This window comes from Paenibacillus sp. 37, assembly GCF_008386395.1.
GTDB lineage: Bacteria > Bacillota > Bacilli > Paenibacillales > Paenibacillaceae > Paenibacillus > Paenibacillus amylolyticus_B.
On record NZ_CP043761.1, the window covers coordinates 1 to 57671 of the forward strand.

Sequence of the window (57671 nt, forward strand, 5' to 3'; positions counted from 1 at the left end):
GTGGACAGCCATACTTCTGATTTATGGCAGCAAATTTTATCAATCATACAAAACAAACTCAGCAAACCCAGCTTTGACACCTGGTTCAAAGCAACCAAAGCCACCAAGCTGAATGACCGTTCAATCGTCATTTCCGCACCAACCACGTTTGCCGTCGAATGGCTGGAGAGCCGTTACACCAAATTGGTTGGCTCGACGGTATACGAGTTGCTTGGCAAGCAAGTCGATGTGAAATTTGTCATCGAAGAGAACAAACCTGCTGAACCGGACCCGCAACTACCGGCGCCAACGCCTACAGTTGTACAGGAAGAAGCCGTACTCAGCATGCTGAATCCGAAATATACGTTCGATACATTTGTCATCGGGCCGGGCAACCGTTTTGCCCATGCCGCATCGCTGGCGGTCGCTGAAGCGCCCGCCAAAGCTTACAATCCTCTCTTTCTGTATGGAGGAGTAGGTCTCGGTAAAACTCACTTGATGCATGCAATCGGACATTATGTTCTGGAGCATGATCCGGGCAGCAAAGTCGTTTATTTGTCGTCTGAGAAATTCACGAACGAATTCATTAACTCAATCCGTGACAACCGCGGGGAGAGCTTCCGTAACAAATACCGGAGCGTCGACATTTTGCTCATTGATGATATTCAGTTCTTGGCGGGAAAAGAATCAACACAAGAGGAATTTTTCCATACGTTTAATGCGCTGCATGAGGAACGGAAGCAGATTATCATCTCCAGCGACAGACCACCGAAGGAAATTCCGACACTGGAAGAACGACTTCGTTCTCGCTTTGAATGGGGGTTAATCACGGATATCCAGCCTCCAGATCTGGAGACAAGAATCGCAATTTTGCGTAAAAAGGCACGTGCGGAAAACCTGGATATTCCGAATGAAGCGATGATGTACATTGCCAACCAGATTGACACCAACATCCGTGAACTGGAAGGTGCCCTGATTCGGGTCGTTGCTTACTCTTCACTGACTAATCAAGATGTAACCACTCATCTGGCAGCTGAAGCACTGAAGGATATTATTCCTTCCAGTCGTCCCAAAATGATCACTATTCATGACATCCAACAAAAGGTCGGCGAGTATTATAGCCTTAAGCTTGAAGATTTCAAAGCACGGAAACGGACCAAGGCAGTTGCTTTTCCAAGACAGATTGCCATGTATCTCTCTCGTGAACTGACAGACTTTTCTCTGCCCAAAATTGGGGAAGCATTCGGAGGACGAGATCACACCACTGTCATACATGCTCACGAAAAAATCTCCCAAGCAATTAAAAACGATCAGGATCTCTATAAAGTTATCAACAACTTAACCGAAAAAATAAAGAATCCAACCTGAACAAGTCCCAAGCCTATGCACAACGTATACACATGTGGATAGGCTTGGGTGTACGGGTTTATACCCACTTATCCACATATTCAGTGCCCCTATTACTATTATTACTAAAAAGATCTTAAAGATATCATCTCCAAAATAGCCATTTCGGAGCTTAGCCTTCGGCCTTTGAAAAACACCTTTTAACACCCCAAAAAATCAGCTAGGAGTGAAACCATGAAAATCAGCATAATGAAAAACTACTTAAACGATTCCATACAGCAAGTATCCAAAGCGATCTCAAGCCGTACGACGATTCCGATTCTGAGCGGTATCAAATTCGACGTGAATCATCAAGGTGTAACGTTGACAGCAAGTGACACCGATATATCCATTCAATCCTTCATTCCGCTTGAAGATGGAGATAAAAGCGTAGTTCAGGTAGAACAACCCGGCAGTGTCGTTTTGCCAGCCAAGTTTTTCGTGGAGATCATCAAGAAGCTGCCATCACAGGAAGTGCACATGGAAGTCAAAGAGAACTTCAACACCTTTATCTCCGCAGGTGCTACCGAAATTCAACTGGTAGGTCTTGATCCGGAAGAATTCCCTGTACTGCCAAGCATCGAAGAAAACCAAACGGTCTCCATTCCAGGAGATTTGTTGAAAAATATGATCAAACAAACGGTCTTCTCCATTTCCACACATGAGACTACTCCAATCCTGACAGGTGTACTCTGGAGTTTGGGTGACAACGAATTGAAATTTGTGGCAACAGACCGTCACCGTCTTGCTACTCGATCAGCAATGCTGGATAATGCAGAAGGTATCCGCTTCAACAACGTGGTTATTTCCGGTAAAACGCTGAACGAGCTCAGCAAAATTGTTCCGGATCAAAATACCCTTGTGGATATCGTTGTTGCAGATAACCAGGTCCTGTTCAAAATCGACCGTGTATTGTTCTACTCCCGTATTTTGGACGGAACATATCCGGATACTTCTAGAATTATTCCAACGTCATACAAAACAGAACTTGTTTTAGATACAAAAAAATTAAGTGAATCCATTGACCGGGCTTATTTGCTGTCGCGTGAAGAGAAAACAAACATCGTGCGTATGCAAACGATGGATTCTGGATCCGTTGAAATTTCTTCAAGCTCTTCCGAGCTAGGTAAAGTAAGAGAAGAAATCGAACCTGCCGAGTTTACAGGAGATCCGTTAAAAATCTCGTTCAACTCCAAATACATGCTGGATGTACTGAAAGTTGTTGAAAGTGAGCAGCTGATGATCGCTTTTACAGGAGTCATGAGTCCAATTATCTTGAAACCGCTGGATGACAGTCACAGCCTTTACGTGATATTGCCATATCGAACGACCAACTAACGAAAGGAAGATCACAGTGAACCAAGTTACGATTCGTACGGAATATATTAAGCTTGATCAATTTTTGAAACTGGCTGATTGCATCCCAACTGGAGGTATGGCCAAAGCTCTGCTTCAGGAAGGACTTGTACGTGTGAATAAAGAGCCTGAGGAACGCCGGGGACGTAAGTTATACCCTGGGGATATCGTTGAAGTGGACGGAGAAGGCACATTCGAAGTTGCTGCAGAATAAGAAGACCAGTTCGATCCTGCTGCCTCCTGACGGACGGGATAAAAGGGAGGTTACCGCGTGTTTGTGAACAGCATTGATCTGCAGAATTTCCGCAATTATGAACATCTGAGACTGGATTCTTTTGGTCCGGTAAACTTGTTGATTGGGCAAAATGCCCAAGGCAAGACCAATCTTGCAGAGGCGATTTTTGTACTTGCACTCACCAAGAGCCACCGTACATCTCGTGACAAGGAGCTGATTCGTTTCGGTGAGGAACGTGCCAGACTTGCAGCAGAGGTCGACAAAAAGTACGGATCGGTCAAGCTTGAACTATCTTTGTCGCAACAAGGTAAAAAAGCAAAGATTAACGGCCTGGAGCAGCGCAAGTTAAGTGATTTTGTCGGAGCGCTCAATGTTGTGATGTTTGCACCGGAGGATCTGGAGATTGTAAAAGGCACACCGGGGGTCCGCCGCCGGTTTCTTGACATGGAGATTGGACAGGTTGCTCCTGGTTACCTGTACCACCTGCAGCAATATCAAAAAGTGCTCGTCCAACGGAATAATTTGCTTAAGCAGTTATGGGGAAAAGGGGCATCGGCCCAGACCATGCTTGAGGTCTGGAACGAACAACTGGTCGAGCATGGTGTTAAAATCGTCAAAAAAAGGAAACAATTCATAAAGAAACTGCAAAAGTGGGCAGAAACGATTCATCAGGGGATCACCGGAGGCGGAGAAGTCTTGCGGCTGGCCTACCTTCCTTCCTTCAGCGAAGCCGCTGAGGAAGATGAAGCTGTCTTAATGGACCAATTTATGATAAAATTATCACAAATGAAAGAGCAGGAGATTCGCCGAGGCACAACCCTTAGTGGGCCGCATCGGGATGACCTGTCCTTTTTCATTAACGATCGGGAAGTACAAACATATGGCTCGCAGGGGCAGCAGCGCACAACGGCGTTGTCCCTTAAACTTGCGGAAATCGAACTTATTCACGAAGAAATCGGAGAATATCCGGTCCTGCTACTGGATGATGTTCTGTCAGAGCTGGACCCTTTTCGCCAGACGCAGCTGATCGAAACGTTCCAGAGCAAGGTGCAAACCTTTATTACAGCTACGGGCATCGAGAGCCTGAACGTTGACAAGCTCAAAGATGCCAGTATTTATCACGTTCATGCCGGACAGGTTGAACGCTAAGGAGTGAAGGGCTTATGTACATTCATCTGGGCGGTGAGAAGATCATCCGTTCTTCCGAATTGGTCGCTATTTTTGATATATCGATTGAAAAATCCTCAAAGATCTCCAAGCAGTATGTCACGCATGCCGAGCAGGAAAAAACAGTGGAACACATCGGCGAAGAGGAAGCCAAGTCCATTGTGGTGACCAAAAACATTGTGTACTACTCGCCTATTTCCTCAGCCACGCTGAAAAAGCGGGCTCACATTTTTCCGGATCTCTAGCGTTGTGTGGCATAAAAGATGTCACTTTTGCTGCTTGTCTTTAAATTTGAATAGCTGCTGAAATGAAGGACGTTGCCTATTTCAGCAAACAATTATTAGTTAACGCATATTTACGATATTGAATCTATAGAAGTAGGTGAAAGGCATGTCTATGAATCAACCGTCATATGATGCGAATGAAATTCAGGTCCTTGAAGGATTGGAAGCCGTACGGAAGCGTCCGGGCATGTATATCGGTTCCACCAGTTCCAAGGGCCTGCATCATCTGGTCTGGGAAGTAGTGGACAACAGTATTGACGAAGCGCTTGCAGGTTACTGCGACCACATCGAGGTCAGTATCCATGAAGACAATAGCGTGACTGTAGTCGATAACGGACGGGGTATTCCTGTCGGCGAACATACCAAAATGAAACGTCCTGCACTTGAGGTAGTTATGACTGTCCTCCATGCAGGGGGAAAATTTGGCGGCGGCGGATATAAAGTATCCGGTGGTTTGCATGGTGTTGGTGTGTCCGTTGTGAATGCACTCTCTGAAAAAGTGGTTGTAACGGTTAAACGTGAGGGACATATCTATCAACAGGAATATCGCCGTGGAGCTCCACAGTACGACCTGAAAGTGATCGGTACAACCGACGAAACAGGAACAACAGTTAGATTCCATCCGGACCCTGAAATTTTCACGGAAACAAGAGTTTATGAATATGACATCTTGCTGGCCCGTATTCGTGAGCTGGCGTTCCTGAACAAGGGTATTGGTCTTACACTGACGGATGAGCGTACAGGTGCAACCAACTCATTCCTGTATGAAGGCGGCATTATCGAATACGTCTCCTTCCTCAACCAGAAGCGCGAAGTACTGCATGAGAATCCAATTTACGTTGAAGGTTCCAGAGATAACATCCAGGTGGAAGTTGCCCTGCAATACAATGACAACTACACCGAGAATATCTATTCCTTCGCGAACAATATCAACACGCATGAGGGCGGAACGCATGAATCAGGTTTCAAGAGTGCCCTTACGCGGATTATCAATGACTACGCCCGTAAGGCGGGAGTTATCAAGGACAGCACGGGGAACCTTTCCGGGGATGACGTGCGTGAAGGCTTGACAGCTATTATTTCGGTCAAGATTCCGGAGCCGCAATTTGAAGGACAGACAAAAACCAAGCTGGGCAACAGCGAAGTGCGTGGAATTGTCGAATCTTTGTTTGCCGAGAAACTTCAGGAGTTCCTGGAGGAGAATCCTTCCGTATCCCGTCGCATTTTGGAAAAAGGTCTGCAAGCAGCACGTGCGCGTGAAGCTGCCCGTAAAGCTCGGGAACTGACACGTCGTAAAGGTGCACTCGAAGTAAGCTCACTTCCAGGTAAACTGGCAGACTGTTCATCCAAGGATGCTTCAATCAGCGAATTGTACATCGTCGAAGGTGACTCTGCAGGTGGATCAGCAAAGCAAGGCCGGGATCGTCATTTCCAAGCCATTTTGCCACTGCGTGGTAAGATTTTGAACGTGGAAAAAGCTCGTCTCGACCGGATCTTGGGTAATGCGGAGATTAGAGCAATTATTACGGCTATGGGTACGGGTATTGGTGATGACTTCGATATTGCCAAAGCACGCTATCACAAAATCATTTTGATGACCGATGCCGACGTTGATGGTGCTCATATCCGAACACTATTGCTGACGTTCCTGTATCGGTACATGCGTAAAATCATTGAGGCAGGTTATGTATATATTGCACAACCGCCATTGTTCAAGATTGAGCGTAACAAAGTGATTCGTTATGCCGGTTCCGAGAGAGAGCGCGATGAAATTATTGCAACGCTCGGCGAAAATGCGAAATTCAACGTTCAGCGTTACAAAGGTCTTGGCGAGATGAATGCCGGACAATTGTGGGAAACGACGATGGATCCGGAGAGTCGGACCATGATGCAAGTATCGATTAATGATGCCATACTTGCTGATACCATGTTTGACACCCTGATGGGGGATAACGTTGAACCGCGTCGTGACTTTATCCAGGAAAATGCAAAATACGTGAAAAACCTCGACATTTAACATATTCGAAGAGGCGCCTGAGAGGGCGCCTTTTTTATATTAGGGAAGGTAAGAACAGGGAAGGCGTAAACTTAGATCTCCCTATCCCATTGTTATCTGCGTACACGTTTTTTGGCAGATGAAGCCTTTGCTTTAGGGGATGGCCGGGAGCTCTTACCCTTTTTGGAGGGCAAACGACCGTACGCAATCGCATAACGTTTGATCTTCCGGTACGCCTCCTTGTCCGGTAATAAGCCAAAGGCGTAAATGCCTGGCAGTGTGTTGACTTCAAGAATCCAGGGACGCCCTGCTTCGTCTAGCGCAATATCAATACCAATCTCTTTGAGTCTTGGAAATGATGTTTGCAATTGCACAGCGGTATGAATACCTAAGCGGTACAGCTCAGTGCGAAGTTTCTTGAAGCCATCCTGGTGAAGATGGGGGAGTACGAGTTCTTCAAATGTGGCCAATCGCCCACCGCCATGAATGTTGGTGATGATTTTACCCGGGGCAGCAATACGTCCCAGAACACCTGTTGTTTCCCAGTTGTGCTGCAGATTTTTCTGAGTTAACACACGCAAGTCAAAAGGCAAATCTTCATGCTTCATCAGCGAGATTCCCTGTTGAATGATATACTCACACTCCTGAATGCGATCATTCAGTGCTCGTTCGAGTTCATCCAGGGAATGAAATGATCTCTCCTCTGTACCATATTGGAGTTGATATGTTGTTGTGAGCTCGGTAGCTCTGGAGGTAATACCACTTGCTTCGAGTTCATCAGTTGGGTTCCGATCAATGGGTTCTTCCGGAACCTCTGCTTCTGTGGTGGGATCTTCGGAATTAACGACAGGTACGTATAAACGGGTTGTTTTCACCCGCATGACTCCATTACCGTAAGTACCACGGTCTGGTTTGATATAGTTGGACTCAAATAATTCAGTCATTCGTTCCAGAGTTTGACGACTATATTTTCGGGTGACTGGGATATATTCATTCACCATGCGACTGCGTTGTAACACAGTTGTTTTGGCCCATTTGCTGGAGACACGTTGGATACCCAAGATGCATCAGTCCTTTCATGTTTTGCTCAGTTCTTAAGAGGGGAAGACACGGAGAAATCAAAGGACAAGAGACGATTTCAGTGGTATAATAGAGAAATATGGCGTTTTGTGCGATGAGCTGCACAATTTGCAGTTTGATCGTAGGACGGGAATGGCTTTAGCCCCGGTAGGCACAGTACATATGCCGTTTTTCTAGCATTGTATGTGCAATTGGGGAGGAAGGCAGGGCGTATCCCCAGACACGCAGAAGTTCCCGGAAGAAAGGCTATTGCCCAGCGGACGTTTAATTGTGTAACTTTTGTGAAAGTAATATAATAAAGAGTAGCGTTCTTGCGCGGTTTTAGCCTTGTTAGGCTTTTCACATATAATCAATTTTCTTGCATGACGGAATGGAACGTTTGTTGAAGGACAAGAAGGAGGTCCAGCATGGCGGAAGAAATGAACTCTCAGATTACAGATCGGGATATAGGCGTTGAGATGCGTGAATCGTTTATGGATTATGCGATGAGCATCATTGTTAGCCGTGCCTTACCTGACGTACGTGATGGATTGAAGCCGGTTCACCGGCGTATTCTGTATGCAATGTCAGAGCTCGGCATGACACCCGATAAACCACATAAAAAATCAGCCAGAATCGTCGGCGAAGTTATCGGTAAGTATCACCCACACGGTGACTCTGCTGTTTACGAGACGATGGTACGGATGGCACAGGATTTCTCCCTGCGTTATATGCATGTAGATGGACATGGAAACTTTGGATCGGTCGATGGTGATATGGCAGCAGCCATGCGTTATACCGAAGCACGTTTGTCCAAGATTGCTATGGAAATGCTCAGAGATATCAACAAGGATACGATTGATTTCCAACCGAACTATGACGGTGAAGAACATGAGCCAATCGTTCTACCTGCTCGTTTTCCTAACTTGCTTGTCAATGGGGTCGGCGGGATCGCGGTAGGTATGGCTACCAATATTCCTCCTCATAACCTGGGTGAGGTCATTGATGGTGTACAGGCTATGATTCAAAATCCGGACATTACATCCATGGAACTCATGGATTACATTCAAGGACCAGACTTCCCAACGTCCGGCTACATTTTGGGCCGTTCAGGCATTCGCCAGGCGTATCAGACCGGACGTGGTTCAGTAACGATGCGGGCTAAAACCAACATCGAAGAGAATAACAACAAGGCACGAATTATCGTTACAGAGTTGCCTTATCAGGTAAACAAGGCGAGACTTGTTGAGAAAATCGCCGAGTTGGTACGTGATAAAAAGATTGATGGTATTACTGACCTTCGTGATGAGTCTGACCGTAATGGTATGCGGGTTGTAATTGAGCTTCGCAGAGACGTGAATCCGGGGGTTGTCCTGAACAACCTGTACAAACATACATCGATGCAATCCACTTTCGGGATTAACATGCTTGCGATTGTTAATAAAGAACCTAAAATCCTGAACTTGCGCGAAGTGTTGTATCACTACCTGCAGCATCAGATTGAGGTTATTCGCAGACGTACGCAGTTTGAACTGAAAAAGGCTGAAGCTCGTGCACACATTCTAGAAGGTTTACGTATTGCGCTGGATCATATCGACGAGATTATTACGTTGATTCGTTCATCAAGTAATGCGGATGCAGCAAGAGAAGGTTTGATTGAGCGCTTCTCACTCAGTCATGATCAGGCCCAAGCTATTCTCGATATGCGTTTGCAACGCCTCACAGGTCTGGAACGTGAACGTATTGAAAATGAATATAACGAACTGATGGTCAAAATCAGAGAGTATCGCGAAATTCTGGCCAATGAGCATCTGGTGCTTGAGATTATCAGTACGGAGCTACAAGAGATCCGCGACCGCTTCAGCGATGATCGTCGTACGGAGATCACTGTAGGTGAAGAGAGTATTCTGGATGAGGACCTGATTCCACGTGAAGAGGTTATCATTACGATTACTCATACAGGCTACGTGAAACGTCTGCCGGTATCCACATACCGCAGCCAGAAACGTGGTGGACGTGGGGTCGTTGGTATGGATACGAAAGATACCGACTTTGTCGAGCATCTGTTTGTGACCAACTCGCACAATTACCTCATGTTCTTCACTGACAAAGGTAAAGTGTATCGTCTCAAAGCGTACGAGATTCCAGAGCTTGGACGTACCGCACGGGGAACGCCGATTATCAACCTGATCCAGATCGAGCAGGGCGAATCGGTCAATGCCGTAATTCCGGTCCAGGAATTCGAAAGTGACAGATACTTGTTCTTTGCTACCCGCCAAGGGGTTGTGAAGAAGACGCCACTTGAGGATTACACCAATATTCGCAAAGGCGGCTTGATCGGTATTTCCTTACGCGATGATGACGTTCTGATCGATGTTAAGCTGACCGATGGATTGCAAGAGATCATCATGGGTACAGCTCACGGAATGTCTATTCGATTCTCGGAAGGTAACGTACGTTCCATGGGGCGTAGCGCAACCGGGGTCAAAGGGATTACCTTGGATGAACAGGACTCTGTTATCGGTATGGATGTAGTTGATAAAGAGCTTGATGTTCTGATCGTTACAGCCAAAGGTTACGGTAAACGTACACCTGTCAGTGATTATCGGATGCAGACTCGTGGCGGTAAAGGAATCAAGACTATTAATGTCACAGAGAAGAACGGCTCAGTAGTCAGCCTCAAAATGGTTAAAACCGAAGAGGATCTGATGATTATCACGTCCAGCGGTACGTTGATCCGGATGAGCATGGAAGGCATATCCACTATGGGTCGATACACGCAGGGTGTGAAGCTGATTCATATTCGTGACGAGGATTCAGTAGCTACAGTTAGCCGAATTGACAAAAATGAAGAGGAACCAGACGATGAGTCGCTTGAAGGCTTGGAAGGCGAGGAGTCCCAAGCTCCGGTAGTAAGCTTGGAAGAAGGCACCGTTTCTGACGCTGAGGTTAATGAAGTTGAGGGCGACGACGATTCCGGTTCGGAAGCATAAAATAGAATTTTATAAAGATTGATCTCTTTGAGATTGGAAGAAGATTGCGAGGGCTCCCACGGGGAGCCCTTTTGTTTGTATAAAGGAATCTCTTCTTTTATTCTTCCGAATCTGGGATGTACAGCCTGATTCCTGAGTAATATAATGGGAAATATCATGAAAAACCGGGACTATGGTCTTGTTTGTATTAACATAGAAGAACGATGAGTGAGGGGAATACACATGGGATTAATCACCCTGTCAGAAGTCAAACCAGGACTCAAACTTGGGAGTGATGTGCAAACACTTCGCGGCAACGTTCTGCTTCAGAAGGGAAAAGTCATTTTACCCAAGGATATGGAAGTGCTCAAAGCCTTTATGATTCAACAGGTAGATATTGAACAAGAAAGAACGGTGTCGAGTAGTACAGGAACCAAAGGTGCATCTGTGTCCGCAGGAAGTTCTGCCAATGACAACAATGGTGAACGGGCAGGGAAGACAGGGAACGTCACCACAGCTCCTGTAGTAACGTCTTTGCAGGATGAGTATGAGAAGATGGTCGGACTAACCCAAAATGCTTTCCTGTCCTCTCTGGCGGCTGAATTACCGGTCTATGAGTTACGTACACAGTTGGAGGCAGTGTTTGCACATCTCAAACAATATAATGTGCTTACCTTCAGTCCACGAGTAATGCAAGAACATGATTATGTATATCACCATGCTGTACTGAGTGCGATCACATCCTATCAACTGGCTCAATGGATCGATCTCCCCTCCAAGGATTGGATGCAAGTGGCTTTTGCAGGCTTGTTCCATGATATTGGTAACAACAAGGTAGATCCGCAGATACTCCATAAACCATCCACGTTGACGGCTACAGAGCAGGAAGAGATTCGTCAGCATACGAAATATGGTTATCAGATCCTTAAACAGGCAAAGGCCATTAATGAGGGAGCCAGACTTGCAGCTTTGCAGCATCATGAAAAAGTGGATGGATCAGGCTACCCGTTGCAGCTTAGTGGGACGCAAATTCATATTTATGCCAAGATTGTAGCTATCGCTGATATTTTCCACGCCATGACGCTGGAGAAGATCTACCGCAAGGCACAATCACCATACCTAGTCCTAGAACAGATCCAAAGTGAGGCATTTGGGAAACTGGACCCTTCAATCGTAAGTGTATTTGTTCAACGGTCGACCCAGATCCATAATGGCATCCGAGTGAAACTCAGCAATAACCAAATTGGAGAGATTGTATTCTCTGATCGAGATCATCCTACACGGCCTATGGTGTCAGTAGAAGGAAACATCGTTAATCTTATGCAGCAACGGCAGCTTCACATCCAAGAGGTTATCGGATAACAGTAGATATTAAAGGAACTTGATGAGAGGGTCTTTCTTTTATAGAGAGGCCTTTTACGTGAGATAAATGTGGAAATGTAGAAAAAAACAGAAAGATTATAGAAAGATATATAATTACTCAAAAAAAGACTTGCATTCAATAACTGTACATGGTATATTCTAATTCCGGCCAAGAAAACACGGTTTACACGGTGCGGCAAGCGAATGAAATAAGCTTCGAAAGAAACTTAAAAAAAAGAGCTTGTAAAGTTGGTTCGGATGTGATAAGATATAAAAGTTGCTGAAGAGAAAAACATTCGGTAACAAAAATAAGTTTGATCTTTGAAAACTGAACAACGAGTGAGTAAACATTCTGCTTGCAGAATGAACGCAAAAGTTTGAGACAAGCCCTGGCTTGGATCGACTGGAGCACAAATGAGATTTTTAATCTCGTCAGATTCAAAATGAGCTTATCGCTCTTTTCAATACTTTATTGGAGAGTTTGATCCTGGCTCAGGACGAACGCTGGCGGCATGCCTAATACATGCAAGTCGAGCGGACTTGATGAGAAGCTTGCTTCTCTGATAGTTAGCGGCGGACGGGTGAGTAACACGTAGGCAACCTGCCCTCAAGTTTGGGACAACTACCGGAAACGGTAGCTAATACCGAATAATTGTTTTCTTCGCCTGAAGGAAACTGGAAAGACGGAGCAATCTGTCACTTGGGGATGGGCCTGCGGCGCATTAGCTAGTTGGTGAGGTAACGGCTCACCAAGGCGACGATGCGTAGCCGACCTGAGAGGGTGATCGGCCACACTGGGACTGAGACACGGCCCAGACTCCTACGGGAGGCAGCAGTAGGGAATCTTCCGCAATGGGCGAAAGCCTGACGGAGCAATGCCGCGTGAGTGATGAAGGTTTTCGGATCGTAAAGCTCTGTTGCCAGGGAAGAACGCTTGGGAGAGTAACTGCTCTCAAGGTGACGGTACCTGAGAAGAAAGCCCCGGCTAACTACGTGCCAGCAGCCGCGGTAATACGTAGGGGGCAAGCGTTGTCCGGAATTATTGGGCGTAAAGCGCGCGCAGGCGGTCATTTAAGTCTGGTGTTTAATCCCGGGGCTCAACCCCGGATCGCACTGGAAACTGGGTGACTTGAGTGCAGAAGAGGAGAGTGGAATTCCACGTGTAGCGGTGAAATGCGTAGATATGTGGAGGAACACCAGTGGCGAAGGCGACTCTCTGGGCTGTAACTGACGCTGAGGCGCGAAAGCGTGGGGAGCAAACAGGATTAGATACCCTGGTAGTCCACGCCGTAAACGATGAGTGCTAGGTGTTAGGGGTTTCGATACCCTTGGTGCCGAAGTTAACACATTAAGCACTCCGCCTGGGGAGTACGGTCGCAAGACTGAAACTCAAAGGAATTGACGGGGACCCGCACAAGCAGTGGAGTATGTGGTTTAATTCGAAGCAACGCGAAGAACCTTACCAGGTCTTGACATCCCTCTGACCGGTACAGAGATGTACCTTTCCTTCGGGACAGAGGAGACAGGTGGTGCATGGTTGTCGTCAGCTCGTGTCGTGAGATGTTGGGTTAAGTCCCGCAACGAGCGCAACCCTTATATTTAGTTGCCAGCACTTCGGGTGGGCACTCTAGATAGACTGCCGGTGACAAACCGGAGGAAGGTGGGGATGACGTCAAATCATCATGCCCCTTATGACCTGGGCTACACACGTACTACAATGGCCGGTACAACGGGCTGCGAAATCGCGAGATGGAGCCAATCCCAACAAAGCCGGTCTCAGTTCGGATTGCAGGCTGCAACTCGCCTGCATGAAGTCGGAATTGCTAGTAATCGCGGATCAGCATGCCGCGGTGAATACGTTCCCGGGTCTTGTACACACCGCCCGTCACACCACGAGAGTTTATAACACCCGAAGTCGGTGGGGTAACCGCAAGGAGCCAGCCGCCGAAGGTGGGATAGATGATTGGGGTGAAGTCGTAACAAGGTAGCCGTATCGGAAGGTGCGGCTGGATCACCTCCTTTCTATGGAGAATCGTTTCCTGCAACGGAAACATTCAAATAAGCAGGTTCTTAGAACCTGCGACAGCGATTCATTTTGGTCCATCACTTCGGTGTGGATGAAATGAAGAGCAAAACACTCACTCGTTGCTCAGTTTTGAGAGCTCAAACTCTCAAACAGCTTGCTTTTGCATGGAGCTTGTTCTTTGAAAACTAGATATCGAAACGAAACAAACGCGAATTAGAACATTCCTTTTTAGCTGAACTTGTGTTAAACAAGTTTAATAAATTGGTACTTAATTGCTTTTGCGATGGTATTGGATGGGAGTGACTTTTGGCTTTGGACGTAGTCCAAAACAAGGGAAGCGAGCAGCCAAAACCGGAGCAAACTGGTTAAGCTACTAAGAGCACACGGAGGATGCCTAGGCGCTAGGAGCCGATGAAGGACGTGGCGAACAACGAAACTGCCTCGGGGAGCTGTAAGCAAGCTTTGATCCGGGGGTGTCCGAATGGGGAAACCCAGCTGGGGTAATTTCCAGTTACTCATAACTGAATACATAGGTTATGCAGAGGCATACCAGGGGAACTGAAACATCTAAGTACCCTGAGGAAGAGAAAACAATAGTGATTCCGTCAGTAGCGGCGAGCGAACGCGGAGAAGCCCAAACCAGAGAGCTTGCTCTTTGGGGTTGTGGGACGTCTCACATGGAGTTACAAAGGAACCGGTTAAGCGAAGAGGTCTGGAAAGGCCCGCCAAAGAAGGTAAAAGCCCTGTAGTTGAAAGTCTGTTCCCTCCGAGACGGATCCCGAGTAGTGCGGGGCACGTGAAACCCCGTATGAATCCGGCAGGACCATCTGCCAAGGCTAAATACTTCCTAGCGACCGATAGTGAAGCAGTACCGTGAGGGAAAGGTGAAAAGCACCCCGGAAGGGGAGTGAAATAGAACCTGAAACCGTGTGCTTACAAAAAGTCAGAGCCCGTTTTAGGGGTGATGGCGTGCCTTTTGTAGAATGAACCGGCGAGTTACGTTCCCGTGCAAGGTTAAGGTGAAGAGCCGGAGCCGCAGCGAAAGCGAGTCTGAATAGGGCGACATAGTACGTGGACGTAGACCCGAAACCGGGTGATCTACCCCTGTCCAGGGTGAAGGTGCGGTAACACGCACTGGAGGCCCGAACCCACGCATGTTGAAAAATGCGGGGATGAGGTGGGGGTAGCGGAGAAATTCCAATCGAACTCGGAGATAGCTGGTTCTCCCCGAAATAGCTTTAGGGCTAGCCTCGGAAAACAGAGTCGTGGAGGTAGAGCACTGATTGGGTGCGGGGCCCGCAAGGGTTACCAAGCTCAGTCAAACTCCGAATGCCATAGACTTACTTCCGGGAGTCAGACAGTGAGTGCTAAGATCCATTGTCAAAAGGGAAACAGCCCAGACCATCAGCTAAGGTCCCCAAGTGTGTGTTAAGTGGGAAAGGATGTGGAGTTGCACAGACAACCAGGATGTTGGCTTAGAAGCAGCCACCATTGAAAGAGTGCGTAATAGCTCACTGGTCGAGTGACTCTGCGCCGAAAATGTAACGGGGCTAAACACACCACCGAAGCTATGGCTTGATGCTTTGCATCAGGGGTAGGGGAGCGTTGTATAAGGGTTGAAGGTGTACCGTAAGGAGCGCTGGACATTATACAAGTGAGAATGCCGGTATGAGTAACGAAAAGATCAGTGAGAATCTGATCCGCCGAAAGCCTAAGGGTTCCTGAGGAAGGCTCGTCCGCTCAGGGTAAGTCGGGACCTAAGGCGAGGCCGAAAGGCGTAGTCGAAGGACAACAGGTCGAAATTCCTGTACCACCGTAAGCCGTTATGAGCAATGGGGGGACGCAGTAGGGTAGTGACGCGGACTGATGGATGTCCGTCTAAGCAGTAAGGCTGATGTGTAGGCAAATCCGCACATTGTAAGGCTGAGCTGTGATGGGGAGCGAAAATTATAGTAGCGAAGGTCATGATCTCACACTGCCAAGAAAAGCCTCTAGCCAGGTGATGGTGCCCGTACCGCAAACCGACACAGGTAGGCGAGAAGAGTATTCTAAGGCGCGCGGAAGAACTCTCGTTAAGGAACTCGGCAAAATGACCCCGTAACTTCGGGAGAAGGGGTGCCCCGGTAGTGTGAATAGCACGAGGGGGCCGCAGTGAAAAGGCCCAAGCGACTGTTTAGCAAAAACACAGGTCTGTGCGAAGCCGTAAGGCGAAGTATACGGGCTGACGCCTGCCCGGTGCTGGAAGGTTAAGGGGAGTGGTTAGGGAGTAATCCCGAAGCTGTGAACCGAAGCCCCAGTAAACGGCGGCCGTAACTATAACGGTCCTAAGGTAGCGAAATTCCTTGTCAGGTAAATTCTGACCCGCACGAATGGCGTAACGACTTGGGCGCTGTCTCAACGAGAGATCCGGTGAAATTTTAATACCTGTGAAGATGCAGGTTACCCGCGACAAGACGGAAAGACCCCATGGAGCTTTACTGCAGCTTGATATTGAATTTGGGTACGATCTGTACAGGATAGGTGGGAGCCTTTGAAGCATGAGCGCCAGCTTGTGTGGAGGCAACGTTGGGATACCACCCTGATCGTATCTAGGTTCTAACCTGGTACCGTAATCCGGTGCGGGGACAGTGTCAGGTGGGCAGTTTGACTGGGGCGGTCGCCTCCTAAAGAGTAACGGAGGCGCCCAAAGGTTCCCTCAGAATGGTTGGAAATCATTCGAAGAGTGCAAAGGCATAAGGGAGCTTGACTGCGAGACCTACAAGTCGAGCAGGGACGAAAGTCGGGCTTAGTGATCCGGTGGTACCGCATGGAAGGGCCATCGCTCAACGGATAAAAGCTACCCTGGGGATAACAGGCTTATCTCCCCCAAGAGTCCACATCGACGGGGAGGTTTGGCACCTCGATGTCGGCTCATCGCATCCTGGGGCTGAAGTAGGTCCCAAGGGTTGGGCTGTTCGCCCATTAAAGCGGTACGCGAGCTGGGTTCAGAACGTCGTGAGACAGTTCGGTCCCTATCTGTCGTGGGCGTAGGAAATTTGAGAGGAGCTGTCCTTAGTACGAGAGGACCGGGATGGACGTACCGCTGGTGTACCAGTTGTTCCGCCAGGAGCACCGCTGGGTAGCTATGTACGGACGGGATAAACGCTGAAAGCATCTAAGCGTGAAGCCCCCCTCAAGATGAGATTTCCCAGTATGTAAGACCCCTTGAAGACGACGAGGTAGATAGGCTGGGGGTGGAAGTGCAGCAATGCATGGAGCTGACCAGTACTAATCGGTCGAGGGCTTATCCAAATATGCAAGTGATAATTCGCATGTTTCGTTTCGAATCTAGTTTTCAGAGAACAATAACTCTGAAATGTTAATTAAGCTATGCGTTTGGTGGCGATGGCGGAGGGGTTCCACACGTACCCATCCCGAACACGACCGTTAAGCCCTCTAGCGCCGATGGTACTTGGACCGCAGGGTCCTGGGAGAGTAGGACGCCGCCAAGCGAAGAACCACTGCCGATGTTATTCGGTGGTGGTTTTTATTTGTTTATAAGGATTAAGTATGATAAGTGGAAGCTCTGACATGATCGATACTGGAAGGTAACATTTTTGTTACGGATAACAGCGGCAAAACCAGTATAATAGGACTATGTTAAATATGCTAAAAGTACCTGACCACAGAGCTGGAATGTGCAGCTGTGAAAAGGAGGGTGTGTGTGTTAAGTTGGCGGAGACTTGGACTACAATCATTTCTGTTGCTTTGTTTGACCGTTGTTCTAGCAGGATGCGGTGAAGCATCAGGATCTGTATGGACTTCATATGAAGGTGCGGTGAACGAGAAGAGTTTTCCGGTGCCTAAAGTAGCGAATAAATCTGACCAGTCTGAAAATAATTCGGACATGGATTATGTTCGATATACGCTGTCTGGTATTAGTGAGAGTACTAGCTTGCCTGAGGTATATCTAGACGAGATTAAAAGCTGGGGTTGGACAGAGAGGCAAGCCAAGGGTACATCCAATGAATCCAGTACCTTGCGTGTATTTGCAAAGGAAGGACATACTGTGCATTTAGCAGTACATGATGGTTCCTTTACACTAATGGTTCCTAGAAATGATGCTACTCAAACGACAGTTAAATCATTGGCTGAAGACGATTGAGCTGTTGCGGGTAAGGTTGTATATGATTAATTAACGTTGTGATGTTCCTTAAAATATAGTAAAGCTCCCGTGTACTTGAACGGGGGCTTTTTGTTATTTAGCGAAGTAGGCTTTAGTAATGATGGGAGAACCTATCACGTATGGTGGATCACAGGTCATACAGGTTCAGAAGGAATGGAGCAGCGGGAGGAAAAGAGGAGAAGAACGGAGACTCGAATGGGGATAACTCATTTTACTATACCCATACTGTGGATAATGGATGAGAAAGGAACAATAAATAAAGGTTATCCACAGTGGATAACCTTTATTTGAGCATGTGAGGCTGAGTCAACTGAACGATACAACGATCATGTTTTTGTATCAGATTATTCGAAGGGCTCAGCGGTTATGTATTACAAGTAAGTAAGGTACATTGAGTATTGCATAAATGAGGGAGTGTTATTGCAGATAGTATGAGACATCTTGTTCATTCAATTTGATAAGTCCGTCTTTGCGCTCGCGGGAGAGAACCATTACAACATATAAGCGAGGGCCCAGCAACCACAAATGCCAGAAGATCAGCGAGAGGGTGAAAGACAATGGCGACCATATCAAACATACTGTAATGATACATAGTCCAATCCAACTCATGTTAAGGTGCACCCGGACAAACATACGGAAGCTAAAATGCTGATCAGGGATATAACCTAACCAGGGCATACGCAGATTCCAGCGCCAGCGTTTGGCGTAAGATGTACGGACCAGAAGTAATATGGTTCTGGCGATGACATAATGAATCCAGATGGTGATTGGACCTGCCAGTACAAAAAAGAAGAGGCCAGTCCAGGAGAATGCGAGTAGATTGAATAAGAGCATGATGACCGGCAGACACAGATAGCTGTAAATGACACTGCGGGCGATAGCCTTTTTTTTCAGAAGCCGGTATTGATAAAATGTTGCTTTATTCTCCGGTTCGGCGATCATACGATTATATATCCTCCTTCGGATTCACGTTTGTGTGGGGTAGGTATTCGTTTTTCTTACACGAGTAAAAGGGAATGAATCATGCATGTATGTATATGAACCTTGTATCTCACGCCATGACGATTGTACAAGATATTGAGATTCGACGGAGCTTATCTTAGTATACTCCCGAATACACGGACTGTCAGGCTTTGATATCGTTATCATGTATTATATATCGGCTGGGATTCCAAGTTTTTTTAAGGAAATTGAATATAAGTTTGAGTCAGACCAAGAGATACGTGATGTAGAGGTAAATGCGATGGAATGTAGGATAACTGTACATACATAAGCAGGTGAATGTTCTTGTAGGGAGAATGAATGTATTTTTCGGTACAGACACCCACGAGGGGGTGGGCGAATATATATATTTTATAGAAAGAAAGCACTATGAAAATGTTTAAAATAATAGAAACTGTGCAATACTGATAGTAAACGTAAAACAAGGTGGGATGGTTCATGGAAGAACATGCCGAACACACATGTATTATCTGCGAGCAAAGAAAAAGAGAAGGCATTTTTATTGTATCTGAATTCATATGTGACACTTGTGAAGCAGAAATGGTTCATACCGACGCGCAAGATGCCAAGTACAATTATTTTATTCATCAGATGAAGCAAATTTGGGTACAAAAAAACGCATAATGAATGTTGCTAATAGAAGTAGAAGCGAAACATCACATTCTAACGATGCTGATGTGTATAGAGGCCCAATGGGCCTTTTTCTGTTTTTAAGAGAAGAGAATGTCTTGTTTGCCATCTTGGGAAGGCGTATGCTGATATAATGGTATAGATCATTTGCAGTAGAGCGTGTGGAGATGGGGAAGAAGGGCGTTCCCTTGGATTAGGAAGCATTTGGAACCGGGTAGGGCGCACATTATATATGTACAGGATGGTTATTTCATGGATCATAAAAATAAATCAAGTAGAGCCCCTTTATATGAAGCGTTGCTTGCGTATCGTGATTCGAAGCAGCGTTCTTTTCATGTGCCTGGGCATAAGAATGGACAAGCTTACCGACATTTGCTGGAACAAGCAGAAGCAGGGCAATCTCCAGCTAAGGATATTGTTAATGAGGAACAACAGCACGGAGTGATTCAGAGCGATGCAGGAGGGAACGTTAACCGAAGGATAGAGCAATTCAGTTCAGTGGAGAAACATGGGGCTGACATGGGGAGTGGGGAGCGTTGTGGCGATGAAGGGGTTCCTTCGGAAGTAGGATTGGTACCGGATCGTTCATTCCTGGAGATGATGGAGATGGATGTTACGGAAATTACGGGCACCGACGATTTGCATCATCCAGAAGGTGTGATCCAGGAAGCACAGGAGCTTGCGGCAGATTGTTTTGGTGCGGAGGAGAGTTTCTTCCTTGTGGGAGGTAGTACAGCAGGTAATCTTTCCTTACTGCTCACCGTATGTGATGAGCCGAATAGTATTGTGCTGGTGCAGCGGAATGTACATAAATCCGTTATTCACGGGTTGATGCTGGCGGGCGCAAGAGCTGTATTTCTGGAGCCGTGGGTCGATCCTGCGTCTGGACTTGCGGTCATGCCGTCGGTGGAGACGGTGCAGGCAGCTGTCCAGGCCTATCCTGAGGCAAAGGGCGTGTTGGTCACTTTGCCCAATTACTACGGCATGGGCGCTGATCTGACGCCCATAACCGAGGTATGCCACGTTGCTGGCATGCCATTGCTCGTGGATGAAGCGCATGGCGCGCATTATGGGCAGCATCCGGAGCTGCCTGTCTCTGCACTGTCATGCGGAGCAGACGGTGTTGTGCAGTCGACGCATAAGATGCTGACAGCTTTCACCATGGGTGCCATGCTGCACATTCAGGGAACACGGTTAAACCGTTCCCTGTTAAGGCAGCGCCTGGCCATGGTGCAAAGCTCAAGCCCATCATACCCGGTGATGGCTTCGCTTGATCTGGCGCGCCGGCTGCTGCACCTGCAGGGCGCGAACACATTCACGGCGGGGCTCGCCGCCGTGAATGCCTTTAAGCGCGGCCTCGCGGAGCTGCCGCGCTTCCAGTTGCTGCAGCCTGCACAGCCGCTGCAGCCAGAAACGCCAGCCGGAATAGCGAAGCCGGCTGGCATGTCCGTGTCCGCTGCGCAGCAGACACGGGAGGGCCTGACCGCGGCGGCGATGCATTCTGCCGCGGGGTACACCGCTCAGGACCCATTCAAGGCCGTCATCTATGACGGCGCAGGGGTGCTGAGCGGTTATGGGCTACAGCAGCAGCTGGAAGCATGCGGCTGTGTGCCTGAGATGAGCGACGAACGGTACGTCGTCTTGCTCTTCAGCCTGGGCTCAACGGTGCAAGATGCTCAGCACCTGTTGCAGGCTTTACACCATATCAGCTCTGCCGATGGGCATGAGCAGGTCCAATCCAATGCAGAGCCATCGCAACAGATTGCGAAAGGTTCGGCCCATTATATTTCCACGTGGAACAATTTACAAGAAAATACTTGCCACTCGGAACCGATTTCCTTTACACTGCAACCGATTGTAGAGACGGATACGATCAATGTCCCGATAGTAGAAAGTGCAGGTTGTCGATCAGCTGAGATGGTAGTCCCGTATCCTCCAGGGATTCCGCTTGTCTATCCGGGTGAACGCCTAAGTCCATCGATGGTGACACGTATACAACTCCTGCGGGATGAAGGAGCAAAGTTTCACGGGGTATCAGATGCATCTCTACAAGTATTGAAGGTCATGAAGGATTGAAAGGAACATATGAAATCTCTGAATGCGTTCACCAATAGGTAGTCTATATGACCAATACGATACCGGACCCTACACATGTGAGGGTCTCTTGGTCATTAATCTAGTTGCTAGGGTGTGTCTTCAAACTCAGGCATGCAATACGTTGAAGGATGTCAGGGTCCAACATCTTGAAGTCAAGGATTGCTTATCCTGGCGAATTGTCCAGACGATTTTCTAAGGAACCGAGGACGTCTTATTTAGCCTTCGAGTCCTCCTTTTATTTTGTAAGGAACCTGAGATACGTTATTAACCAAATTCACCTAACAAACACGCTGTAAACGGCTGGTTATTCCAATATAGCGTGTTTCAGATTCCTTAGATTGCTGCGGGCGCTTCAAATCGCTGAATAAGACGTCACAGGGTCGTTAGCGCTCCCGCTCCGTGCCCTGATCCAGACACGTTCAGTTTGAAGACACGCTCTAGTTCAACTTACAAAGATAGACATAAGAAAGAAGGGAACACTTTGGGTATTCCGCTAAAAAAATATACAGGAATAGTCCTGCAAGTTTTGTTGATGTACGGTTTTTACTGGATTGGCAACTTCATTCAAACTCTATTACATCTGCCGTTAACAGGAAGTATTGTGGGTATGCTGGTTTTGTTTATTGCCATTCAACTGGGATGGGTCAAAATGAGCTGGGGAGAAGAAGGGTCAACTTGGCTTCAATCCCATTTGCAATTATTGTTCATTCCACCTACTGTGGGCATCATTAATCATTTTGAGTTTTTTAGAGCCAACACCTTGTTATTGGTTCTTGGTTTGATCGTTAGCACATTAATCACATGTCTGATATCTGCCAAATTAAGTGAGTGGCTTATGGCATGGAGATCGTCTCATTCAGGCAAAAAGGAGGCGATCACTTGTCAGCATTCATCCTCGGAATTGGAATGATCGCGCTAACCATCGCTGTATACATTCCAGCCACTAGTCTATATAAAAGGCTGAGATGGCCAATACTTATGCCTGTACTTACAACGACTGCCATACTGATCCTGATTTTGGTGATTTCCGGTATAAAGCTGGATACGTACATGCTGGGTGGCAAATGGATACAGGAGCTCTTGGGTCCAGCAGTTGTATCTCTCGCTTTTCCCTTGTCCAGACATCTGCATGTGCTGAAGCAAAATATCATTCCAATTGTGGGTGGAACAATCGGAGGCAGTATTACAGGTGTCTCCACAGGGGCTTTAATCGCCATTCTGCTTGGCTATCCTCAGGAAATGGTCATCGCTTTATTGCCAAAATCCGTGACAACTCCTGTGGCTATTCAACTGGCTAATCAGGTTGGAGGGAATGCCTCATTCACATCGCTTTTTGTGATGATTGCAGGATTCTCAGGGATATTATTGGGGCCGATGCTCTTGAAATGGGCCAAAGTCCGCAGTAAACATGCCTATGGAATTGGACTGGGTTCAGCATCTCATGCCCTCGGCATGGCAAGGTCTTTTGAGTATGGAGAGAATGCGGTAGCCCTAAGTTCAGTTTCCATGATTGTAAGTGCCATTGCCGGATCAATTATGCTTCCATTATGGGTATGGATCATCTACGGTTGAGCGCTTTAGTTTGTTGTTCATGTTGGAGTAACTGCTGACCTATAGTATGATAGAAAGAAACAAGCTTGTATGATCTTGGTGTTAATATTACGTACCGATATAGCTGTAGCTATACACCTCTGGGCGGGGGAAATCATATCCTGTAGCAAGAGGGTCTAAGCATTTTCAATTACAGCAGCAATAGATGCAATTATCGACATAGAAAGCAGGGAAGCATATGCAGGGCAGAGGTAAATTCATTACGCTGGAAGGGGGAGAGGGTTCCGGTAAAACAACGATGATCGGTAGAATAGGTTCTTATTTTGAAGAACGGGGTATACCTTACGTAGTTACGCGAGAGCCTGGTGGAATTGAGATTGCGGAGAAAATACGTTCGATTATTCTGGACCCTCTTCATACGGCAATGGATGCTCGAACCGAAGCGCTATTGTATGCAGCTGCACGCAGCCAGCATCTGGCGGAGAAAGTAGAGCCTGCGCTGAGAGCTGGAAAAGCAGTCATCTGTGACCGATTTGTCGATAGCAGTCTGGTCTATCAAGGCTACGCCCGTGGACTCGGGATAGAGAATGTATGGGCCATTAATCGTTTTGCGATCGGTGATCTCATGCCGGATGTGACCTTATATCTGGACATTGAGCCTGAAGTGGGGCTTGCCCGGATCGATGCTCATGATGGCCGAGAAGTGAACCGTCTGGATCTGGAAAATCTGGAGTTTCACCGTAAAGTGCGAGAGGGTTACTTCCTATTAAAAGAGCAGTTCCCGGAACGATTCAGAGTTATCGATGCTTCTATGAAGCAGGAGGATGTCTTGGCAGCAATGATTTTGTCGCTGGAGACAGGGATTTTGAAGGATTTTGACGAGTAATTGTCTAATATATAGACAGGGCATTTGATAAAGGTGCTTATTCTAAAGGAGGTTATGCAGGATGAAACTGATTGTTGCGATTATACAGGATAAAGACAGCAACCGATTATCCAGCGCATTGGTCAAAGCAAACTTTCGGGCAACCAAGTTGGCCAGTACGGGTGGATTTTTGAAGGCAGGCAACACGACGTTTATGATCGGTGTCGATGATGGTCAAGTCGAGTCCGTAATGAACGTCATTCGCAGCAGCTGTAAGGTTCGTGAACAGCTCGTGACTCCGGTCACACCGATGAGTGGAACAACCGACTCTTACCTGCCGCTACCTGTTGAAGTTCAAGTAGGTGGAGCTACTGTATTTGTTCTCCCGGTAGATCGCTTCGAACATTTCTAATTTACACTTTTTGCATGGAACCCATGAGGGTCTTTCATGATCAATAGCATGTTGGAAACGATGGATGCAAGAAGATTTAAATGAAGTTCGTGCGTGCCACTTATGGAGCCGCCTTTCTGGAACAGAAGAATTGGCACACTCTTTCCGGATGAGCATTTCCTAGCTGGGGAATGCTCATCCGGAAAGAGGCTGACTACAAACAACAAGTCCTTGATGGTGATGTGTATCTACCATTATATATAGAGTGTGATCAGCATATATAAAAGCCTCATCCTCACGCACAGGCGCAGCGCGCACTGTGCTGATGGGCGATTGTGGCTAACTATGATAGAAAGCGGGCGTATCCATGAAAATCAATCCTGGATTCAGACCGATTCAGAGCGGGATCAGTTCTACTGATTCAGGTTCCAAACCGGTTCAATCCAAAAATTTCTCTGATATGATGAACCACCAGGGGGAACGGGCCTCACAAGCTGAACTGAATCGCCGGTTTAGTGAAATCCAGCTTCAGGGCGATCGCCTGGCACGTTCCATGACGATTCGTGAACTGAAGGCGTATAAGCAACTTGTTAAAAGGTTCCTGGAAGAGACCGTTCGTCGCGGTGTATCCATGAAAGAGACAAGGGGTTGGGATCGTCGCGGCAGAGGCAAGCGTTATAAGCTGATTGATGAAATTGACTCCGCTCTGTTATCCATGGCTGATGAATTGCTGGATACAGAAGAAGGAAAAATCTCTCTATTGCAACAAGTAGGCGAAATTCGGGGGATGCTTATTAATTTAAGCTTCTGAGGAGGAAGTATGTCCTTTCAACAGATTATGGGTCAACAAGCGGCCAAGCAAATGTTACAAAGCAGTTTGAGACGACAGGCGATAAGCCACGCATATTTGTTTAGCGGTCCTGCTGGTAGTGGTCAACGGAAGACGGCAATTACCTTTGCCAAAGCAATCTTCTGTACAGAACTTGAAGATGACGCGTGCGGGCAGTGTCTTGAATGTCGTAAGGTGGATCATGGTAACCATCCGGATCTAACCATGCTTGCACCAGATGGAAACAACATTAAAATAGATCAAATCCGGGATCTGCAGCGTATTTTTTCATACAGATCCGAGGCAGGCCATCCCAAGGTATATATTATAGAACAAGCCGAGAAAATGACGGTGCAGGCAGCAAACAGTTTGTTGAAATTTTTGGAGGAACCGCAGGTACCGGCAGTTGGCATCCTGATTACAGATAATGGACAGGCCATGTTGCCAACAATCCGCTCACGCTCCCAATTGGTGCCGTTCAGCGCACTTAATCCGGAAGAGATGCTGCAATCCCTGATCGAGGAAGGGAACCCTGCCAATCTGGCTCGCTCTGCCGTCCATTTAGCGTCAGGATTGGAAGCATGTAGAGAAATTCTCCAGCAGAATTGGTTTGCAGAAATTAGAAACGTAATGTTACAATTAGGGAAGGAGTCCCTGGGTAGAGGAAGTACATCATTGATCTCTGCACAGCAGAAGCTTTTTAAAACCGGACTCTCTGAACACCTGGACATGTTACTCAGTTTGTTCCATCTATGGTTTAGGGACATGCTGTATGTTCAGTACGATAGGCATGAACATATCGTTTTTATAGATCAGTTAGACATGTTATCTCAGTTGGCACATACCCGCAGCACAGAGCAGTGGGTCTCCTATATGGATATGGCCGCAGCATGCAGAAAAAAATTGCGTTTTAACGTCAATGGCCAGCTTTGTCTGGAGCAATTTTTGATCGGTTTGGCATAAGACTGGGAGAGGGCAAAGTTAGCTCCAATCATATGCAAACGGTTATAACTTCGGCCGGTTCCCTAAGAAGACGGGGCTTCAGACGAAGTGGGGTTGGCTTACAAGGGGGTTAATTTTTTGTACAGTGTAGTGGGTGTCCGTTTCAAAAAAGCGGGCAAAATTTATTACTTCGATCCCCTGGACCTTCCCATTGAGAAAGAAAACTGCGTTATCGTGGAGACAGCGCGGGGGGTTGAGTACGGTAAGGTTGTCGTAGGTAAGAAGGAAGTGGGCGAGTCCGATGTGGTGTTGCCGCTGAAGAAAGTCATCCGCGTTGCGGGCGAGACAGATGCCCGTGTGGTTGATGAGAACAAGCGTGCAGCCAAAGAAGCATTCGGTACTTGTTTAAATAAAATCAAAGACCATGGCCTCAAAATGAAGCTGGTCGATGTGGAATTTACGTTTGATCGCAATAAAATTATTTTTTATTTTACAGCTGAAGGAAGAGTTGATTTCCGGGAGCTGGTCAAGGATCTGGCAAGCATATTCCGGACACGAATCGAGCTGAGACAGATTGGTGTACGTGATGAAGCGAAGATGCTTGGTGGAATCGGACCTTGCGGCCGTGTGTTGTGTTGTTCTTCCTGGCTGGGAGACTTTGAGCCGGTATCAATCAAGATGGCTAAAGATCAGAGCCTGTCACTGAATCCGACGAAAATTTCAGGGTTGTGCGGAAGACTCATGTGCTGTCTGAAATTTGAGCATGATAACTATGAAAGTGTGAGAGAAGAACTGCCAGCTGTAGGCAAATTGGTCGTCACCTCATTGGGTGAAGGAAAAGTTGTCGGAATTAATGCCGGTAGCCGCACAGTCCATGTTCAACTGTTCGACATCAGTAAAGTCAAAGAACTTCCGCTGGATGACGTCGTTATCAAGTAAACCATAAAGGTTGCTTCGGGGTGGAAACTTGGAAAAGAAAAATCTGTTTACGCACATTCATGAAATGGAAACCCAACTGGGTCAGTTGCACGGTGATTTAGGAGAGTTAAAAATGATTGTGAAGGAGCTGCTTGAAGATAATCAGCGGCTTACCATCGAGAATGAGCAGTTACGCAAACTGCTCAAACGTGAGGCTCCGGCAGATCTGCCGATCTCCTCAGCACTCGCTCCTGTAGCAAGACCAGCAGGTCCGGCTACAGGCGAGGATGTTGTGGGTGAAGGGTATGATAATCTAGCCCGGTTGTATCACGAAGGCTTCCATATCTGCAACGTCTATTATGGACATTTGCGGACGGAAGGCGATTGTCTGTTCTGCCTGTCTTTTTTGAATAAATGAAGTGACCGTAGGGATCCCCTACGGTTTTTTTTCAAGGTTATAAACCTAAACTAAACGAACATGAGATATAGAGTACCGGAGGATGAGCGTAACATATGAAAGCAAATGAAGTTGTGTTACATGAGTCAGAGCGGATTGATGATCTGCTCTCTCATGATCTGAGAATCATTCAAAGTGATGAAGTGTTTAGTTTTTCGATGGATGCCGTATTATTAGCCCGGTTTGCTTCGGTACCTAAACGGGGTCGTGTACTTGATTTGTGTACGGGTAACGGGGTGGTTCCCATTTTGCTTACAACGCGTACGCAGGCTAGTCTGGAAGGGATCGAGATTCAGCCACGTTTGGCTGATATGGCGCGTCGCAGTGTGCAATTAAATGCATTGGATGAGTCGATTATGATTCGTGAAGGTGATTTGCGAGAACTGGTGAAAGAAACAGGACATGCTGTATACGATGCAATAACGGTTAATCCTCCATACATGCCTCTGAATGGCAGTGATCTTAAAATGAACACACATCAGGCAATGGCACGTCATGAGATCGGATGTACTCTGGAAGAAGTGATACAAGCTTGCAGTCGACTTGTACGTAATGGCGGCAAAGTATCGATGGTTCATCGTCCGCAGCGCCTTGCAGAGATTATCTCACTCATGCGCGAATATAAGCTGGAACCAAAACGGATTCGGATGGTACATCCCCGTGCTCATTTGGAAGCCAACATGGTGTTAATTGAAGGAATGAAAGATGGTAAACCCGAAGTAAGGATGCTTCCTCCACTCATTGTCTACAATGAAGAGGGGAAATACTGCGAAGAGATTATGGATATTTACTATGGTCAGCAACCTGAGCGTACTACGAAAGGAGGGCTTTAGATGACTTTGCATATTCAAAAAAGCTATGCGGAGCAGCCTGAAGGATCAGGCAAGCTCTATCTGGTTGGAACACCCATTGGTAATCTGGAGGATATGACCTTCCGTGCCATCAAGACATTGCAGAGTTGTGACATCATTGCAGCAGAAGATACACGCCAGACCCGAAAGCTGCTTACCCATTTTGAAATTACACCTTCGATGCTGTTTAGTTATCATGAGCATAATAAGGGGGCGAGTGGACCTGAACTGATACGCTATATAATAGAAGGAAAAAATTTGGCACTCGTCAGCGATGCTGGTTTGCCAGCCATTTCGGACCCTGGTTCTGACCTTGTACAGCTTGCACTGGAAGCCGGAATAACGGTCATTCCCATCCCGGGGCCCAACGCTGCGTTGTCTGCTCTGATCGTGTCCGGATTACCGACGGAGCGTTTTACATTCGGCGGTTTTTTGCCGCGGGAGAAAAAGGACATGCGAAAAGTGCTGGAGGCGTTTGACGAATCCAACGGGACTTTGTTATTTTATGAATCGCCTCACCGTATCCGGAAAACATTAGTCCACCTTGAAGAAATTCTGGGTGATCGCTCGATTGTCCTGGCACGTGAACTAACCAAGCGTCATGAGGAATTCGCAAGGGGCACCGTGAGGGAATGCATAGACTGGCTTGAAGAACATCCGCCTCTTGGCGAGTACTGCTTGCTGGTAGAAGGCATTAAGGAAGAGGAGCGTAAGGCTGAGCGCGAAGCATGGTGGCAGCTCATGTCACTCGCGGATCATGTCAGCCATTATGAGGGTGAAGGACATAACCGCAAAGATGCAATGAAAAAAACGGCTACCGATCGCGGTCTGGCGAAGCGGGATGTATATAATGCATTAATCGAGTAGTAATCTAACCAAATAACTACTGTTGTGGGGAACATAACCTGAAAAGAAGCTTATATCCAACCCTAGTGGAATATTAAAAAGAGCAGCGTGGCTAAAAAAAATTCCGAACAATTTCATCGTTCTCTCCCAGTTCGCGTGTGACGGAATCATTTTGGGTAATGGAACCCATAACAAGGCAAAAAAATACCTTCCGCGGTGGGGTTCACACCGGGAAGGTCATTAAGGAATATTAAAAGGTTAGAAATAACAATTTAGATAAGTCCAGTATACCTGGTTTTTCTTATTTTGTCACAGGTGCAGGGATTTCGGAAATACATTCGTTACAAACAATTTTACCTTTGAAGTAAGTAACGTTCTCTGCATTACCACAGAAGATACAAGCAGGCTCGTATTTTTTCAACATGATGCGCTCGCCGTCAACGTAGATTTCCAGAGCATCTTTTTCACCAATACCGAGCGTACGGCGCAATTCAATTGGAATAACTACCCGTCCCAGTTCGTCCACTTTTCTTACAATACCTGTTGATTTCATCATTATAATCAGTGCTCCTCTCAGCTAACTATCTTTGTCATTATTCGACATTATTTTATGTTTTATGATACTCATCATACCAACGATTCCCAAATCAGTCAACCTTAAAATTAGCTTAAAATTAAGGGTGTTTTTCACAAGGTTACTGGTGGTAAGGGATTGGCAGCAGTTTTTCGCATTTAAACCTCAATGTCAGCTTTGTCGATTTGGAAAACGACAAAACCACTTCATTCGACAAAGTTCGTCATATGGTGTCGAATATTAGGTGAATCGCAGAGCTCAAAGCGTTAATATAAAAGGAATTAAAGGAGTGAGTCGACATGGAACAACGTTTAACGGAAGAGAAAGTATTCAAAGATCCGGTACATAATTATATCCACGTGCAAGATCCGGTTATATGGCAGTTAATTAACACCCCGGAATTTCAGCGTCTACGCCGGATTCGTCAGCTGGGTACTTCTTACCTTACCTTTCACGGAGCAGAGCATAGTCGGTTCTCACATTCACTAGGTGTTTATGAGATCACACGCAAGATCATCTCTCAATTTGAAAGAAGTCATTATTCGGATTGGCCGAAGGAAGAAAAGATTGTAGCTCTGTGTGCAGCTCTACTTCATGATCTCGGGCATGGGCCATTCTCTCACTCCATCGAGGAAGCTTTTGACATGAATCACGAAGATTGGACTTGTCGCATTATTACAGGTGATACCGAAGTAGGGGCGATCTTAAGACGGTATGCTCCTGATTTTCCTGAGAAAGTAGCGTCTGTCATCCAAAAAACGTATGAAAAGCCGATTGTGGTGAACTTGGTGACCAGTCCGCTTGATGCAGACCGAATGGACTATTTGCTCAGGGATGCCTATTTTACAGGTGTAAATTACGGCACGATTGACCTTGATCGTATCCTTCGGATGCTGCGTCCTTATCATGGGCGGATTGTAGTCAAGGAGTCAGGCATGCATGCTGTGGAGGATTACCTCATGTCTCGGTACCAGATGTATTGGCAGATTTACTTCCATCCGGTAACTCGTAGTTCTGAAATTATATTGCGGCAAATATTCAAGCGAGCAAAAACACTCATACAGCATGGTTTTCAATTTCGCTTCATGATTGATCCACTCCCTCAATTATTTGGAGGAGAATTATCCGTGGATGAATATTTGCAGTTGGATGAAGCCTTAATTCAGACGGCATTTACACAGTGGCGAAAGGAGGACGATACTGTTCTAAGTGAGTTATGCGAACGTTTTATGGATCGCAAGTTATATAAGTATGTAGAGCTTGAACAGGTCGACTTGACAATGATGGAAGAGATTCGGGAAGCTTTTGTACAGGCTGGTCTCGATCCCGAATATGATCTTGAAATTGATTTTCCCTCGGATAATCCGTATGATGTGTTTCGTCCGGATGAATCCACAGATAAGCAGATTCTTCTTCTGGATCGACAGGACAATTTACGTGAGTTGTCAGAAGTATCTGACATTGTCCGTTCCATCAGTGGGCTTCACCGAGGGAAACATCATTTGTATTACCCGCAAAATAAGGTGGATGCGATTATTCACGAATTACCGTCACATATACGCCCCTATTTCTTGTAATCGTGTGGGTATAATCCGATGAAGAATTTCGATATCAAAACACTTTCTAAAAGAGCTATTTTTCATGATACAGTAATCTGCTTTAATGGGGCGTATATGTAGATCGACATAATTTTGTAAATGCAAGCAGGAAGAATGAGCACAATTAGCAATATATAGATCAGAATATCCGTATATCTTCTATATATTGTAGTTGTGAAGAAACAAATGTAATGATGTAATACACAGATACCCAAAATGTTTTATGTATGAGTCATTGAATTATTGAATTTTACAAATTTGATTTTGAAAAAGAAGATAGTCGTTATTTCGACATGAAGGGAGATACAGACATGATGCTGTTCGACACACATACACATCTGGATGCACCACAATTCGACGAGGACCGCGAGGACATGATTCAGCGTGCTGTGGATGCAGGAGTTGGTCGCATGATCAACATTGGTTTTAACCGGGAGACAATTCCAACCACAATGAAACTCGCTGAAACATATGACTTTATATATGCAGCTGTAGGGTGGCATCCCGTAGATGCGATCATAATGCAGGACGGCGATTTGGAGTGGATTGCATCTTTATGCAAACATGAAAAAGTGGTTGCGATCGGTGAGATTGGATTGGATTATCATTGGGATACATCACCAAAAGAAATACAGCATCGCGTATTACGACAACAAATTGCTTTGGCGCGTGAAGTAAACATGCCGATTGTCATCCATAATCGGGATGCACATGAGGATATCATAAGAATTTTGCGTGAAGAGAAAGCGGGTGAAGTTGGTGGTGTGATGCACTCGTTCTCGGGCAGCTGGGAAACAGCCAAAAGTTGTCTCGATATGGGCTTCCATCTCTCCTTCGGAGGACCGATCACATTCAAAAATGCAAAGCAGCCCAAAGAGGTGCTGGAGAAGGTTCCTATGGACCGGTTTTTCATTGAAACAGATGCTCCATATTTGACACCTCACCCTTATCGTGGAAAGCGAAATGAGACAGCGCATGTACGTCTGGTTGCAGAGGCAGCTGCGGAAATTAAAGGCATTTCGGTGGAGGAAATTACTGCAATAACAACCAAAAATGCCATGGAACGATTTGGAATTCGTTAAAAAAACGAGCAAATGAGGCGAAAAAGGCAGGTAAGCGGAGGTAATTTGCTCTTTGATCCAAATAAATCAAGAATATTACAATATTTTAACCAAATATTCAGAAAAACGTACTTGATCAACGCTTTACAACATGCATCAAAACAGGATATCATCTTTTCAGTGAATTGTTGTGCGGAAAATTGGACAGATGTTCGGGGGATGAACAAAGGGACACTTTCCGATGAAACAACATTACTTTCATGAATCAGTCTCGCTGAGTCTCCGTTAACGGAGAGCGGGGGAACCAATAGGGCTTAAACATCGGTGTATTTGGCCGATGCGCAACGTTCGCTGACCCAAAAGCAGCGAAGGGAACTGCGAAGCCGTATTTGATTTCTTCTTTGGGTCTCGGGGTGAATTCAAGGGCGTCCGCCATGAGCGGGTGACCCAAGATAGGGCGGCTCTCTTTCGCCCGAACCCGACAGCTAACCTCGCAAGCGGAAAAAGAGAGGCAACCTCGTGCATGAATTTCCGATATTCAAAATCATTCGGAAGCCACGAAAGAGTTCCTCTTACACTCTTTCTTTGGCTTTTTTGTTTTTGAATAAAAGAAATATTGTCATCATACGGTAGGTATTCAGGAGGATGACATCATGTTGCGAAGATTGATTCATGGTGCAGAACCGGATTATGTTGGTCCAATCTGTGTTCTGTAGAAAATTTGGTATAGTCACGTCAAAGACATCATGCATTACTTTAGACGGCGAGGCTATGAAGGAGGACGGAGAAGTGGGCACATTCCAACCAGAAGAGACCCATGAGTCACGATCATCCAGTAAGTCTTTCGCGTTGCGGTGGAAGCATGAGAACATGCGTCAAATGGCATTGATCGCGATTTTCTCAATTGCGCTTACAATCATGATCTTGTTAGTCGTTTACGGTCAGGCCGGGAAACAAATTTCACTGGTTATTGATGGCAAAGCTCAGGTGGTAGAGACTCGTACAGGAATGCTTCAGGAAATGCTGGAGGAGCAGTCGATCACAGTCAGCCCTCACGATAAGGTATCCATGTCCATGAACGGGGCAATTACAGATGGAGACCGAATTGTTATTGAGCGGGCCGTTCCAGTTAACATTACGGCAGACGGAGACACCAAGACTCTGTATACAACGGATTCATCGGTAGAAGATGCAATTCAAAAATCAGGTATTCAAGTTGAAAGTAATGATAAAGTGTATCCGGCGCTTGGAACTGCGATCAAAGCGGAGATGAAGATCCGTGTAGTGCGCGTAACAAAGCGTACAGTCGAAGTAGAGCAACCGATCGCTTACAAAGTCATTAAAACGGCTGACCCTAGCTTGTACAAAGGGGATAACCGTGTCGTTGTGAACGGCAAAGAAGGCAAACTTGTGCAGCATATCGAAAAGGTATTTCAGGATGGAGAATTGGTCTCCAAAAAAATGGTCCGCAAATCTGTCGCGAATAATCGTGTAGATAAAGTGATCGCTGTCGGCACCAAAGCAAAACCGGTCGTGAAAGAACCTGAGATTCAGACCGTATCGGCTCAAACTTCAACAACCAAAAAGGCTACAACAACGAACTCGAAGAAAACATCTGCCTCGGGCAGCAAAGTGATTACCGTATCCGGGACTTCTTTTAAATACTCCAAAGTACTTAAAAATGTATCTATGACTGCCTACTCTTCTGAAGAGCCTGGCATTGGAACTAAAACAGCTTCCGGTACTCGTGTAACGGAAGGGCGCACCATCGCGGTTGATCCCAAAGTCATTCCAATTGGCTGGTGGGTATATATCGAAGGTCTGGGATTCCGTCGTGCGGAAGACACAGGCGGCGCGATTAAAGGCAACAAAATTGATGTGTATTATGACAGTGTGAAGCATGCCCTGAATTTTGGACGTAAGAAAGGCAAGACGGTCTACGTGATCGGTCCGGTGAAGCCGGAAGCGAACTAAAATCGTTTTACTTTGAAATGGGAATGCTATAAAATAGTTGCATGAATGATTCATGCGGAATATGCGGCGGAGGAGTCTGAATTCAGTCTCCCCCGCCGTTTGGCAGAGAAGAGGATATTCCTCTTCTTTTTGCGTTAGAAAGGAAGAAATGGAACATGATAAAAGAAGTCATTGTGGTTGAAGGCCGTGATGATACGGTAGCCATTCGTCGGGCCGTGGAAGCCGATACAATAGAAACAGGCGGATCAGCCATCAACCAACGCATTCTGAAGCGGATTGCGCTTGCTCAGGAGAGACGGGGAGTCATTGTACTGACAGATCCGGATCATGCCGGCGAACGCATTCGTAAAATTATTGCGAATAAGGTGCCTGGATGCAAGCATGCTTTCATTCCGGAAGCCGATGCAACGCGCAAAGGGGACATTGGGGTGGAGAATGCCTCACCAGAGGCGATCCGTCATGCTCTGGCGCGCGTACATACATCATACGAAGGTGCTCCGAGCCTGATCGATTGGGAGGACCTGATCGCGGCAGGACTTATCGTGCATCCGCAGGCTGCTGCACGTCGCATGGAGATGGGCAATCTGCTGGGCATCGGTTATTGTAACGGTAAGCAGTTCCACAAACGTCTCAGTGTATTTCAGATTACACGGGAAGAGTTCTCTACAGCATTAGCGCAAATTGAACGTGAAGGATTGTGAGCATATGAAGGACATGGAAGATACGATAGAAATTGCAACGCCTAAGCGAACGAAAGAGATTATTCAAAAACATGGATTCTCATTTAAGAAAAGTCTGGGTCAGAACTTTTTGATCGATCAAAATATACTGAACAAAATCGTTAATGCAGCCGACCTGGACGAGTCCAAGGGCGCACTAGAGATCGGGCCGGGTATTGGAGCCCTTACGGAGCGACTGGCTCGGGTAGCCGGTCCTGTCACAGCCGTAGAGATTGATCAGCGCTTGATCCCAATCCTGGGAGAAGTGATGCAGCCTTATTCGAATGTACGTGTTCATCATGGGGATGTGTTGAAGCTTGATCTGGCTGAGTTGTTTAATACGGATTTTGCATCCGTGGACAAAGTCAGTGTCGTGGCTAACCTGCCTTATTATGTAACGACTCCAATCATGATGAAACTGTTGGAAGAGAAGCTGCCGGTAGACAGTATTGTTGTCATGATCCAAAAAGAAGTGGCTGAACGGATGGCTGCTGCACCAGGATCAAAAGATTACGGCAGTCTAAGCATCGCAGTTCAGTATTACAGTATGCCGGAGCTTGTGTGTATTGTGCCGCCCACGGTCTTCATTCCGCAACCTAATGTGGAATCGGCTGTCATTAAGCTGAAAGTGCGTGAGCAACCGCCAGTGGAGATTCCGGATGAAGCACACTACTTCGAAGTGGTACAGGCTTCTTTTGCCCAGCGGAGAAAAACAATCTCAAACAACTTGAAGGCACGTTTCTTCACAAAGGAGAACCGGGGACAGGCAGACATTCTGCTGGAGCAGGCAGGTATTCAACCGTCCCGACGTGGAGAGACGTTGAGTCTGCAAGAGTATGCCACACTCAGCACCGTAATGTGGGAAGCAGGGGTACGTGCAGCGCTGTAAAATTTGAATGAACCAAACCGGGTCTCTGCCCATACGATGGGGTAGAGGTGATTACGTTGATGAATATCGGAGACTTGGTCGTTCGGAAGTCATACGGCGGCGATGTGACTTTTCGGGTGGAAGGCCTCCAGTTGGATGCTGCGGTCATTAAAGGGACTGAGTTCCGGCTGCTTGCCGATTCCCCGGTGGACGATTTGATACAGGTTCCCTATGAACCGCAAAGCGCCAAGACCAGACAGGCGCATGTTAAAGCACATCAGACCCTGTCCCGCCTGCAGCAGAATCGTATGGAACAGGCTGAGCGGAATCGCGAAGGTCTGGTACAGGATTGGTCTGCTCAGCAGGAACCGGCTTATTTTGAAATGCCTGGAAAGGTGCTTCATCTGGATGGAGATCCGAACTATTTGAAAAAAAGTATGGATCTCTATGAGCAACTTCGTGTGCCCGCAGAGGGACAATATGTCCATGAATCGGCAATGGCAGATACCTTATACCGCTTATTACCCAAAGTACGTCCGGATATCGTAGTTATTACGGGTCATGATGGGGTGCTAAAGACACGTCAGCCCTATGACTTATATAGTCTTGGTAGCTACAAGAACTCGCAAAATTTTGTGTCGGCCATTCAGGTGGCCAGACAATATGAACGCCATCTGGACGCACTCACTATTGTGGCAGGGGCCTGTCAGTCCCATTTTGAGGCACTGCTGCGCGCTGGAGCGAACTTTGCCAGTTCTCCAGGCAGAATTCTCATTCATGCACTTGACCCGGTCTATGTGGCAGCCAAGGCCTCCTTCACCTCTGTGCGTGATACGGTCAATATGAGTGATGTTCTGCACAATACCATCAGTGGTAGCCAGGGTGTGGGTGGTGTCGAGACACGGGGGAGTTACCGGGTAGGTCTGCCTGGGCTGAATGATTTATCTACGTTAAAAGTGAACCCGTCGGCAGTCTGATGTAGGCCATTTAAAGTCCCAATTTGGGGCTTTTTTTGTTTGCAAAAAAATTCATTGACAACAACTTTTTGATGCTGATATAATAATTAGTTTTGATTTGACAATGACTGTAAAATCCGGTATAATGGACAAGAAAAGAGGTGGTCGTCGACAATGGCTAAAAACACGCTGTTGGATATCAAACGCAATCTCGATGCACATATTGGTCAGAAAATTATGTTGCGGGCTAATGGTGGCCGCCGTAAGACCATTGAGCGTACGGGTGTATTGGAAGAAACGTACCCTTCTGTTTTTATTGTTAAGCTTGATGAGGAGCAAGAAACCTTCAAGCGAGTATCTTATAGTTATGCGGATATACTTACGGAGTCGGTGGAAGTCATGGTTTATGACCCGGGCAGCCAGACGCATAGCTCCTATATGGAGACGTAAGTATCGATTTACAGGCGATTCGCCCCACAAGGCGGATCGCTTTTTTGTTTTTTTAAACACCAATTCGTCCTCTAACGTAACCCATACATACTCAGGAATGAGCGAGGAACGGTCGCGGCATACTATATGGACAGGTGAAGGACAGTTTCTTAAAGCAATGCAGGAAACTGAATATAGCCTGATGACAAGATGTCCAAAACGTGAACGAACTCATCACATTATGAAGGATACTTTGGAGGAGGATGGTTCATGAGTCGCAGAAGAAGAAGTGTTATGTCAGAGGATCTGAAGAATGAGCTCGCGAAAGACCTGGGCTTCTATGATACGGTCCAACAGGAAGGTTGGGGTGGAATTAAAGCCAAGGATGCAGGAAACATGGTGAAAAGAGCCATTCAACTTGCTGAGCAGGCTGCCCGCAAATCTTAATCCGATTCAAACAGACTGAAAAGCGGGGAAATCCGTCAGGAACTACCCCGCTTTTTCCCCTTAGATGCGGAATACAAATGACTTGACAGCCCCATTTTGATATAATATGTTAAGTTGTCTTAGGGAAAAGGTGAGGACGGGTGAACGCCTTGAAAATTTACGAAAAAGCGCCTGCTAAAATTAATTTGATGCTGGACGTTTTACATAAAAGAAGCGATGGATTCCATGAAGTTGAAATGATCATGACCATGGTCGATCTGGCTGATCGGCTGGAAATGTCGGAGCTGCCGCGAGATACCATTTTTATCTCCAGTCAGGCGGGTTATATCCCGCTCGACGAGAAGAATCTGGCTTTCCAGGCAGCCAGACTCATTAAGGAGCGCTATAACGTGCGTACGGGTGTCCATATTCATCTGGATAAAAAGATTCCAGTTGCAGCCGGACTTGCCGGCGGCAGCAGTGATGCAGCAGCAGCGCTGCGTGGATTGAACCGTCTGTGGCGGTTGAATATACCGGATCACGAACTGCAGGAGCTTGGAGCTGAACTTGGGTCGGATGTTCCATTCTGTATCACAGGAGGAACTGCACTCGCTACAGGCCGTGGTGAGAAGTTAACTCCCATTCCTAATCCGCCGCAATGCTGGGTAATTCTGGCCAAGCCTCCGATTAACGTGTCTACAGCCGATGTGTACGGAAGGTTCCGCAGTGACAAGATTGTTCGTCATCCGAGTGCAGCTAAAATGGAGCAGGCTATTCGCAATCAATCATTTACGGAAGTCTGTAATCAGATGGGCAATGTGCTTGAAGATGTAACGTTGAAACTGTATCCGGAAGTTCAGCATCTGAAGGATGCCATGATTCGATTGGGTGCAGACGGCGTGTTAATGTCTGGTAGCGGTCCAACGGTATTTGGTCTGGTTTCCAAAGAATCCAAGGTTGCCCGGATATACAATGGTCTGCGAGGGTTCTGTAAAGAAGTGTACGCTGTGCGTATGTTGACGTAAAATTCGCTTTTATAATGTACAAACACGTATAAAGGTGTTATATTCTTAAATAATTATTCGGATTTGGATGTTTCCGTGATCGTGAGGATGGATCTCTGTGAAGAAGTTAAAACGAAGCGCAAGGCTGGTTGAAATGACGCAATACTTATTGTCCAGACCGCATACGGTTATTCCGTTGACCACATTTGCCGAACGTTATGGTGCCGCAAAGTCTTCAATTAGTGAAGATTTGGCGATTATCAAGGAAGTGTTCGAAGAAGGTGGGTCAGGAGAACTGCATACACTGGCTGGAGCAGCAGGGGGAGTAAGATGGATTCCGAAGGTATCCCGAGAACTGGCATTGGCATTTGCGGAGCGGCTCTCGACCCAGCTCGCGCAACCTGATCGGATCTTGCCTGGAGAATACCTGTACATGTCCGACTTGCTTGGTCAGCCTGCATTGATGAATGAAGCCGGCAAGATTTTTGCAACGGCCTTTGGCAATATGAATATTGATGTGGTTATGACGGTAGAAACCAAAGGAATTCCACTGGCTTATGCGACCGGTGCCCAGCTCAACCTGCCTGTCGTGCTCGTACGCAGGGACCATCAGGCTACAGAAGGATCGGCCGTAAGTATCAATTATGTATCCGGGTCCCATAAAAGTCTGCATACCATGTCCCTGTCCCGCAGGGCGATGCGTGAGCATTCCAGAGTACTTATTGTGGATGACTTCATGAAGGCCGGGGGTACGGTCCAAGGAATGATCGATCTTTTGGCCGAGTTTAATGCTACAGTAGCCGGGGTAGGGGTACTGGTGGAATCTGGTTCTGTAGATTCAGAAGAACGCCTGCTAACAGATTACGTATCTCTGGCGAAACTGACAGCGGTTGATGCCAAGAGCAGACAGATTTCCGTCAAGCCTGGCAACTATTTTGACCTGTAGAAAGATGACGAATGTTATGTCGTTAAAAGGTCTTTTCCATCGACCTGGCATGAACGTTGTCGAATTGTGTATTAAATAAAAAAATTCCTGAAATTAGGAAATTTTTGTGGTTATAAAAAGAAGGAGTTCGTATATGCTGTGTGGAATTATACACCAAGTTCTGATGGAAAAAGGTGGTGAACACACACATGCAAATTACGGATGTCAGACTCCGCCGTGTTAACTCGGAGGGGAGAATGAAGGCTATCGCATCCATTACCATCGATAACGAATTCGTCGTTCATGACATTCGTGTCATTGATGGTAACAACGGAATGTTTGTTGCTATGCCGAGCAAACGTACTCCTGATGGAGAGTTCCGTGATATCGCCCACCCGATCTCTTCCGGTACACGTGAGAAGATTCAGGCAGCAGTTTTGACTGAATACGATCGTGCGGCAACTGAGGAAGAAGTCATTGAAGAAGGTGCCTAAGAACATTATTGGGGTTCGAAGGAAAAGAGAGCCATGTCTTATGGCTCTCTTTTCTTTTTGACCGGAATAAGATATATTCAGTATTGAGTTTATTAGCAGAGAACAAAAAGCGCATCGTGCGCTTGGTGGCAGGGCGGCATCTTAGGAATCATTGGGATTCGGTTAAGCTCGCAGGTACACGGCGTATACATATAGGTCACGATTCGTTGGTGTCCGCGTTGTTACGTGTGATTACAGAGACAGCAGGCGATGAACAGGACCGGCTTGAAGCCGGCTGAACGATACTCATTGGATATAGATAAGCAATGCATTTCAATGGGTTTTTCAGAACAGGAGGTCGTTAATTTTGAAACGAATGGCAATCGTTCTTGCCGCAGGGCAAGGCAAACGAATGAAATCAAAATTGTACAAAGTACTGCATCCCGTATGCGGTAAACCTATGGTTGGACATGTGCTGGATGCAGCACTCAGCGCAGGCGTTGAACGCAGTGTGGTTGTCGTCGGCCATGGTGCCGAAGCGGTGCAGTCATTTTTAGGTTCCAGAGCAGAGTATGCACTCCAGGCGGAACAACTGGGCACAGGTCATGCAGTACAGCAAGTTAAATCCTTGCTTGGCGGCGAAGCAGGATCCACAATTGTGGTCTGTGGAGATACACCGCTCGTGACTCGTGAGACATTGGAAGGACTGATGAATCACAATGAGAGTCGCGGGGCAGCAGCGACAGTACTTACGGCTCAGTTGGACAATCCCAAAGGTTACGGCCGAGTAATACGTGGAGAAGATGGTTCTGTACAGCGGATCGTAGAACAGAAGGATTGCAACGAACAGGAAGATGCTGTGAATGAGATTAACACAGGCACATACTGTTTCGATAATGCAAAATTGTTCGCTGCGCTGGATAAAGTAACGAACCAGAACGCTCAGGGAGAATATTATCTCACAGACGTAATCGGCATTTTGCGTAATGATGGAGATGTGGTTGAAGCTTACATGTCGGATGACATCGCGGAATCCATCGGGGTTAACGATCGATTGGCACTTTCGCAAGCCGAAGCCTTCATGCGTGAACGTCTTGCCGTACGCCATATGTTGAACGGTGTGACAATCATTGATCCGTCATCGACATATATCGGAGCGGATGTTACGATTGGATCAGATACAGTTTTGTATCCGGGGACGATCCTCAAAGGCACAACTTCCATCGGCGAAGCATGTCATATTGGTCCTCAGGCAGATGTGGAAGACAGCGTTATTCAGGACGGAGTTACGATTAAACATTCGGTAGTATCCAATGCCGAGGTTGGTTCTGATGCAACGGTAGGTCCATTTGCTAATTTGCGTCCAGGGACTAAACTGGGTCGCAACGTAAAAATTGGTGACTTTGTTGAAGTGAAAAATGCTACAATTGATGAAGGTTCCAAAGTATCTCATCTCAGCTATATTGGAGATGCCAAAGTAGGGAAAAACGTAAATGTTGGATGCGGGGCAATAACTGTCAATTATGATGGTTATAATAAAGCTGTGACAACGATTGAAGATGATGCTTTTGTAGGCAGCAACGTCAATCTGATTGCACCGATTACGGTAGGAAAAGGCGCTTATGTGGTTGCTGGTTCCACCGTTACCCATTCCGTTCCCGAGAATGATCTGGCCATTGCTCGTCCACGTCAGGAGAATAAACCTGGTTATGCGGAGAAGATTCGCGGACGTGCCAAAGCCAAGAAACAAAATGCCAAACCCCAATAAGGGGTTTTGATAACAAGATTGCCTCCCGAAGATCGGGGAGGTGCCGACATGTCGCAGACGCTTATTGATTCCAATGAACCAGCACGGAGGGTTTTTATTTTATGACTTATTTTGATTCGAAATTAAAAATATTTACTTGCAATTCTAACCCCAAGCTTGCCCATCAAATTGCTGATTATATCGGGATCCCTATGGGTGAATCTCACACAACCAGCTTTAGTGATGGCGAGATTCAAGTGAAACTCTCCGAGAGTGTTCGGGGTTGTCACGTTTATATCGTGCAGTCCACTTGCTTGCCGGTTAATGATAACCTGATGGAAATGCTCGTTATGATTGATGCACTCAAACGGGCATCTGCCAAGACGATTAACGTCGTTATTCCTTATTATGGGTATGCAAGACAGGATCGCAAGGCACGTTCGCGTGACCCGATTACAGCGAAACTGGTTGCCAACCTTATTGAAAAAGCGGGTGCAACTCGTGTTATCGCGATGGACTTGCATGCAATGCAGATCCAGGGATTCTTCGACATTCCAGTCGACCATTTGCTTGGCGTGCCAATTCTGGCTCAATATTTCCGGTCGAAACAGATCGAAAATCCGGTTGTTGTGTCGCCTGACCACGGTGGCGTAGTGCGCGCACGTAAACTGGCTGATTTCCTGAATGCACCCCTGGCAATTATCGATAAACGTCGTCCTGAGCCAAATGTGAGCGAAGTGATGAACATTATCGGTAACATCGAGGGTAAAACAGCTATCCTGATCGATGACATTATTGACACGGCGGGAACAATTGTACTGGGAGCGAATGCTCTGATGGAAGGCGGCGTAAAAGAAGTATACGCGTGCTGTACTCACCCGGTATTGTCCGGACCTGCGATGGAACGTTTGGAGAATGCACCATTGAAGGAAGTCATCGTAACGGATACCATTCCAATTACGCATGCTAATCCGACAAGCAAACTCAAAGTGTTGTCTGTAGCGCCTTTGCTCGGAGAAGCAATTATCCGGGTTCATGAGGAATTGTCAATCAGCAAGCTGTTTGAAATTGAATAAGGATGTCTGCATAAAGTAGTAGAGGGGTTACGTTTTCCGGTTCAATGGAAAATGTAACCCCTGTCGGCGTGCCGTTTTATTAAAAGTGAAACAGACGCTGGTCAGCTAATACCCCGGGCGGGAGATAAATCGGAAACGACGCCGATGAAAAAGCGTGTCGGCAATTTCCACGAATTGATTATCGAAACGTGTGATTAGACCAATCTCAATATGGGTGTCGCGGTCGTATACCTGTACAGGTACGTGATATTCGAGATGATAGATAAAATCGCTATGTTGAGTCAGTTGTCCATTGTCTTCGCGCAAAACCCGCTCACCTTCCTGGGTCGATAAAATATTAACTGTGAACACTACAGTAAATCGATCTTTACTTTCTTGATATTATATGAAATATAAGATTCGAAGTCTATGCCTCACCTCAGGCTAATCCGAAGGAGGGAACAAGATGAAGTGGATTGTCGGACTTGGAAATCCAGGCTCGAACTATGCCAAAACCCGTCATAATATCGGTTTTATGGCACTGGATCGGTTGGCTGATCGTCATAATATCTCCATTACACAGAATAAATGTAAAGCGCTGATTGGAGAAGGCAATATTGGCGGTGTGAAAACTGTACTGATCAAACCAATGACCTATATGAACTTGTCTGGTGAATCGGTTCGAGCATATATGGATTTTTATAAAGTTAGTCTTGAAGATCTGATTGTTGTGTACGACGACATGGATACAGAGATTGGCAAAGTCAGATTGCGTTACCAAGGTAGTGCAGGCGGACATAATGGAATCAAGTCCATTATTCAGCATACCGGTACACAGCAGTTTAACCGCGTGCGCATGGGAATATCCCGACCTGAACCAGGACATGCCATTGTTGATTATGTACTGTCGACATTCATGAAGAAAGAAAAAGAAGCCCTTGATCAGACCATTGAGCAAACATGTGATGCTCTGGAGCATAGCTTGACTCATACGTTTGAACAAACAATGGCGAAGTTTAACGGTTAATTTTGTTAGACATACTGGTAAAATGATCATACAAGACGGGTTCAATCTCAGCCATACTGGACATACTGGATGTATAAACCATGTTCAGGAGGCATAAACATGTCAGTGAATTACGTATGTAGGCATTGCCGTACCTTTATTGGACGAATCGATTCTGCCCGGATAACGGAAGTAGAGCTCGGCTTTCATTTCTTGACCCCCGACGAGCGGAGGGATATAATAGCGTATAATTCCGGTGGTGACATTACCGTTCGGATTACATGTGATTACTGTAAGGAAGCCCTGGAGCACAATCCAGAGCTTAGCCTGCTCGCGAGTCCGCTTCAGTAGACATCGCCCGTACAGGATCGAATGACAGTTGAGGGCGGTTGCGTAATAACGCTCCACCTTTTATAGCCTTGGCAGCCTGCTGAGGCTTCTTTTCAGTTGGCATGAAAGCCATCGCTATCTCGAAATCAGGCTCAGCCGCATCAACAGATGTGGCAATGTTGCGAGTAATCCGATATGATGAAACAGGACAAAAAGGAATTTGTATCCATTTTAATAGTGATGTTACGCGTATGCGTGAGATAATCAAGTAAGTTATAAGAGAGGTGCCCCTTTTGTTACAAGCACTTATACAGGCTTTTTCCAAAGATCCGGACTTCGGGTCCATTACAGCCGGAATCAAGTCCGGCATGAAGGAACAATTGGTTTCGGGTCTATCCGGCTCGGCGCGTCAGATTATGCTGGCTGCCTTGCATCAGGAAATGAACCGACCATTGCTCGTAGTAACACATAATATGTTTTCAGCTCAAAAAATTGCAGAAGATTTACAGGAAGCGCTTTCACCTGATCAGGTGTTAATCTATCCTGCCAACGAACTTGTCGCTGCGGAAGCTGCTGTTTCCAGCCCGGAAACATTGGGTCAGCGTATTGATGTGTTGGTCCGCTGCGCCCAGGGATTCAGGGGCGTTGTTGTTATTCCTTTTTCCGGAGTAAGACGTTATGTTCCGCTTCCGGAAGTGATGGCCAATGCTCGAATTTTGATTAAACAGGGCAACACACTTCAACTGGACTCTTTCCTGCTGGAGATGGTAAAGCTCGGATATGAGCGTGTGGAACGCGTGGAATCTCGTGGTGAGATGAGTGTACGCGGAGGTATCATCGACTTCTATCCGGTTACTTCATCGATCGCATATCGGGTGGAGTTATTTGATGATGAGATCGACTCCATTCGGACATTTGACCCCGCGGATCAGCGTTCGATTGAACGGATTGAGGAAATTACGGTTTTACCATGCAAGGAGTTAATTGCAGATCGTGAACGAATGGAAAAGGCTGCCGATGCGGCTGCTCTTTTGCTGGAGCAACAGCTGGAGAAAATGACGGATCGGCAGGCGAAGCTGCGTCTCCGTGAAGAAATTCACCGGGAGATCGAGCTTTTGCGGGAGCACGTGTATTTCTCCGAAATGTATAAATATATTTCTCCGCTCTATCCGGAGAACAAAACGATCTACGACTATATGCCAGAAGATACCCTGCTGGTTCTTGATGAGCCTGCCAGACTATCGGAGACATCGAAACAGCTTGACCGTGATGAATCGGAGTGGAATCTTCATTTGATGCAAAACGGAAAAACACTTCCGGATCTTCCTTTATCCGCAGACGGTGATGAACTCTTGTATGAGCGTCCATTCCAGACGCTATTTATGTCGATTTTTTTGCGCCAAGTTCCACACACCCAACCACAGAACATTCTGAACTTCATCAGTCGTGGCATGCAGGATTTCCACGGACAGATGAACGTACTGAAGGCAGAGATGGAGCGTTGGCATAAGGCTGGAGTCCAAGTGCTCATGCTGGCGAACGGTGAGGAGCGACTCGAGCGGATGCGCCGGGTACTGATGGACTATGATATTCCAGAGCCAGAGATGATGATCGGTAATTTGCAAACGGGATTTGAAATGCCGTCCATTCATTTGGCTGTTGTGACCGAGGGCGAGATGTTCTCGCAAAAACAGCGTAAAGTACGCAAACCGATTCGGAATGTAGACAATGCTGAACGGATCAAATCCTATAGCGAGCTAAAAGTGGGCGATTATGTCGTTCATCAGAACCACGGGATTGGTAAGTACCTTGGGATCGGCACCCTCGAGGTAGGCGGTATTCATAAGGACTACATGCATATTCTCTATGCGGGTGGAGACAAACTGTCTGTACCTATTGAGCAGATTGATTTGATTCAGAAATATGTTGGTTCCGAAGAAAAAGAACCGAAAATATACAAACTGGGCGGCAATGAGTGGACACGGGTTAAAAATAAAGTCCGCACATCCGTACAGGATATTGCTGATGATCTAATTAAGCTGTATGCAGAGCGTCAGACCTCCAAAGGGTTTGGATTCGACAAGGATTCTGCGGAGCAGCAGGAATTTGAGGACATGTTCCCTTACGATGAGACACGTGATCAGGTGCGTGCGATCGAAGAAATCAAGAAGGACATGGAACAAAACCGTCCAATGGATCGTTTATTGTGTGGGGATGTTGGTTACGGCAAAACCGAAGTGGCTATTCGAGCTGCATTTAAAGCAGCTATTGAAGGCAAACAGGTGGCTGTACTCGTGCCAACAACCATTTTGGCACAGCAGCATTTTGAGACGTTCCGTGAGCGCTTCTCCGGTTATCCGTTCAACATTCATGTGCTTAGCCGGTTCCGCTCCCGTAAAGAGCAGAATGAAACAGCCAAAGGCATCAAGGCAGGCACAGTGGATATTGTCATCGGGACGCATCGATTGCTGTCGCAGGACCTGGTATTTAAGGACCTGGGACTGCTCATTGTTGATGAAGAACAGCGCTTTGGAGTAACTCATAAGGAAAAACTGAAGAAGCTGAAAACCAATGTGGACGTGCTGACGCTGACGGCAACGCCGATTCCGCGTACGCTTCATATGTCCATGCTGGGTGTGCGTGATCTGTCCGTTATCGAGACTCCTCCAGAGAATCGTTTCCCGGTGCAGACCTATGTGGTTGAACACAGCCAGGCGCTTGTTCGGGAAGCCATTGAGCGTGAGCTTGCCCGTGGTGGGCAAGTGTATTACCTCTACAACCGTGTTCAGGGAATTCAGGAGATGGCTGCCGAAATTTCTGAGCTTGTGCCTGAAGCCAAAGTTGGTGTGGGACATGGTCAGATGTCGGAAACAGAGCTGGAGAAAACGATTCTGGACTTCCTGGATGGTGAATATGACGTGCTTGTGAGCACAAGTATCATCGAGACCGGGGTAGATATTCCAAACGTAAATACACTGATCGTACATGATGCGGATAAAATGGGACTTTCCCAGCTGTATCAGCTGCGCGGACGTGTGGGTCGTTCCAACCGTATTGCGTATGCCTATTTTACGTACCAACGGGATAAAGTGCTTACTGAAGTTGCTGAGAAACGTCTGCAATCCATCAAAGAATTCACCGAACTGGGTTCAGGATTCAAAATCGCCATGCGTGACTTGTCGATTCGTGGTGCGGGAAATCTGCTAGGAGCGGAGCAGCATGGTTTCATCGCTTCCGTCGGGTTTGATCTGTATTCGCAGATGCTCGCAGAGGAGATCAACAAACGCAAAGTTACGATGCTTGGTGAAGAGCCGGTACCTTCAGACCAGTGGAACACAACCCTGGATCTCAGTATCGATGCCTACTTGCCGTCCGATTATATCTATGACAGTATTCAGAAGATTGAGATCTACAAAAAAGTGGCGGTCATTGCATCCTTCGACGATGCAATGGAGTTGGAAGACGAATTGGTTGATCGGTTCGGTGATCTTCCGGAAGCTGTCATTAACTTGCTGGCTGTTGCGCGGATGAAAGTATACGGCAAAATCTACGGCATTGAATCCATCTCCCAACGTGGTGAGGACATTACTGTGAAGTTCTATGAAGGGCGTGAACATGCCTTTGAACTCTCAAAAATCGCGCACATTGGAAATCAGTTCGAAAGACGTGTACAATTTGAACAAGGACCCCATATGCTGATTCACGCTAAAGGCAAGGGGCTTGGGGATAAGCAACTGATGGAGCTGGTAGAGAAAATTCTGGAGTCCATGAAAACTGCTTTTAAATCAAAGGGGGAACTAAAGGATGTTACCAAAGTATAAAAAAGTAGGAAAAGTACTGTCTGTGAGCATGGTCGCAGTACTATCCTTATCACTGCTTGCTGCATGTGGCAAGAAGGAAGAAGCAAAAACACCGGAATCGACGGATACAAGTGCTGTAGTCGCTACGTATGATGGTGGTACTATTACAGCCAATGAATTTGACATGGAGCAACGTGTCATGAAATTCCTCTATCCAGAGTATGCACAAATGATGGATATGGACGATTTCAAAGAGTATCTGGTGAAACAGGAAGTTGCTTATGAATATCTGAGTGGCAAAGCAAGCGAAGATGCCAAAACAGCCGGTACCAAAGCGGCAACTGAGCAATTCGATAAAATGAAAGCTTCTGTTCAGGCAGATCAATGGACAGAAATGCTCAAAGCTCAGAACCTGACAGACGATAACATTAAAAACTACATGACTCGGATCATGACAGTAATCAAAGATAAAGAAACAGGCGTTACGGACGATGCAATCAAGGCTGAGTTTGAGAAAAACAAAGATCAGTTCACAACGGCTTCCGTCCGTCACGTGCTGATTAACTTCACAGATCCAAAAACGCAAAAAGAGCGTAAAAAAGAAGATGCACTTAAAATTGCAAAAGAAGTAAAAACCAAGTTGGATGGCGGAGCTGATTTTGCTGAAATTGCAAAAAAATATTCCGAAGATCCAGGTTCTGCTGAAAAGGGTGGACTGTATGAAAATACACCTGTAGGCAGCTGGGTAGAGGCATTTAAGGAAGCTGCAAAAACATTGCCACTGAACAAAATCAGTGATCCAGTAGAGACAGAGTACGGTTACCACGTCATGAAAGTGGAAGCTCGTACAGAAGCTGACTTTGCTAAATTGACGGCTGAACAAAAAGAAAGTCTGAAGAGCCAATTGGCAGCTGCTGAGATCGATACGTTCATGCAAAATGAGTTGGACAAAATCGTAAAAGAAGTTAAGTTGCCAAAAACAGAAAAAGCTGAAGAAGGCAAAACTGAAGGTACAACGGGTACAGGAACTGAAGGAGAGAAAACAACCGAACCAAAAACGGATGACTCCACAGGTACGGATACCAAGACTGACCAAGGTACGACTGGAACAGACAAAGATGCAACTACAGATGAAGGTACAAGCAGCAAGTAAGCTGGTAAATTTGCTGTGTTAGCATACGTTCAGGGTTGAATTCGCCCGAAATGAATGCCTTGTACTACGTAAATATGGACAACCATACAGAGAAGCAAGGGGAGGACTTAGGACCTCCTTCTTGCTTCTTCTTTTATATATTCAAGCCGTATGGGTACATGGTCGCCTTCTTCGAAAGTTACACAACTATATTCTCCGAAGCATGTATAAGGAAATGGGAACAGATGAATACTATGGTCAAGATATCACACTAAACGTTCTGGGACTTTCCTCTACCCATTAAGGAACAGTAGTTGAAAAATCTTCTCGAGAAAGTGGGGCAACATGTGAAATGAAAGCTACTGGTATTGTCCGCCGTATAGATGACCTTGGTCGTGTGGTCATTCCAAAAGAAATCCGCCGTACGTTACGTATTCGTGAAGGTGATCCACTGGAAATTTTCGTGGATCGTGATGGAGAAGTTATCCTTAAAAAATATTCGCCAATTGGCGAACTTGGTGATTTTGCCAAAGAATATGCAGAATCCCTGTATGAGAGTACAGGACATGTAACGATGATTTCTGACCGGGATACCATTATCACGGTGGCAGGTGGTTCGAAAAAAGAGTATTTGGACAAGCAGGTAGGTCAACTGTTAGAGGGATGTATGGAAAACAGAAAGACCATTTTGGAAACCAACAACGGTTCTTATGAGCTTAGCAAAGATCATGACGAGACGTTATCCTCTTTTGTTATTGCGCCGATTATTTCAGGTGGTGACCCCATCGGAACGGTTATCCTGTTCAATAAGGATGAATCGGTGAAGATGTCTCAGATGGAAGTGAAGATGTCCGAGACAGCTGCTGGTTTCCTTGGCAAGCAAATGGAACAATAGACCGCAGATCAACTCCTGGTGCCCTGTCTTGGGCATACGGGAGTTTTTGCATTTCAAGGGACAACGAAGATAATCCGGATGATTGTGATGGGGAGGGTTAGTCTGTGTGCCTTCAGGCAGTTATAATAGCAAGGTATGCTTAAAAGGATTACGCAGGAGGGACTTATGAAACAGCCATCTACAGGCTCAAGGCTGCTACAGGGTGCATTTATACTTGGTCTTGCCGCCATTATCTCCAAAATCATTGGTGCTTTTCAGAAGATTCCGCTGCAGAATCTGGGAGGAGACGGTGTATTTGGCATTTATAATACGGTGTATCCGTTATATATGCTCATTATCACGCTTGCTGCTGCAGGACTGCCGCTGGCCGTATCCAAATTCGTAGCAGAACAGAACGCACTCGGAAGACCAGACGAGAGCAGAAGAATTATTCGACTATCTTCCCTACTGCTCGGGGGAATTGGAATTATAATGGCGCTCATGATGTATGCAGGTGCGCCGCTGATCGCTGACATGATTGGCAACCGTCATGTGGTTCCATCAATTCGTGCTGCTTCGTGGGCGTTGTTGTTCGTACCGTTGATGACAGGGCTGCGTGGATATTTTCAGGGATTACAGCAGATGGTTCCAACAGCGGTATCACAAGTGGTGGAGCAGACGATACGTGTCACCGTCATGATTGTTCTGCTTCTGTGGTTGATGAGACGGGACGCTTCGCTTGAGACTATTGCCGCTGGTGCAATGATGGGCTCCGTTGCTGGTGGAATGGTTGGGCTGTTAACCATGTTAGGGTACATGGTGCGTCATCGGCGGAAAGACAGGGAAGTGGTCACAGGGCAATTGGATTCGTCGGAATGGAGCAGTAATGGCGGAGAGGTTGGATCAGAACGTCAGGAGCATCAAGAGCATAGACCAGTTACGCCACAGAGGAAAATGGTGAGTGCTGTTAGCCCCGCTCTGGCAGAACGATCACGATCCAATGGTGAGTGGATCAAGACGCTGCTCATGTACGCCATTCCCGTCTGTCTCGGGTCGCTGGCTGTACCGCTGATGAATCTGGTAGATACCTTCACCGTGCCCCGATTGCTGCGGGGAGAAGGACTGGATGAGCTTCAGTCGATGGTTTCCTTTGGCATCTACAACCGTGGATTGCCGCTGGTTCAACTGGTGACGATGCTGGCTACGTCACTATCTGTGCTGTTTATTCCGGCGATGGCGGAAGCCCGATTAAAGGGCGGGCCAGAAGCCGTCCGGCAGCAAGCAGGCCTCGCGCTGCGCTGGTTCTGGTTGATCGGCCTGGCGGCATCCGCGGGTCTCGCGGTGCTGGCGGAGCCGATTAACCGCATGCTGTACGGAGATGCCGCAGGCACCGAAGCACTGCGGTACATGGCGCTGACGGCTGCGGGCAGCACCGTCAGCATTATTGCGGCGGCGCTGCTGCAAGGCCTCGGCGCCGTGCGTGCACCCGCGTTCAGCATGCTGGCCGCCGCAGGCGTCAAGGCGCTGCTGAACGTCATGTTTGTGCCGGCGCTGGGCATCAGCGGCGCGGCTCTGGCAGGCGCAGTCGCCTACATGCTGGCGGCTGGCATGAATGTGGCGTTGCTGGCGCGACTTGTCGCCCTGCGCCCTGCCCCTGGCGCCGTCCTGGCGAAGCCGGCGCTGGTGATCGCCGCCATGAGTCTGGCGGCGGTAGGCACGGCCTGGGCCGCCGAAGCGGTACTCGGCGGCATGGGTGTCGCGGCCGATCGCAGGCTGGCCGCGATGGGCGTGAGCCTGCTGGGCATTGCCGCAGGCTCGGCCGTGTTCTTGCTGGCGGCGGCCCGGACAGGGCTACTTACCGCCGCAGAGCTGGCGGCCGTGCCCAAGTTAGGGCCTCGCCTTGCCAAGCTGCTGCACAGACTGCGTGTGCTGCGCTAGCTCCATGCTCACGGTGCTTCTACACCCAGCACAGCTAATATACAATTATAGGATATCGAATGATTCTGGTATAATACATGTAATTAGTCCTGTTCAGACACGATGATTATGAGCCTGGACAGGGTAGTCCGGATGGAGGTTTATGTAATGAGTGCAGCTTTAACCGTAGTGGGTCTTGGATCTGGAGATGCAGACCAACTGACCGTAGGTATTATCAAAAAAATGAAACAGGCAGCTACGCTGTATGTACGTACCCTGGATCATCCCGTATTGAATGATTTGAAGCAGGAGGGACTAGAGATGACATCATTTGATGGCATCTATGAGGCGAAGTCCTCCTTCCCCGAGGTGTATGATGAGATCGCGAATCAACTGATAGAAGCCGCTCGCAAGGGTGAGGCCGGAACGGAGATTGTGTATGCCGTACCCGGTCATCCGATGGTAGCAGAAGCAAGTGTACGCCTGCTCAAAGAACGTTGTCCACAGATGGGTATCTCATTGCGTGTCATGGGCGGGGAGAGCTTCCTAGATGAAGCTTTTATACGACTTGGATTCGATCCAATCGAAGGGTTTCAACTCCTGGATGCCAGCAGCCTGAACACAGAACTGGTACAACCACAGCTACATACGTTGATCGGACAAGTCTACGATGTGTTCACTGCTTCGGATGTGAAGCTATGCCTGATGGAGGTTTACCCGGATGATTATCCGGTATTTGTTGGTCACGCGTTGGGTGTACAGGACCAGGAGGTCATTCACAAGATTCCATTGCACGAACTGGACCGGATCGAAGGGTACGGCAATCTGTCACTGATCTATGTGCCGAAGAACAATGATGATGCCCTGCGTCGCAGATCCTTTGCGCGTTTACATGAGATCGTCAATATTCTTCGCAGTCCGGGTGGCTGTCCATGGGATCAGGAGCAGACGCATCAGTCCATCCGCAAAAACCTGATTGAAGAGACCTATGAGGTCATTGAGACGATCGATGAGGATGACCCCGACCATATGAAAGAAGAGCTGGGTGATCTGCTGCTGCAGATTTTATTGCACTCCCAGATGGAAGAAGAAGTGGGCACATTTAATGTGTATGATGTCATCGAAGGTTTGAATGATAAGCTAATCTTCCGCCATCCACATGTTTTTGGAGATAATCAGGCAGAAGATGCGAATGAAGCTCTTCAGAACTGGGAACAGATGAAGGCAGAGGAGAAGAAGCGCAAAGGCCAGGATCAGCAGAAGGTTTCCGTGTTGGATGGTATACCGCGTGACTTGCCTGCATTGATGAAGGGATACAAGTTACAGAAGAAAGCAGCCAAAGTAGGCTTTGACTGGGATGATGTTGAAGGTGTGTTTGCCAAGATCGAGGAAGAACTGGCGGAGTTGAAAGAAGCGGTGCAACAAGGCCAGTCTGCGGAAGAACGGAAGCTCGAACTGGGTGATTTATTATTCGCAGCTGCGAACGTTGCAAGATTCATCGATACGGACCCGGAAGAGGCGCTTGCTGCGACCAACCGCAAGTTCGTCGGGCGGTTCCAGTATATCGAGGAGCGTTTGCGTGAACAGGGAAGAACACCAGCAGATAGCAATGTAGAAGAGATGGAGCAATTCTGGCAGGATGCGAAGAAGGCAGGATTATAACGGGTTCAATTTTCTGGGAAAGCCAGATAACTTTATTCCATTCATGCTATGCAGTGTGTTATGATAATACGAACATGTGTTCATCTGTGTAAATTGGAGTTGGTGTTTAGCGACAGATGGTTTCGGGTACTGGTCTTAGACTGTTGCCTGCGGACCATCGACAAAAAGCTAAAAAAAGTCGCGGACCAAGGCAGGATTTCAGATACCAAGCCAGAATACATGTGTAGTGACCTAACGCGAATCAGCGGCAATCGATGCATTGTCAGGAATCGCAGATACTTTTTTTTCAATTTGGGAGGCTTTTAAAAATGAACAAAACAGATCTGATTAACAACATTTCAACCAAAAGTGGTTTGACTAAAAAAGACGTTGAGTCCGTATTGAACGGCTTTTTGGGAGAAATTACAGATGCACTTGCCAGCGGAGACAAAGTACAATTGATCGGCTTTGGCACTTTTGAGACCCGCAAACGTTCCGGTCGTACCGGACGTAACCCACAAACAGGGAATGAAATCGTGATTCCTGAGTCCACTGTTCCTGCATTCAAAGCAGGCAACAAACTTAAAGAAGCCGTAAAATAATGCGTCTTGATAAATTCCTGAAGGTCTCCCGGCTAATCAAACGCCGCACTGTGGCCAAGGACGTCTCTGAACAGGGACGTGTTCTGGTGAACGGACGTGAAGCAAAGCCCAGCGCCGCTGTCAAAGTGGGCGATGAGCTGACGGTTCAGTTCGGTCAGAAACTGGTCACCGTGAGGGTGGAACGAATTGCCGAGAGTACTAAGAAGGATGAGGCGAGCAGCCTCTACACCTTGGTGAAGGAAGAGCCGATCGCCAAGGATAACGGAATGAACTGGTAACAGTACATCTGGTTTTAAATATTCAATCAATGCAAGTTGAATCGAAACGTCCTTCTGTAACAGGGAAGGGCGTTTTTGTTTTTTTACTGGATACCGGGTTATTTGTTCAACAACGCTGGTTCTATTCCAACCTCCTCATCCATAAGCTAGGTGTAAGAAGGAGGGGTACATGCCATGGTTGAGCACGGTAAGGCCAAACAGCATCATCTGAGCATGCAGAATCGGAAACTGCTGGATCTGACGGGTGTCTCCAACGTGGAGAGCTTCGACAGTGAGGAATTTTTGCTGCAGACTGAACTTGGGCATCTGACCATCCGGGGGCACAATTTACATATCAAAAACCTGAGCCTGGAGGAAGGTCTCTTATCCATTGAAGGCACAGTTAGCTCTCTGCAATATCTGGACCCCGGTTCCCAGAACAAGAATAGTAAAGGCCTGTTTGGCAAGATGTTCCGATGAGTCCGGATACTCAATGGATCACATTGATGTGGATGCTTACTTCGGGGGTCGTGATGGGAATGGCCTACGACAGTTACCGGGTACTGTCCGGACAGCTGCGGTTTCCGAGATGGAGTATTCACACGCTCGATCTGTTGTACTGGGTTGCTTCCGCGCTGTTCGTTTTTCGGATGCTATACGCCGGAAACCACGGACAGTTGCGGTTTTATGTCTTTTTGGGGCTGATTATAGGGGTTTGCTTCTATTTTTGGCTTTTAAGTGTTACAACCCAGCGTTTTGTGGTAATGTTAATTAAACTCGCAAGAACGCTGATTCATTGGTGTGGACATATCCTTAACATCCTGATCGTTATGCCGGCTAAAGGAATTTATAAGTTAATTCGCGTATTATTCGGTTTTGTAATTGCGATACTATTATTCCTGGGCAGGCTGGTGCTGCAGTGTTTGGTACCTTTCGGCAAGTTGTTCCGCTGGATGTTTAGGCCGCTCCTGAAATATTGGGTAACGCCACGCTTCATGATCCGTGTGGGTACAAGAATTGCAGCGATATGGAAACGCTGGTTTTAAGGAGGTCCGTAATGGGTAAAACACCTGTGGGCAGATCAAAGGCTCCAACTAACCAAGGAAAATCTGCCGGTGCAAAAAGGCGCCTCATGCTTTGGATGACGTTTATGATTGTATTTGTAATATGGGCAGGATATACATTCCTTGTGCAGACTGCACAAATTTCGGACAAGAGTTCTCATCTGGCCACTCAGCAAGCTTCAAAGGAAGATACGTTGAAGAAGCTGGAACAGTTGAAGTACGAAGTCAGCCGGTTGAATGACCCTGAATACATAGGACAGCTGGCACGGAAAAAAGGATATTATCTTCCTGAGGAAACGCCGATCCAGGTTGAAGAGTCAGGGAACTGATGGAATTCGGTCTATTACCGAGCTAGGTTTGTTATCCGTGTGTCTGAAGCCGTTAAACCGGAAAAAATAGGCTCTCTGATGGGGTAGTGTTCAGTTGACCTTGGTTTATGGCATAAGGTATAATTACATTAGCGCAGCATTGATTTTGGCATTCAAAAAATCGGGTTGTATATTTTTAAGGGAGGATCATTTTATTCTATGGCAATTGAAGTGGGCACCAAGTTAGAGGGCAAGGTGACAGGAATCACGCATTTTGGAGCATTTGTGGATCTGTCAGGAGGTGTCACGGGTCTCGTTCACATCTCGGAAATCGCCGACAATTACGTCAAAGATGTCAACGACCACCTGAAGCTGAATGACCTCGTTACAGTGAAGGTTATCAACGTTGACAAGGATGGCAAGATCGGACTTTCCATTAAGCAAGCTGTTGACAAACCGGTTGAGCAACAAACCCAATCTAGACCCCCGAGAGCTCCTAGACCGGAACGCAGTGGAGGAGATCGCGAACGATTCAGCGGCGGAGGCCCAAGTGGTGGCCAAGGTCGTGGTGGTGGCGGCGGTGGATTTAACCGTGGTGACCGCGGAGGCCGTTCTTTCAAGCCCGCAGCAGGCAAACCTTCATTTGAGGATAAAATGTCACGCTTCCTGAAAGATAGTGAAGAGCGGATCTCTTCGCTTAAGAAGAACACAGAAGGCAAACGCGGAGGCCGTGGAGCTAAGCGTGTGTAATCTGTCACAACCTGATCTAAACATATAAGTAAAACCGTTAGCCTATGGGCTAACGGTTTTTTTGCGTTTCTTTCACAGATGAGTAGTTGTATAGCTTTTTTTGTAAGGTGAAGCTCCATATCCCCAGTTTTTCTGCACGGCAAAATGGAACCATAAGAACATTTGTCGTCTACCATTTTTTACCGACAGGTTTCCGTGGCATTCCACAGTTATCCTGCTCAAATGGTGGCGAGACCCAACCATCTCCGGTTCAAAATCAGACATTCCGTTTGTCGGAATCAAGTAGGGGAATGAATGAAACTACAATAAGGCCGGGGGGTTCGCTCCACCGCGCCAGGCTCGTTTCTTTTGTCGTAAACTTTTTGGACCCTGCCCACCTATTCTGACAAACTACGTCTTCTAATCTATCTATAATCAGAACCATCGAGAACGAAACACGAAAATTTAAATTAATCGAATGGGGTGCCTTGAGGATGATGGAAAAGTGGAATGTCATTCAATTTCCGGGAATGAAAGCAGGTAAAGGTGGTACGGAAGCTCGGGAGGAGCTGTCGGTACGTCTGAAACATTGGCTTGGCTCCCGCAAGGCTGTCCAGATGGTTGCTTCCCGCAAATGGGTACTGCTGCTTACGTTTATGGGTTTCCTGCTCGGAAAGGCGATGATTCTGAATGAGTTATCTCCCTTTGCCATTGCGTACTTTGCCGTAATTGCTTTCATGCGCAGGGATTACATCATTCCGGTAGGCGCTGCACTTCTCGCAGGCAGTCTCTTTGCACCGTTTCCAGTACCACTCATTGTTGCATCGGAGATCGCC

54 protein-coding genes, 3 rRNA genes and 1 riboswitch (1 of these 58 running past the window's edge) are annotated in these 57671 nt (G+C 47.0%); of the genes, 53 read left to right on the forward strand and 4 right to left on the reverse strand.

Annotated elements, in window-relative coordinates:
* The 6 genes from dnaA (at position 1) to gyrB (ending at position 6424) form a co-directional block, all read left to right on the forward strand.
* Positions 1 to 1347, forward strand: a complete 1347-nt coding sequence (gene dnaA, locus F0220_RS00005; RefSeq protein WP_036611990.1) for a chromosomal replication initiator protein DnaA — start codon at positions 1 to 3, stop codon at positions 1345 to 1347.
* 213 nt (positions 1348 to 1560) lie between these two features.
* Complete coding sequence (gene dnaN / locus F0220_RS00010; protein WP_091012188.1) at positions 1561 to 2703, forward strand: DNA polymerase III subunit beta; 1143 nt, start codon at positions 1561 to 1563, stop codon at positions 2701 to 2703.
* A gap of 16 nt (positions 2704 to 2719) precedes the next feature.
* Complete coding sequence (gene yaaA, locus F0220_RS00015; RefSeq protein WP_036611994.1) at positions 2720 to 2935, forward strand: S4 domain-containing protein YaaA; 216 nt, start codon at positions 2720 to 2722, stop codon at positions 2933 to 2935.
* Positions 2936 to 2992: 57 nt separating this feature from the next.
* Positions 2993 to 4105: a DNA replication/repair protein RecF gene (gene recF, locus F0220_RS00020; protein WP_017691406.1), complete on the forward strand. Its 1113-nt coding sequence runs from the start codon at positions 2993 to 2995 to the stop codon at positions 4103 to 4105.
* Positions 4106 to 4119: 14 nt separating this feature from the next.
* Positions 4120 to 4368, forward strand: a complete 249-nt coding sequence (remB, locus tag F0220_RS00025) for an extracellular matrix regulator RemB (protein WP_017691405.1) — start codon at positions 4120 to 4122, stop codon at positions 4366 to 4368.
* 145 nt (positions 4369 to 4513) lie between these two features.
* The gene (gyrB, locus tag F0220_RS00030; protein ID WP_047841032.1) at positions 4514 to 6424 is read left to right on the forward strand and encodes a DNA topoisomerase (ATP-hydrolyzing) subunit B; all 1911 of its coding nucleotides are present in this window, start codon (positions 4514 to 4516) and stop codon (positions 6422 to 6424) included.
* A 92-nt stretch (positions 6425 to 6516) separates the two neighbouring features.
* Here the strand turns inward: gyrB and F0220_RS00035 are convergent, their stop codons facing one another.
* Positions 6517 to 7464, reverse strand: a complete 948-nt coding sequence (locus F0220_RS00035; protein ID WP_105600642.1) for a YheC/YheD family protein — start codon at positions 7462 to 7464, stop codon at positions 6517 to 6519.
* A 426-nt stretch (positions 7465 to 7890) separates the two neighbouring features.
* Between F0220_RS00035 and gyrA the strand changes: the two genes are divergently transcribed.
* The 6 genes from gyrA (at position 7891) to F0220_RS00065 (ending at position 17966) form a co-directional block, all read left to right on the forward strand.
* On the forward strand, positions 7891 to 10455 hold the full coding sequence (gyrA, locus tag F0220_RS00040; protein WP_091012183.1) for a DNA gyrase subunit A: 2565 nt from the start codon (positions 7891 to 7893) through the stop codon (positions 10453 to 10455).
* Between the two features lie 222 nt (positions 10456 to 10677).
* Complete coding sequence (locus F0220_RS00045) at positions 10678 to 11796, forward strand: HD-GYP domain-containing protein (RefSeq protein ID WP_105600643.1); 1119 nt, start codon at positions 10678 to 10680, stop codon at positions 11794 to 11796.
* A gap of 469 nt (positions 11797 to 12265) precedes the next feature.
* Positions 12266 to 13818: ribosomal RNA gene (locus F0220_RS00050) — 16S ribosomal RNA — on the forward strand.
* 367 nt (positions 13819 to 14185) lie between these two features.
* Positions 14186 to 17113, forward strand: a 23S ribosomal RNA gene (locus F0220_RS00055).
* Positions 17114 to 17196: 83 nt separating this feature from the next.
* Positions 17197 to 17313: ribosomal RNA gene (gene rrf / locus F0220_RS00060) — 5S ribosomal RNA — on the forward strand.
* The 16S, 23S and 5S rRNA genes sit together here, the layout of an rRNA operon.
* A 212-nt stretch (positions 17314 to 17525) precedes the next feature.
* Positions 17526 to 17966 carry a hypothetical protein gene (locus F0220_RS00065; RefSeq protein WP_017691399.1) on the forward strand — a complete coding sequence of 147 codons (441 nt, stop codon included), beginning with the start codon at positions 17526 to 17528 and terminating at the stop codon, positions 17964 to 17966.
* Positions 17967 to 18404: 438 nt separating this feature from the next.
* Here F0220_RS00065 and F0220_RS00070 read toward each other — a convergent pair whose 3' ends face one another.
* Positions 18405 to 18929, reverse strand: coding sequence for a hypothetical protein (locus F0220_RS00070; RefSeq protein ID WP_076216777.1), 525 nt, complete (start codon positions 18927 to 18929; stop codon positions 18405 to 18407).
* A 498-nt stretch (positions 18930 to 19427) separates the two neighbouring features.
* Between F0220_RS00070 and F0220_RS00075 the strand changes: the two genes are divergently transcribed.
* The 12 genes from F0220_RS00075 to rsmI all read left to right on the forward strand — a co-directional run bounded on the left by F0220_RS00075 (position 19428) and on the right by rsmI (position 29387).
* Entirely contained in the window at positions 19428 to 19613 is a 186-nt protein-coding gene (locus tag F0220_RS00075) for a sigma factor G inhibitor Gin (protein ID WP_017691396.1), read from the forward strand.
* Positions 19614 to 19871: 258 nt separating this feature from the next.
* Positions 19872 to 21695: an aminotransferase class I/II-fold pyridoxal phosphate-dependent enzyme gene (locus tag F0220_RS00080; RefSeq protein WP_149846224.1), complete on the forward strand. Its 1824-nt coding sequence runs from the start codon at positions 19872 to 19874 to the stop codon at positions 21693 to 21695.
* A 502-nt stretch (positions 21696 to 22197) separates the two neighbouring features.
* Entirely contained in the window at positions 22198 to 22626 is a 429-nt protein-coding gene (locus F0220_RS00085) for a CidA/LrgA family protein (protein WP_105602454.1), read from the forward strand.
* Entirely contained in the window at positions 22596 to 23288 is a 693-nt protein-coding gene (locus F0220_RS00090; RefSeq protein WP_105602453.1) for an LrgB family protein, read from the forward strand. The genes F0220_RS00085 and F0220_RS00090 overlap by 31 nt, the downstream gene beginning before the upstream one ends.
* Positions 23289 to 23505: 217 nt before the next feature.
* The gene (tmk, locus tag F0220_RS00095) at positions 23506 to 24153 is read left to right on the forward strand and encodes a dTMP kinase (protein ID WP_105602451.1); all 648 of its coding nucleotides are present in this window, start codon (positions 23506 to 23508) and stop codon (positions 24151 to 24153) included.
* Positions 24154 to 24214: 61 nt separating this feature from the next.
* Positions 24215 to 24544, forward strand: a complete 330-nt coding sequence (locus F0220_RS00100; RefSeq protein ID WP_017691391.1) for a cyclic di-AMP receptor DarA — start codon at positions 24215 to 24217, stop codon at positions 24542 to 24544.
* A 346-nt stretch (positions 24545 to 24890) separates the two neighbouring features.
* Positions 24891 to 25334, forward strand: a complete 444-nt coding sequence (locus F0220_RS00105; protein ID WP_017691389.1) for a YaaR family protein — start codon at positions 24891 to 24893, stop codon at positions 25332 to 25334.
* A 9-nt stretch (positions 25335 to 25343) separates the two neighbouring features.
* Complete coding sequence (gene holB, locus F0220_RS00110) at positions 25344 to 26315, forward strand: DNA polymerase III subunit delta' (protein ID WP_091018346.1); 972 nt, start codon at positions 25344 to 25346, stop codon at positions 26313 to 26315.
* 117 nt (positions 26316 to 26432) lie between these two features.
* Positions 26433 to 27233 (forward strand): PSP1 domain-containing protein, encoded by an 801-nt coding sequence (locus tag F0220_RS00115; protein ID WP_053778939.1) that lies wholly within the window; start codon positions 26433 to 26435, stop codon positions 27231 to 27233.
* A gap of 28 nt (positions 27234 to 27261) precedes the next feature.
* Complete coding sequence (gene yabA, locus F0220_RS00120) at positions 27262 to 27630, forward strand: DNA replication initiation control protein YabA (RefSeq protein WP_017691386.1); 369 nt, start codon at positions 27262 to 27264, stop codon at positions 27628 to 27630.
* A gap of 95 nt (positions 27631 to 27725) precedes the next feature.
* A complete protein-coding gene (locus tag F0220_RS00125; protein ID WP_091018344.1) occupies positions 27726 to 28502 on the forward strand; it encodes a tRNA1(Val) (adenine(37)-N6)-methyltransferase in 777 nt (258 codons plus the stop codon).
* Positions 28503 to 29387, forward strand: coding sequence for a 16S rRNA (cytidine(1402)-2'-O)-methyltransferase (rsmI, locus tag F0220_RS00130; protein ID WP_036606130.1), 885 nt, complete (start codon positions 28503 to 28505; stop codon positions 29385 to 29387).
* A 280-nt stretch (positions 29388 to 29667) separates the two neighbouring features.
* On the opposite strand, the gene F0220_RS00135 is transcribed toward rsmI, so the two are convergent.
* Positions 29668 to 29922 carry an AbrB/MazE/SpoVT family DNA-binding domain-containing protein gene (locus F0220_RS00135; RefSeq protein ID WP_024633700.1) on the reverse strand — a complete coding sequence of 85 codons (255 nt, stop codon included), beginning with the start codon at positions 29920 to 29922 and terminating at the stop codon, positions 29668 to 29670.
* Between the two features lie 317 nt (positions 29923 to 30239).
* On the opposite strand from F0220_RS00135, the gene F0220_RS00140 reads away from it, so the two are divergent.
* From F0220_RS00140 to F0220_RS00205, 14 genes are all read left to right on the forward strand, one after another.
* On the forward strand, positions 30240 to 31517 hold the full coding sequence (locus tag F0220_RS00140) for an HD domain-containing protein (protein ID WP_091018341.1): 1278 nt from the start codon (positions 30240 to 30242) through the stop codon (positions 31515 to 31517).
* Between the two features lie 332 nt (positions 31518 to 31849).
* A complete protein-coding gene (locus F0220_RS00145) occupies positions 31850 to 32620 on the forward strand; it encodes a TatD family hydrolase (RefSeq protein ID WP_181155620.1) in 771 nt (256 codons plus the stop codon).
* Positions 32621 to 32861: 241 nt separating this feature from the next.
* A riboswitch (cyclic di-AMP (ydaO/yuaA leader) is annotated at positions 32862 to 33115 on the forward strand.
* A gap of 273 nt (positions 33116 to 33388) precedes the next feature.
* Positions 33389 to 34573, forward strand: coding sequence for a resuscitation-promoting factor (locus F0220_RS00150; RefSeq protein WP_091018335.1), 1185 nt, complete (start codon positions 33389 to 33391; stop codon positions 34571 to 34573).
* 155 nt (positions 34574 to 34728) lie between these two features.
* Positions 34729 to 35274 (forward strand): ribonuclease M5, encoded by a 546-nt coding sequence (rnmV, locus tag F0220_RS00155; protein ID WP_017691379.1) that lies wholly within the window; start codon positions 34729 to 34731, stop codon positions 35272 to 35274.
* Between the two features lie 4 nt (positions 35275 to 35278).
* A complete protein-coding gene (rsmA, locus tag F0220_RS00160; RefSeq protein ID WP_105602450.1) occupies positions 35279 to 36181 on the forward strand; it encodes a 16S rRNA (adenine(1518)-N(6)/adenine(1519)-N(6))-dimethyltransferase RsmA in 903 nt (300 codons plus the stop codon).
* A 59-nt stretch (positions 36182 to 36240) separates the two neighbouring features.
* Positions 36241 to 37137, forward strand: coding sequence for a sporulation peptidase YabG (gene yabG / locus F0220_RS00165; protein ID WP_091018332.1), 897 nt, complete (start codon positions 36241 to 36243; stop codon positions 37135 to 37137).
* A 153-nt stretch (positions 37138 to 37290) separates the two neighbouring features.
* Positions 37291 to 37566: a biofilm formation stimulator Veg gene (gene veg, locus F0220_RS00170; protein WP_017691376.1), complete on the forward strand. Its 276-nt coding sequence runs from the start codon at positions 37291 to 37293 to the stop codon at positions 37564 to 37566.
* 249 nt (positions 37567 to 37815) lie between these two features.
* Entirely contained in the window at positions 37816 to 37992 is a 177-nt protein-coding gene (locus F0220_RS00175) for a small, acid-soluble spore protein, alpha/beta type (RefSeq protein WP_017691375.1), read from the forward strand.
* 149 nt (positions 37993 to 38141) lie between these two features.
* Positions 38142 to 38996, forward strand: a complete 855-nt coding sequence (gene ispE, locus F0220_RS00180; RefSeq protein WP_036606140.1) for a 4-(cytidine 5'-diphospho)-2-C-methyl-D-erythritol kinase — start codon at positions 38142 to 38144, stop codon at positions 38994 to 38996.
* Between the two features lie 97 nt (positions 38997 to 39093).
* Positions 39094 to 39921: a pur operon repressor gene (gene purR / locus F0220_RS00185; RefSeq protein ID WP_017691373.1), complete on the forward strand. Its 828-nt coding sequence runs from the start codon at positions 39094 to 39096 to the stop codon at positions 39919 to 39921.
* A 188-nt stretch (positions 39922 to 40109) separates the two neighbouring features.
* Positions 40110 to 40394, forward strand: coding sequence for a septation regulator SpoVG (gene spoVG, locus F0220_RS00190; RefSeq protein WP_017691372.1), 285 nt, complete (start codon positions 40110 to 40112; stop codon positions 40392 to 40394).
* Between the two features lie 83 nt (positions 40395 to 40477).
* Positions 40478 to 40672 carry a hypothetical protein gene (locus F0220_RS00195; protein WP_124118801.1) on the forward strand — a complete coding sequence of 65 codons (195 nt, stop codon included), beginning with the start codon at positions 40478 to 40480 and terminating at the stop codon, positions 40670 to 40672.
* A 77-nt stretch (positions 40673 to 40749) separates the two neighbouring features.
* Positions 40750 to 42141: a bifunctional UDP-N-acetylglucosamine diphosphorylase/glucosamine-1-phosphate N-acetyltransferase GlmU gene (gene glmU / locus F0220_RS00200; protein ID WP_197997996.1), complete on the forward strand. Its 1392-nt coding sequence runs from the start codon at positions 40750 to 40752 to the stop codon at positions 42139 to 42141.
* 101 nt (positions 42142 to 42242) lie between these two features.
* On the forward strand, positions 42243 to 43196 hold the full coding sequence (locus F0220_RS00205) for a ribose-phosphate diphosphokinase (RefSeq protein WP_017691370.1): 954 nt from the start codon (positions 42243 to 42245) through the stop codon (positions 43194 to 43196).
* A gap of 105 nt (positions 43197 to 43301) precedes the next feature.
* On the opposite strand, the gene F0220_RS00210 is transcribed toward F0220_RS00205, so the two are convergent.
* A complete protein-coding gene (locus F0220_RS00210) occupies positions 43302 to 43502 on the reverse strand; it encodes a hypothetical protein (protein WP_024633712.1) in 201 nt (66 codons plus the stop codon).
* A 139-nt stretch (positions 43503 to 43641) separates the two neighbouring features.
* Here F0220_RS00210 and pth point away from each other — a divergent pair, with 139 nt between their 5' ends.
* The 15 genes from pth to spoIIE form a co-directional block, all read left to right on the forward strand.
* Positions 43642 to 44202: an aminoacyl-tRNA hydrolase gene (gene pth, locus F0220_RS00215; protein WP_036606126.1), complete on the forward strand. Its 561-nt coding sequence runs from the start codon at positions 43642 to 43644 to the stop codon at positions 44200 to 44202.
* A gap of 99 nt (positions 44203 to 44301) precedes the next feature.
* A complete protein-coding gene (locus F0220_RS00220) occupies positions 44302 to 44532 on the forward strand; it encodes an anti-sigma-F factor Fin (RefSeq protein WP_017691368.1) in 231 nt (76 codons plus the stop codon).
* Positions 44533 to 44633: 101 nt separating this feature from the next.
* Complete coding sequence (locus tag F0220_RS32760; RefSeq protein WP_219845541.1) at positions 44634 to 44783, forward strand: hypothetical protein; 150 nt, start codon at positions 44634 to 44636, stop codon at positions 44781 to 44783.
* 21 nt (positions 44784 to 44804) lie between these two features.
* Entirely contained in the window at positions 44805 to 48332 is a 3528-nt protein-coding gene (gene mfd / locus F0220_RS00225; RefSeq protein ID WP_105602448.1) for a transcription-repair coupling factor, read from the forward strand.
* Positions 48316 to 49464, forward strand: a complete 1149-nt coding sequence (locus tag F0220_RS00230) for a peptidylprolyl isomerase (protein ID WP_091018326.1) — start codon at positions 48316 to 48318, stop codon at positions 49462 to 49464. Before mfd ends, F0220_RS00230 begins: the two co-directional genes overlap by 17 nt.
* 331 nt (positions 49465 to 49795) lie before the next feature.
* Positions 49796 to 50338 carry a stage V sporulation protein T gene (gene spoVT / locus F0220_RS00235; protein WP_036606123.1) on the forward strand — a complete coding sequence of 181 codons (543 nt, stop codon included), beginning with the start codon at positions 49796 to 49798 and terminating at the stop codon, positions 50336 to 50338.
* A 165-nt stretch (positions 50339 to 50503) separates the two neighbouring features.
* The gene (locus F0220_RS00240; protein WP_105602447.1) at positions 50504 to 52255 is read left to right on the forward strand and encodes a putative polysaccharide biosynthesis protein; all 1752 of its coding nucleotides are present in this window, start codon (positions 50504 to 50506) and stop codon (positions 52253 to 52255) included.
* Positions 52256 to 52402: 147 nt separating this feature from the next.
* Positions 52403 to 53896, forward strand: a complete 1494-nt coding sequence (mazG, locus tag F0220_RS00245) for a bifunctional methyltransferase/pyrophosphohydrolase YabN (RefSeq protein ID WP_105602445.1) — start codon at positions 52403 to 52405, stop codon at positions 53894 to 53896.
* Positions 53897 to 54204: 308 nt separating this feature from the next.
* Positions 54205 to 54477 carry an HU family DNA-binding protein gene (locus tag F0220_RS00250; RefSeq protein WP_017691362.1) on the forward strand — a complete coding sequence of 91 codons (273 nt, stop codon included), beginning with the start codon at positions 54205 to 54207 and terminating at the stop codon, positions 54475 to 54477.
* Positions 54477 to 54755 (forward strand): RNA-binding S4 domain-containing protein, encoded by a 279-nt coding sequence (locus F0220_RS00255; protein WP_017691361.1) that lies wholly within the window; start codon positions 54477 to 54479, stop codon positions 54753 to 54755. Before F0220_RS00250 ends, F0220_RS00255 begins: the two co-directional genes overlap by 1 nt.
* Positions 54756 to 54929: 174 nt before the next feature.
* Positions 54930 to 55214: a sporulation protein YabP gene (gene yabP, locus F0220_RS00260; protein WP_105602444.1), complete on the forward strand. Its 285-nt coding sequence runs from the start codon at positions 54930 to 54932 to the stop codon at positions 55212 to 55214.
* Entirely contained in the window at positions 55211 to 55780 is a 570-nt protein-coding gene (gene yabQ, locus F0220_RS00265; RefSeq protein WP_105602442.1) for a spore cortex biosynthesis protein YabQ, read from the forward strand. Before yabP ends, yabQ begins: the two co-directional genes overlap by 4 nt.
* A gap of 11 nt (positions 55781 to 55791) precedes the next feature.
* Positions 55792 to 56127, forward strand: a complete 336-nt coding sequence (locus tag F0220_RS00270) for an FtsB family cell division protein (RefSeq protein WP_017691358.1) — start codon at positions 55792 to 55794, stop codon at positions 56125 to 56127.
* A 198-nt stretch (positions 56128 to 56325) separates the two neighbouring features.
* Positions 56326 to 56856, forward strand: a complete 531-nt coding sequence (locus tag F0220_RS00275; RefSeq protein ID WP_017691357.1) for a S1 domain-containing RNA-binding protein — start codon at positions 56326 to 56328, stop codon at positions 56854 to 56856.
* A gap of 473 nt (positions 56857 to 57329) precedes the next feature.
* Positions 57330 to 57671, forward strand: the beginning of a protein-coding gene (gene spoIIE / locus F0220_RS00280; RefSeq protein WP_179198589.1) for a stage II sporulation protein E. Its footprint extends 2166 nt past the window's final position; only the first 342 of its 2508 coding nucleotides appear in the window; its start codon is at positions 57330 to 57332; the stop codon falls past the right edge of the window.

What these genes read in the sequence shown, in the direction of transcription:
- dnaN (WP_091012188.1), top strand. Translation starts at nt 1,561, where the DNA reads ATGAAAATCAGCATAATGAAAAACTACTTAAACGATTCCATACAGCAA.
- remB (WP_017691405.1), top strand. Translation starts at nt 4,120, where the DNA reads ATGTACATTCATCTGGGCGGTGAGAAGATCATCCGTTCTTCCGAATTG.
- gyrB (WP_047841032.1), top strand. Translation starts at nt 4,514, where the DNA reads ATGTCTATGAATCAACCGTCATATGATGCGAATGAAATTCAGGTCCTT.
- gyrA (WP_091012183.1), top strand. Translation starts at nt 7,891, where the DNA reads ATGGCGGAAGAAATGAACTCTCAGATTACAGATCGGGATATAGGCGTT.
- F0220_RS00045 (WP_105600643.1), top strand. Translation starts at nt 10,678, where the DNA reads ATGGGATTAATCACCCTGTCAGAAGTCAAACCAGGACTCAAACTTGGG.
- F0220_RS00070 (WP_076216777.1), bottom strand. Translation starts at nt 18,929, where the DNA reads ATGATCGCCGAACCGGAGAATAAAGCAACATTTTATCAATACCGGCTT.
- F0220_RS00075 (WP_017691396.1), top strand. Translation starts at nt 19,428, where the DNA reads ATGGAAGAACATGCCGAACACACATGTATTATCTGCGAGCAAAGAAAA.
- F0220_RS00080 (WP_149846224.1), top strand. Translation starts at nt 19,872, where the DNA reads ATGGATCATAAAAATAAATCAAGTAGAGCCCCTTTATATGAAGCGTTG.
- tmk (WP_105602451.1), top strand. Translation starts at nt 23,506, where the DNA reads ATGCAGGGCAGAGGTAAATTCATTACGCTGGAAGGGGGAGAGGGTTCC.
- F0220_RS00100 (WP_017691391.1), top strand. Translation starts at nt 24,215, where the DNA reads ATGAAACTGATTGTTGCGATTATACAGGATAAAGACAGCAACCGATTA.
- F0220_RS00105 (WP_017691389.1), top strand. Translation starts at nt 24,891, where the DNA reads ATGAAAATCAATCCTGGATTCAGACCGATTCAGAGCGGGATCAGTTCT.
- holB (WP_091018346.1), top strand. Translation starts at nt 25,344, where the DNA reads ATGTCCTTTCAACAGATTATGGGTCAACAAGCGGCCAAGCAAATGTTA.
- F0220_RS00125 (WP_091018344.1), top strand. Translation starts at nt 27,726, where the DNA reads ATGAAAGCAAATGAAGTTGTGTTACATGAGTCAGAGCGGATTGATGAT.
- rsmI (WP_036606130.1), top strand. Translation starts at nt 28,503, where the DNA reads ATGACTTTGCATATTCAAAAAAGCTATGCGGAGCAGCCTGAAGGATCA.
- F0220_RS00135 (WP_024633700.1), bottom strand. Translation starts at nt 29,922, where the DNA reads ATGATGAAATCAACAGGTATTGTAAGAAAAGTGGACGAACTGGGACGG.
- F0220_RS00140 (WP_091018341.1), top strand. Translation starts at nt 30,240, where the DNA reads ATGGAACAACGTTTAACGGAAGAGAAAGTATTCAAAGATCCGGTACAT.
- F0220_RS00145 (WP_181155620.1), top strand. Translation starts at nt 31,850, where the DNA reads ATGATGCTGTTCGACACACATACACATCTGGATGCACCACAATTCGAC.
- rnmV (WP_017691379.1), top strand. Translation starts at nt 34,729, where the DNA reads ATGATAAAAGAAGTCATTGTGGTTGAAGGCCGTGATGATACGGTAGCC.
- rsmA (WP_105602450.1), top strand. Translation starts at nt 35,279, where the DNA reads ATGAAGGACATGGAAGATACGATAGAAATTGCAACGCCTAAGCGAACG.
- yabG (WP_091018332.1), top strand. Translation starts at nt 36,241, where the DNA reads ATGAATATCGGAGACTTGGTCGTTCGGAAGTCATACGGCGGCGATGTG.
- veg (WP_017691376.1), top strand. Translation starts at nt 37,291, where the DNA reads ATGGCTAAAAACACGCTGTTGGATATCAAACGCAATCTCGATGCACAT.
- F0220_RS00175 (WP_017691375.1), top strand. Translation starts at nt 37,816, where the DNA reads ATGAGTCGCAGAAGAAGAAGTGTTATGTCAGAGGATCTGAAGAATGAG.
- spoVG (WP_017691372.1), top strand. Translation starts at nt 40,110, where the DNA reads ATGCAAATTACGGATGTCAGACTCCGCCGTGTTAACTCGGAGGGGAGA.
- glmU (WP_197997996.1), top strand. Translation starts at nt 40,750, where the DNA reads ATGGCAATCGTTCTTGCCGCAGGGCAAGGCAAACGAATGAAATCAAAA.
- F0220_RS00205 (WP_017691370.1), top strand. Translation starts at nt 42,243, where the DNA reads ATGACTTATTTTGATTCGAAATTAAAAATATTTACTTGCAATTCTAAC.
- pth (WP_036606126.1), top strand. Translation starts at nt 43,642, where the DNA reads ATGAAGTGGATTGTCGGACTTGGAAATCCAGGCTCGAACTATGCCAAA.
- F0220_RS00220 (WP_017691368.1), top strand. Translation starts at nt 44,302, where the DNA reads ATGTCAGTGAATTACGTATGTAGGCATTGCCGTACCTTTATTGGACGA.
- F0220_RS32760 (WP_219845541.1), top strand. Translation starts at nt 44,634, where the DNA reads ATGAAAGCCATCGCTATCTCGAAATCAGGCTCAGCCGCATCAACAGAT.
- F0220_RS00230 (WP_091018326.1), top strand. Translation starts at nt 48,316, where the DNA reads ATGTTACCAAAGTATAAAAAAGTAGGAAAAGTACTGTCTGTGAGCATG.
- spoVT (WP_036606123.1), top strand. Translation starts at nt 49,796, where the DNA reads ATGAAAGCTACTGGTATTGTCCGCCGTATAGATGACCTTGGTCGTGTG.
- F0220_RS00240 (WP_105602447.1), top strand. Translation starts at nt 50,504, where the DNA reads ATGAAACAGCCATCTACAGGCTCAAGGCTGCTACAGGGTGCATTTATA.
- mazG (WP_105602445.1), top strand. Translation starts at nt 52,403, where the DNA reads ATGAGTGCAGCTTTAACCGTAGTGGGTCTTGGATCTGGAGATGCAGAC.
- F0220_RS00250 (WP_017691362.1), top strand. Translation starts at nt 54,205, where the DNA reads ATGAACAAAACAGATCTGATTAACAACATTTCAACCAAAAGTGGTTTG.
- F0220_RS00255 (WP_017691361.1), top strand. Translation starts at nt 54,477, where the DNA reads ATGCGTCTTGATAAATTCCTGAAGGTCTCCCGGCTAATCAAACGCCGC.
- yabP (WP_105602444.1), top strand. Translation starts at nt 54,930, where the DNA reads ATGGTTGAGCACGGTAAGGCCAAACAGCATCATCTGAGCATGCAGAAT.
- yabQ (WP_105602442.1), top strand. Translation starts at nt 55,211, where the DNA reads ATGAGTCCGGATACTCAATGGATCACATTGATGTGGATGCTTACTTCG.
- F0220_RS00270 (WP_017691358.1), top strand. Translation starts at nt 55,792, where the DNA reads ATGGGTAAAACACCTGTGGGCAGATCAAAGGCTCCAACTAACCAAGGA.
- F0220_RS00275 (WP_017691357.1), top strand. Translation starts at nt 56,326, where the DNA reads ATGGCAATTGAAGTGGGCACCAAGTTAGAGGGCAAGGTGACAGGAATC.